The organism is Streptomyces sp. NPDC044061 (assembly GCF_056434305.1).
Genome location: NZ_JBWKFL010000003.1, coordinates 233,977 through 291,647, shown reverse-complemented (window position 1 = coordinate 291,647; position 57,671 = coordinate 233,977). Strand labels below are relative to the sequence as shown.

Here is a 57,671-nt window from a genome sequence, read left to right as displayed (position 1 = left end):
GAGACCCTGGTCTTCGCCTCCGGCATGGCGGCGATCTCCTCGGTCCTGTTCTCGCAGCTGCGTGCCGGGGACGCGGTCGTCCTGCCCTCCGACGGCTATCAGGTGCTGCCCCTGGTCCGCGACCAGCTCGAGGGGTACGGCATCGAGGTGCGCACGGCCCCCACGGGCGGTGACGCGCAGCTGGACGTCCTGGACGGCGCGCGGCTGCTGTGGATCGAGTCGCCGTCGAACCCGGGGCTCGACGTGTGCGACATCCGGCGGCTGGTGGAGGCGGCCCACGCGCGCGGCGCTCTGGTGGCCGTCGACAACACCCTCGCCACACCGCTCGGGCAGCGCCCACTGGAGCTGGGTGCCGACTTCTCCGTGGCCAGCGGCACCAAGCAGCTGACCGGGCACGGTGATGTACTGCTGGGCTACGTCGCCGGGCGCGACAGCGAGGCGATGGCCGCCGTACGCCGCTGGCGCAAGATCGTCGGTGCGATCTCCGGGCCCATGGAGGCCTGGCTCGCGCACCGTTCCATCGCCACGCTCCAGCTGCGTGTCGAGCGGCAGAACGCGACGGCCCTCATGGTGGCCGAGGCCCTGCGGCAGCGGCCCGAGGTGGCCGGGCTGCGCTATCCGGGGCTGCCCGACGACCCCGCGCACAAGGTTGCCTCCCAGCAGATGCGCCGCTACGGCTGCGTGATCTCCTTCACGCTGCCCACGCGCGCGCGTGCCGAGCGCTTCCTCGAGGAACTTCGCCTGGTCGAGGACGCGACGAGTTTTGGTGGCGTGCGCTCCACGGCCGAGCGCCGTGGCCGCTGGGGCGGGGACGCGGTCTCGGAAGGGTTCATCCGCATGTCCGTCGGCGCCGAGGACCCCGAGGACCTGGTGGCGGATGTGCTACGGGCGCTCGACGCGTCGGCACAGTGATCTGACCGGCGGCATCCGGCCCGCTGTGCGGGCGGTCCGAGCCTCCCCCCTCGTGGCTCGGACCGCCACCGGTTCCGCGCGCGAAGAACCGCGCGAACAAGGCTAGTTGACCGTCTGTCAGTGTCCAATCACGGTAGCGACAGAGACCTATCGACTTATTTATAGTTGGGGCCTGCCTGAGGGCCGGAGGAGGGCAGGGAAGGGGAGGGCGTGCCATGGATCTGGCCTTGCTGCGCACCTTCGTCACCGTGCACCGGGCCGGCTCCTTCACCCGTGCCGCCGCCCTGCTGGGTCTGTCCCAACCGGCCGTCACCTCCCAGATCCGCACCCTGGAGCGCCAGCTGGGCCGCCCTCTGTTCCTGCGACAGGCCCGCGGGGTGACGCCCACGACCATCGGCGACGAACTCGCCCACAAGGCCGCTCCCCACCTCGACGCCCTGGTGGAGATAGCCGAGAGCGGCCTGGACGACGAGTCCTCGTTACGCACACTGCACCTCGCCGGCCCGCCGGAGTTCACCGCCGAACGCGCTCTTCCCGCCCTGACGGCACTCACCGGCGACGACGGCCAGGGCTTCGCCCTGCGTGCCTCCTTCGGCACCGCGGAGGAGACTCTGGAGGGGCTGGCGGCCGGACACCACGACCTGGCCATCAGCACGGTCAGGCCCCGCGGCGCCCTGCTGACCGCCACCCCGCTCTGCGACGAGGAGCACGTGCTGGTCGCCGCCCCGCGCTGGGCCGAACGGATCGGCCCCGGAGCGCTGCGCCTCAAAGGGGCGCCCGCCCTGGAGAACCTGCCTGTCGTAGAGGTCCACGAATCGCTGCCCTTCGTCTCGCGCTACTGGGCCTCGGTCTTCGACTCACGCCCGGCCGCCTCGGGCACGGTCATCGTGCCCGATCTGCGCGCGGTCCTCGCCTGTGCGATCGCGGGCGCCGGACTGGCCGTGCTGCCCCGCTATCTGTGCACCCCCTGCCTCGACCGGGGAGAGATCGTCACACTGCACGACCCGGCCGTTCCGCCGCTGCGCACCTACTTCCTGGCGGTGCGCACCGGAACGCTCGCCATGCCGCATGTCGCGCGGGCGCACGAGTGGCTCCAGCGGGCCGCCACCAACTGGTGGTGAGGCGGCTTCCCGGCCCATTCACGCGATGCACTCGGGTGGTGGCGCTTTGCGATGTTTCACGTGGAACCAGCCGGGCCACATTTCTCCCATGACCGTCCGACCCGTGGTCAAGCGCACCGCCCGTGCCGTTCTGCTGGACGGTGACGACCTGATCCTGATCAAGCGCACCAAGCCCGGTGTCGATCCCTACTGGGTCACTCCCGGTGGCGGGGTCGAACCCGAGGATCCGACCGTCGTCGACGCCCTGCACCGTGAGGTGTACGAGGAACTCGGCGCCAAGATCACAGACGTCGTGCCCTGCTTCGTGGACACCGTGGAGCACATCGGTGAGGACGGCGGCGCGACCGGCGTGAAGGTACAGCACTTCTTCGTCTGCCGGCTGGAGTCCATGGACCCGTCGCTGCGCCACGGCCCGGAGGTGGAGGACCCGGCGGGCGAATACGAGATCGTCCGTGTCCCGTTCACCCGGGTCGGCATCGCCTCCGTCCACCTCGTTCCCCTGTCGCTGCGGCACTACCTCGACGGGAACATCGAGGGCGTCCGTGCGATGCATGCCCCCGACCTCGGGTAGTCGGCCGGCCGGTCAGCCCCCGACGACCATTTCCCCGACCGAGTCGTGCCGTATGCGCTTCGAGGGAATGCCGATGTCCCGCAGGGCGTCGACCCCGCTGCGGATCATCCCGGGCGGCCCCGAGAGATAGGCGTCGTACTCGGTCCAGGGGCCGTACTGGCGTACGGCGTCCGGAAGCCGGAGATGGGCCCGCTGGTCGATGACGGCCCGGACCGACAGCCACGGATGGCTCTCCTGGAGCCTGAGCATGGTGTCGATGTCGTACAGGTCGTGGTCGGTGCGCGCGCCGTAGAAGACTTCGACCTGGCGGCGGCGCCCGTGCTCGGCCACGTCCTCGACCAGGGCCTTGATGGGCGCTATGCCAGTGCCGCCGCCGAGGCAGAGCAGTCCGCTGTCGGTGGTGTGGTCGACGGTCATGGAGCCTGTCGGCGGGCCCAGGCGTATGACGTCGCCGGGCCGTGCGCGGTGCACCAGCGCGTTGGAGACCCAGCCGGCGGGGACGGCCTTCACATGGAACGTCAGCAGGCCGTCCGAGCGGGGCGCCGACGCGAAGGAGTACTGCCGCCAGACCCGAGGCCACCAAGGTGTCTCCACGCCGGCGTACTGGCCCGCGAGAAAGGGATAGGGCTGGTCCGGACGGACGGTGAGGACAGCGACATCGGGGGTCCTGAGGTCGTGCGCGACGACCTCGGCCTGCCACCAGGCGGGGGCGCTCAGTTCGTCCGCGGCGGCCGCGTCGATCATCACCTGGGACATCGTGGTGTAGGTCCGCACCCAGGCCGCCTCGGTCTCCGGGCTCCAGATCGCGGCGGCGTACGTACTCAGCGCCCCGATGAGGCATTCACCGACGGCCGGATAGTGCTCGGCGCGCGTGCCGTACTTCCGGTGCCCGCGGCCCAGGTTCCGCAGATAGTCGACAAGGACGGGTGTGTTGTCGATGTGCTCGGCTGCGGTGAGCAGGGCCTTCAGCAGCCGCTCCCGCTGTAGGTCCATCGCGGCCGGGAACATCGGGCGCAGGTCGGGGTGGCGAACGAAGAGGAGCGCGTAGAAGTAGGAGGTGGCCTCGTCGGCGACCGGGGCGATCTCGGCCATCGTGCGGCGGATGACGAGCGCGTCCGGGGACGCCTCCTCGGCGGGCGGGGCCGGGCGACGGGCGGGTACAGGCTGCGGTTCGGTCGACGCGACGGCCGGGAGCGAGGGCCCGAAGGCAGCGGTCGTCTCCTGATCGCTGTCCGGCGGCGGGGCCGAAGGTGTCTTCTGCGGCGTGAACCAGTTGCCCCCGCCCGCTGTGCCGTTCTCCCCCGACGTGGTGGTCGGAGCGTCCATGTGCCTCGCCTCGAACGTCTTTCGGTCGGTCTGCGCACCTCCGCCTCGGAAGGTGCATGCTTTCCCCCGTCGGCTGGCGCCGGCCGGAGCACTCTCGCCGAAGCACTCCGTCCCGGACGTGAACCGGAGTCGACCCTACTGGCCGTCGCGATGCACACAAGTCCCGCCTTGCATCCCCGCGAAGCGAGCAGGGAGACGAACCCTTAACCCACTCAACTATCCGACGGTGCACACCAATTCATAGGCATCCCACAGATCCCGCCCGGTGTAGGAGTAGGTGGCGAGCCCGGTCAGGTGGCCGTCCGCGTTGACTGCGACGGAAACCGGTACAGCAGCAAACAGATCCCTGTCCGAGAGCGAGTCGCCGTACGCGACACAGTCGGCGCGGGTCACACCGAACTCCTCGCATAGCCGGTCCGCGATGGTCACCTTGGCTGCTGCGTTGAGCACTCCGGCCGGGTCGACCTGCTCCGTGAACGGTATGGCAGGGAAGCGCGATCCGTGGACCGCGTGTGCACCCCAGCCGAGGAGACGTTCCACAAAGAAGGACGGTGAGAGGGACACCACCGCGCAGTAGTCACCCGCGCCTCGGATTTCCGCCCAGACCTCACGAATCCGGGCCAGCCAGGGAGCCGCCTCGAAGGCCGCACTCACATGCGCATCGGTCAGCTCCGCCCATAGGTCGTAGACCCGGGTCGCATACTCCGGCGGACCTATCCTCCCCTCCGCGATGGCCCGGTCCAGTGCCACCGTCTCCGCCTCCCTGCCCAACTGACGGGAAATTTCCGCAGGAGCGGTGGTGCCGTGCAGCAAGGTGCCATCGAGGTCGAAGAGATGCAGTCTCGGCATGGCCAGAGGCTAGCGGGCTCGCGATGTTTCACGTGAAACACCCACGCCTGTACGGCGCCTGTACGGATGGCCACGACATGGCCAAAAGCGCCTGCGTCTACCTCGAAACCGGTGGACGCCGAGGGTGCCGGTCGGACAGCCTGACCTGCGTGCCGACTCCTTCTCTCGCTGCTCTTCCCATCCGCCGTCTGACGCTCCGCGATCTCAACGCCTGCGCCGACTTGTCCGAAGACAGGGGGTGGCCACGTGAGGAACACAAGTGGGGCTTCCTCCTCTCGGCCGGTAACGGATACGGCATCGACGACCCCGAGGGCGGACTGGTCGCCGCGTGCGTCGTCACGGAGTACGGCTCTTGGGAGCGGTCGGACCTCGGCGCCATCGGCATGGTCCTGGTGGCCGAACGCCATGCCCGCCGAGGCGTCGGACGCCGCCTGATGCGGCATGTCGTAGCGGCCATGGGCACCACACCGCTGACCCTGCATGCCACGCCCTACGGGCGCCCGCTCTACGAGGAGCTGGGCTACAAGGTCACGGGCCGGGCGGAGATGCTGACGGGGCGCTTCACCCCCGGCGGACCGGACGTCGACGTGACAACCCGTGCTGCCACCGCCGAGGACCTGCCCTCGATCCTGCGTCTCGACGAGGAGGTGTTCGGCGCCGACCGCACTCCTCTCATCACCCGCCTGCCCGCTTTCGCCGACCATCTGTGTGTGGCCGAGGAAGGCGGCCGGATCATCGGCTACACGGCCGCCTGGCCCAATGAGGACACCCATGTCGTCGGCCCGCTGATCGCCCGGGACACCGAGATCGCCAAGGCCCTCATCGCCTCGCTCGCGGCTCGTACGAATCGCCCCCTGCGCACTGACATCGACGTACGCCACGAAGAGCTGCGGGCCTGGGCCAAGGCGCGGGGGCTGGCGTCCGTGGCCTTCAACGCCGTCATGACCTACGGCATCACGGACCTGCCGGGGGACTGGACACGCCGGTTCGCACCGCTCACGGTGGCCGCGGGCTGAGCGGCCGCATGGCGAAACGCCGGCCCATCGCCAGTGCGGGGGCCGGCGTTGTCACGCCTGGGAAGCGGCGGTCAGGCGAGCGCCTGGAGGGCAGCGGCGGCGAAGCCGTGGTCCTGGTCCGGCGCGCCGCCGCCGACGCCGATCGCGCCGATCGGACGGCCGTCCCGGTGGACGGGGAGACCACCCGCTATGAACAGCAGGGGACGGTCGAGGGCCGTGGGCAGCGTGTGGAAGAGGCCACCGGGCTGGACGGCGTCCACGAGGTCGGCGGTGGCCGCGTTCAGCTGGAGCGCCGTGTAGGCCTTGCGGGTGCTCGTCTCGCCGGAGATCAGCACGGCCCGGTCGTCCCGGCGGAAGGCGAGCAGATGGCCGCCGGCGTCCAGCACCGTGACGCTGACGGTGACTCCGGCGGCATCGGCCGCGCGGCGGGCCGTGGCGACGAGCAGCTCGGCGTCCTCTGTGGTGAGCGGGGCGACGGTGGTGGTGCTCATGGAGCGTTCTCCTTGGTGCGGTGTGGCGTGAGGTGAGGGGGGTGCCGGGGAGCGGGGCGGCATACGCCCCGGCGGTCCGGGTGCCGTTCGGGTATGGGTCGTGGTGCCTTGTGGTCCGAGTCGGCTCAGTGATGGACGGGGGTTCGCTGCCCTGCGGGCGTGCCGGAGGCCACCACGGCGCTCCGCGCGCTGTCGCGGCGCTCCAGGGCTGCCGAGAGGACGGCGAGGACCAGGGCGGCTGCGGCGAGGGCGGCGCCGACCCAGTTGGGCGCGGTGTAGCCGAGGCCGGCCGCGATCACCATGCCGCCGAGCCAGGCGGAGAGGGCGTTGCCCAGATTGAAGGCGCCGATGTTCACGGCCGACGCCAGCGTCGGAGCGCCATGAGCCTGGTCGAGGACCCGCTTCTGCAGGGGCGGGACGGTCGCGAAGCCGAGGGCGCCGATCAGGGCGATGGTCACGGCGGCCGCGACCTTGTTGTGCGCGGTGAGGGTGAACAGCGCGAGGACGACGGCCAGGGCACCCAGTGAGACGTACAGCATCGGCATCAGCGCGCGGTCCGCGAACCTGCCGCCGACGAGGTTGCCACCGACCATGCCGAGGCCGAAGAGGACCAGCAGCCAGGTGACCGAGCCGTCGGCGAAGCCGGCGGTGTGGGTCATCATCGGGGCGATGTAGGTGATGGCTGCGAAGACACCGCCGAAGCCGAGCACGGTCATCGCCATGGCGAGCAGAACCTGGGCGTTCTTGAAGGCGGCCAGTTCGTGGCGCAGATGCACGCCCTCGGCCCTCGGCATCTCGGGCACGAGCCTGGCGATGCCGGCGAGTCCCACGACCCCGAGGGCGGCGACGATGCCGAAGGTGATGCGCCAACCGACGTGCTGCCCGATGAGCGTGCCCAGCGGGACGCCGACGACGTTGGCGACGGTCAGGCCGGTGAACATCATCGCGATGGCTCCAGCTTTCTTGTCGGGGGCCACCAGTTCGGCCGCGACGACCGAGCCGATGCCGAAGAAGGCGCCGTGGGCGAGGGAGGCGATCACTCGTCCGATCAGCATGATCGCGAAGGCGGGGGCCACGGCGGAGAGCAGGTTTCCCGCGATGAACAGGCCCATGAGCAGCATCAGCATCCGCTTGCGCGAGACCTTGGTGCCCAGCACGGTCATCAGCGGAGCGCCGAGCACGACACCGAGGGCGTATCCGGTCACGAGCAGGCCCGCAGTGGGGATGGAGACCCCGAAGTCGCCCGCGACCTCGGGCAGCAAGCCCATGATCACGAATTCGGTGGTTCCGATTCCGAAGGCCCCGATCGCGAGGGCCAGAAGCGCGAGAGGCATGGGGGATGCACCTTCCCAGATGATTGCAGAAGCGCTTTGCGTGCGTTCACAATAATTGCAAACGCGGGCTAAGTGCAATCGCCGACTATTGCGGGGGTGCTCTATCCTGGATTCAGCCGCTCCGGGACGGAGGAAACGCCAATGACAGCGACGGGCCCCGCGCTCACTGCCCTCTCCCAGGGCTGGTGTGCTCTCTCTCTGCTGCACGGGAGGATCGAGGCGCACATCGAGCGCGCCCTGCAGGCGAAGCACGACCTGAGCGTGCGCGAGTACTCCCTGCTCGACGTCCTCAGCCGGCAGCACGACGGCGAGGGCGGTCATCTGCAGATGAAGCAGGTCGCCGATGCGGTCGTCCTCAGCCAGAGCGCCACCACGCGCCTGGTGACCCGCCTGGAGGACCGCGGTCTGCTGGAGCGCTACCTGTGTCCCACCGACCGCCGCGGTATCTACACCAATGTCACCGAGGCGGGTCTGCGGCTGCTGGAGGAGGCGCGGCCCACCAACGACGCCGCCCTGCGCGAGGCTCTGGACGAGGCGGCCAGGAACCCCGAACTGGCCCCGCTCGTGCGGGTCGTGGAGTCCCTCAACGTGCCCGCATAGGGTGCGAACATGGGAGATCTCGAAATACGCCGTGCGACTGCGGCCGACGTGCCGGCGATCGTCTCGATGCTCGCCGACGACCCCCTGGGCGCCCTGCGCGAGTCACTCGACGACATGACGCCCTACCTGGCGGCGCTGGAGCGGCTGAACGCGGACCCCAACCAGCGGCTCGTCGTGGCGGTGCGTGAAGGCCGTGTCGTAGGCACCCTCCAGATGACGGTCATCCCGGGGCTTTCCCGCAAGGGAGCGACCCGCTCGATCATCGAGGGCGTACGCATCCACGCCGATGAGCGCGGCAGCGGCCTGGGCACACAACTCATCGAGTGGGCGATCGACGAATCCCGCCGCCAGGACTGCCAGTTGGTGCAGCTGACATCCGACAGCAGCCGCACGGACGCCCATCGGTTCTACGAACGGCTGGGCTTCACCGCCTCCCACGTGGGCTTCAAGCTCCAGCTCTGAGAAGTGACAGGGTGTGGGCGTTTCACGTGAAACACCCACACCTCTCGGACCAGCCGGTCAGGTCGGGATCCCCCGCCAGCCCTCGGGGTCCACTTCGCCGGGCACCCCGGCCCCTTCCTCGTAGGGCTGCCGCGTGAACACGAAGGACCCGAGGTCCAGGTGGCTCACGGAACCGTCCGGTCGCCGTACGGCCCGCAGTCGCTCCCCCGCGTAATAGCCCTCCAGCCCCGTCCAGGTGCCGTCGCCGTTGGCCCGGAAACGCGCACGGCGGCCGGCGCCGGAGACCGGCCCCAAGGAGACCATGCCGTCGGCCGGCACCCGCAGGGCGAAGACCTGCGTCCCCCAGTACCACTGACCGGTCAACTCCAGTAGCAACGGATCCACTTCGCGCAGCGGACGCCAGGGCTCGGGAATCCGCGGCTCGGCCTCGGCGACGATACGGACGAGGTCGGCCGCCACGGCGGACAGCGCGGGGCCGGATGTGCAGTTGGCCAGCACCACGGCCGCCACGTCGTCCTCCACACTGATGCTGAGGTTGGCCAGGAACCCTGGAAGCGAGCCGGAGTGCCCGACGATCAGCCGGCCGTCACGGTTCTGAATCTGCATGCCCAGGCCGTACGTGGCACCGTCCACGACGTCCGAGGTCTCGGCGGGAGCCGCGGGCGTACGCATCTCCTGTACCGATTCCGCGCTCAGCACCCGGTCGTCCCCCCTGACCAGGAAAGCGGCGAACCGCGCCAGGTCGGCGGTGGTGGACCACAGCTGCCCGGCCGGTGCCATCCGTCCGAGGTCCTCCATGGGCTCGGGCAGCAGTGCGTCGGCCCATGGATGCACCGCCCAGCCACCGGCGTGCGGCATCCGCGGCTGGGAGCTGGTGCGATCGAGGCCCAAGGGCTCGAGCACCTCCCTGTGGAGCACGTCCGCCCAGGGGGCTCCGCGCAGTTCCTCCACCAGAGCGCCGAGCAGCGTGTAGCCGGGGTTCGAGTAGTGGTGCCGCCTGCCCACGGGATGCAGCAGGGGCCGCTCACCCAGCACATCGCTCAGTTCGGGACGCAGCGAGCCCGGGGTGCGCTCCCACCACGGCGCGGGCGTCTCCGCGGCCAGGCCGCCCGTGTGCGCGAGCAGTTCGGCGATGGTCGCCTCCCCCGCGCCGGTGCCCGGCAGATACTTCTCCAGCGGGTCGCCGAGGTCGAGCACGCCCTCGTCACGCAGCCGCATCACCAGCACGGCCGTGAATGTCTTGGTGATCGACCCGATCCGGTACTGCACGTTCTCGTCCGGCGCGTGACCGTCCACCGAACTCCGTGCCCCGTGCCACACGGCCCGCCCGTCCCGGACGACCGCCGCGACCAGGGAGGGCGCCCGCCCTTCGGTCTGCGCGACAGCGATCCGGTGCAGCAATGCCCGGCGCGTACTGGGCAGCAACTCTTCCTGGGATGTCGTCATGCCCCTAGTCCACCGGGCGGACCGACCCACGTCGAGCTCATTTCGCAGACGGGAAAACGTGGCTGACCAGGTCCTCCACCGGACCGGATCAGGTCTGGGCCATGTCCACGAAGCGGGAGTAGTGGCCCTGGAAGGCGACGGTGATCGTCGCCGTGGGACCGTTACGGTGCTTGGCGACGATCAGGTCGGCCTCACCCGCCCGCGGGGACTCCTTCTCATAGGCGTCCTCGCGGTGCAGCAGGATGACCATGTCGGCATCCTGCTCGATGGAGCCGGACTCGCGAAGGTCGGAGACCATCGGCTTCTTGTCGGTCCGCTGCTCGGGGCCACGGTTCAGCTGGGAGAGCGCGATGACCGGGATCTCAAGCTCCTTGGCGAGCAGCTTGAGGTTACGGGACATGTCCGAGACCTCCTGCTGGCGGCTCTCGGCGCGCTTGGAGCCGCCGGACTGCATCAGCTGGAGGTAGTCGATGACGACCAGCTTCAGGTCGTTGCGCTGCTTCAGCCGCCGGCACTTGGCACGGATTTCCATCATCGACAGGTTCGGGGAGTCGTCGATGTACAGCGGGGCGGCCGAGACGTCCGGCATACGACGCGCGAGCCGGGTCCAGTCCTCGTCGGTCATGGTGCCGGACCGCATGTGGTGCAGGGCGACGCGAGCCTCGGCGGAGAGCAGACGCATCGCGATCTCGTTGCGGCCCATTTCCAGCGAGAAGATGACGCTGGGGAGGTTGTTCTTGATCGATGCGGCTCGGGCGAAGTCCAGGGCGAGCGTCGACTTACCCATGGCAGGACGGGCCGCGATGACGATCATCTGGCCCGGGTGCAGGCCGTTCGTCAGCGAGTCGAAGTCGGTGAACCCGGTGGGCACACCCGTCATCTCGCCGCTGCGCGAGCCGATCGCCTCGATCTCGTCGAGCGCGCCCTCCATGATGTCGCCGAGCGGCAGGTAGTCCTCGCTGGTGCGCTGCTCGGTGACGGCGTAGATCTCGGCCTGGGCGCTGTTGACGATCTCGTCCACGTCTCCGTCGGCCGCGTATCCCATCTGGGTGATGCGCGTTCCGGCTTCGACCAGGCGGCGCAGGACGGCCCGCTCGTGGACGATCTCCGCGTAGTACTCGGCGTTGGCGGCCGTCGGCACCGTCTGGACGAGGGTGTGCAGATAAGCCGCGCCGCCGACCTTGTTGATCTCGCCGCGCTTGGTGAGTTCGGCGGCGATGGTGATGGGGTCGGCCGGCTCGCCCTTGGCGTAGATGTCGAGGATCGCCTGGTAGATCGTCTCGTGCGCCGGCTTGTAGAAGTCGTGGCCCTTGAGGATCTCGACCACGTCGGCGATGGCGTCCTTGGACAGCAGCATGCCGCCCAGCACCGACTGCTCGGCGTCCAGATCCTGCGGCGGTACCCGCTCGAAGGACGACCCTCCGCCGTCCCAGCCGCCGTTCTCCCGGCCCCGGTCGTGCTGTTCGTCACGACCCCGGCCACCGTCGCTCCGCCGACGGGAGGCCGGCAGACGATCACTGGGTCCGGCTTCGGCCCACGGATCGTCCAAGGGCTCGGAAATGCTCACCGAGCCACCTCCTCCCGTCCGCACGGCGGACCTCGCCGTGCCCTCAGTTGTACGGCACGACACTGACAAATAAGAGGCCCAACTCCGGTTCTGACGCGTCGGATTTGCGAGGTTTCCCGGGCCGACGGAAGGAGGGGGCGCCGGACAACGGTAGGCCTGTCGGCACCTTCAGCCAATCTGGTTATCCACAGGCCATGTGGACGACGGCCCCGATGCTGTGGAGAACCTGCCGAAACCTGTGCACGACCCGGTGGACAGCCCTGTGAACAAGCCCTCGATCACCTCGACCACACTGCACTGACCTGCAGTTTCATCCTCCACCGCCTGTGCAGAAGAAAAACTTCCCCAGTCGGGCCAAGTTCGCCTCGAACGGTGTGTGCATACACACATACCAGGATCGGAGGTAAGGGGCACAAGGCAGTTGTATCTCTTACCTGTGGACGATTAGATTAGTGGTCATGACACAGGCTCCCGCGATCCCCCGGGCCACCCGGCGCAGGCACGACCGAGAGATCATCGCGCTGGCCGTCCCCGCCTTCGGCGCACTCGTCGCCGAGCCTCTGTTCGTCATGGCCGACAGCGCCGTCGTCGGCCATCTCGGGACCGCCCAGCTCGCCGGGCTCGGCATCGCCTCGGCCCTCCTCACCACCGCCGTGAGCGTCTTCGTCTTCCTCGCCTACGCCACCACCGCCGCCGTGGCCCGGCGCGTCGGCGCCGGCGATCTCCCGGCGGCCATCCGCCAGGGCATGGACGGCATCTGGCTCGCCCTGTTGCTCGGTGCGGCGGTCATCGCCCTCGTCCTTCCCCTCGCCCCGGGGATCGTGGACCTCTTCGGCGCATCCGCCACCGCGGCTCCTCACGCCACCATGTACCTGCGCATCTCCTCACTCGGCATCCCGGCCATGCTCGTCGTCCTCGCCGCCACCGGTGTGCTGCGCGGCCTGCAGGACACCAGGACGCCGCTGTACGTCGCCGTCGCGGGCTTCGTCGCCAACGCCGCACTCAATGCGGGCCTCGTCTACGGGGCCGGTCTCGGCATCGCCGGCTCCGCCTGGGGCACCGTCATCGCACAGTGCGGCATGGCGGCCGTCTATCTGACCGTGGTCGTCCGTGGGGCCCGACGGCACGGGGCCTCCCTGCGCCCGGACGCCGCCGGCATCCGGGCCTCGGCTCAGGCCGGTGTCCCTCTGCTCGTCCGTACGCTGTCGCTACGGGCGATCCTCATGATCGCCACTGCCGTCGCGGCACGCCTCGGTGACGCCGACATCGCCGCCCACCAGATCATCCTGTCCCTGTGGAGCCTGCTGGCCTTCGCCCTCGACGCCATCGCGATCGCCGGGCAGGCCATCATCGGCCGCTACCTCGGTGCGGGCGACGTCCAGGGCGCCCGCGAGGCCTGCCGCCGCATGGTCCAGTGGGGCATCGCCACCGGTGTCGTGCTCGGCCTGCTCGTGGTGGCCGCCAGACCGCTCTTCCTCCCCCTGTTCACCAGCGACGCCGTGGTCACCGATACGGCACTGCCCGCGCTGCTGATGGTCGCTCTCTCCCAGCCCGTCTGCGGGATGGTCTTCGTCCTGGACGGCGTCCTGATGGGTGCCGGAGACGGGCCGTATCTGGCCTGGGCGATGGTGCTCACCTTGGCGGTGTTCTCCCCGGTGGCCCTGCTCATTCCCACGCTGGGCGGAGGCCTCACCGCTGTCTGGGCGGCCATGACCCTGATGATGGCGGTCCGCATGCTCACCCTGTGGCTCCGGGCCCGTTCGGGGACATGGATGGTGACGGGCGCGACGCGCTGAGCAGATCGCCCGGCCCGCGCCGTCCCGGTTTCACGTGAAACATGCGAGCCCGCCCGGCGAACCGCGACGTCGAACGCGAAGAGGGGCCACCCCGTCGGGGGCGGCCCCTCTCTCGGCTACTCAAGCCGAGCGCAGCGTTACGCCGCGACGACCTCGATGTTGACCTTGGCGGCAACCTCGGGGTGCAGACGCACGGACGTCTCGTGGGCGCCCAGGGTCTTGATCGGCGCACCGAGCTCGATGCGGCGCTTGTCGACCTCGGGGCCACCGGAAGCCTTGATCGCGGAAGCGATGTCGGCCGGGGTGACGGAGCCGAAGAGACGGCCGGAGTCGCCGGAGCGGACGGCCAGGCGGACCTTCACGCCCTCGAGCTGGGCCTTGATCTGGTTGGCCTGCTCGATGGTCTGGATCTCGTGGATCTTGCGGGCGCGGCGGATCTGCTCGACGTCCTTCTCGCCACCCTTGGTCCAGCGGATAGCGAACTTCCGCGGGATGAGGTAGTTGCGAGCGTAGCCGTCCTTGACGTCGACGACGTCGCCGGCGGCGCCGAGGCCGGAGACCTCGTGGGTGAGGATGATCTTCATTGGTCGGTCACCCTTCCCTTAGCGCGCGGTGGACGTGTAGGGCAGCAGCGCCATCTCACGGCTGTTCTTGACGGCCGTGGCGACGTCACGCTGGTGCTGCGTGCAGTTGCCGGTCACGCGGCGGGCACGGATCTTGCCGCGGTCGGAAATGAACTTCCGCAGCATGTTCGTGTCCTTGTAGTCCACGTACGTGACCTTGTCCTTGCAGAAAGCGCAGACCTTCTTCTTCGGCTTGCGCACAGGCGGCTTCGCCATGGTGTTTCTCCTGTGTGATCAAGAAGTTTGGGTACGACCCGCCCTCGGTCCGAAGACCTAGAAGGGGGGCTCGTCCGAGTAGCCGCCACCGCCACCGCCACCGCCGCCGGAGCCTCCGCCCCAGCCGCCGCCACCCTGGTTGCCACCGGCGGGAGCGCCGGTCGCCCACGGGTCGTCGGCAGGAGCGCCGCCCTGCTGGCCGCCACCGGGGCCTCCGCCCCAGCCGCCGCCCTGCTGGCCGCCACCGCCGCCGTAACCGCCCTGGCCACCGCGAGCGCCACCGGCGGTCTTGGTGACCTTGGCCGTGGCGTTGCGCAGGCTGGCGCCGACTTCCTCGACGTCCAGCTCGTAGACCGTGCGCTTGACGCCCTCACGGTCCTCGTAGGACCGCTGCTTCAGCCGGCCCTGCACGATGACGCGCATGCCTCGCTGGAGCGACTCGGCGACGTTCTCCGCCGCCTGACGCCAGACCGAGCAGGTCAGGAAGAGGCTCTCGCCGTCCTTCCACTCGTTCGTCTGGCGGTCGAAGGTGCGGGGAGTGGACGCGACGCGGAACTTCGCGACCGCCGCACCGGACGGGGTGAAGCGCAGCTCGGGGTCATCGACAAGGTTGCCGACGACCGTGATGACGGTCTCGCCTGCCATGGGGGAACCTCTCGGCGGGTTTGCTCTGGCTGCTTGGTTGCTGCTACTCGAATCCCGAGATCAGCTGAGCGGGAAGGCTCAGTGGGTCTCGGGGCGGAGGACCTTGGTCCGGAGGACCGACTCGTTCAGGTTCATCTGGCGGTCGAGCTCCTTCACGACCGCAGGCTCGGCCTGCAGGTCGATGACCGAGTAGATGCCCTCGGGCTTCTTCTTGATCTCGTACGCGAGACGACGACGGCCCCAGGTGTCGACCTTCTCCACCTTGCCGTTGCCCTCACGGACGACGGAGAGGAAGTTCTCGATCAGGGGGGCGACAGCGCGCTCCTCCAGATCGGGGTCGAGGATGACCATCACCTCGTAGTGACGCATGTGGAACCCACCTCCTTTGGACTCAGCGGCCACGGTCGTTCCGTGGCAGGAGGGTTGTGATGCGTACGCAACGGTATCGGCCACCACTGACAATCGGGGGCTTCCGCCGGGGATACCCCGCAGCGGCCTGGGCAGACACCGGTGCAGACGGTACAGACTACCCGCACTCCCGCTTCCGGTTGAAATCCGGCGGTGGGGGCCGTCAGTCTGTACACATCGGGTGTTGATGGCGCTACAGTGCGCCGCGATCCGCAGGAGGTGCCTCATGGCACAGCAGGCTTTGCGACCCACCGTTGCCGGATCCCTCTTCGCCACCGACGGCAAGCCCCATCCGCTCCAGGACACCCTGATGGCCGTGACGCTGGTCCTGGGTGTGCTGGCCTTCATCACGGGCTTCTTCCCCGGCCTGCATCTGGTCAGCTCCTGGGCCGGGCTGGTCGGGCTCGTCATCGGCGCCTACGGCCAGTGGATCTCGGTGACCACGCGCGAGCGCTTCGGTCTCATCCTGGGCCTCGGTGCCTCCGGCGTCGGTTTCATGCTCGGCATGGCGAACGGCGGGCTGTTCGGCGGGCTCATCGGCTGACCTCCCACCGCCGGACCGACAACTTCCCCCCACACCACACGGACGCCCCGACGGCCCACAGCCGGGGCGAAGGTGCCGTACGCCCAGTCGGGGCGCGCGCGGGGAGCAGTAGGCTTCGGCGCGAGAGCCGGAGCCCCTGTACCCATGGGGACACACCAGCCCGAGGAGCGCCCCGACATGAGCCTGACCCTGAGGACCATCAGCCGCGAGCAGCATCTGGCCTACATCCAGAGCCTGCCGTCGGCGAGCCACATGCAGGTCCCGGCCTGGGCCGATGTGAAGGCGGAGTGGCGCTCGGAGAGCCTCGGCTGGTTCGACGAGCGCACCGGCGAGATGGTCGGCGCCGGCCTGGTCCTCTACCGCCAGCTGCCCAAGATCAAGCGCTACCTCGCCTACCTCCCCGAGGGGCCGGTCATCAACTGGTTCGCGCCGAACCTGGACGACTGGATCCAGCCGATGCTCGCGCACCTCAAGCAGCAGGGTGCCTTCTCCGTGAAGATGGGCCCGCCGGTGATCATCCGCCGCTGGAACGCGGAGACGATCAAGAAGGGCATCCAGAGCCCGGACGTGAAGCGCCTGCGCGACATGGAGGCCGACTTCATCGAGCCGCGCGCCTTCGAAGTGGCCGACAAGCTGCGCCGGATGGGCTGGCAGCAGGGCGAGGACGGCGGCGCCGGATTCGGCGACGTGCAGCCCCGCTATGTCTTCCAGGTGCCGCTGGCCAACCGCTCCCTGGAAGAGGTCCACAAGAACTTCAACCAGCTGTGGCGACGCAACATCAAGAAGGCCGAGAAGGCCGGCGTCGAGGTCGTCCAGGGCGGCTATCAGGACCTGGCCGAGTGGCAGCGGCTGTATGAGATCACGGCTGTGCGCGACCACTTCCGGCCCCGCCCGCTTTCGTACTTCCAGCGCATGTGGACGGCTCTCAACACCGAGGACCCCAACCGCATGCGGCTGTACTTCGCCCGCCACAACGGCGTGAACCTGTCGGCCGCGACCATGCTGATCGTCGGTGGGCACGTCTGGTACTCCTACGGCGCCTCCGACAACATCGGCCGTGAGGTCCGGCCCTCCAACGCGATGCAGTGGCGGATGCTGCGCGACGCCTACGCCCTCGGCGCCACCGCCTACGACCTGCGCGGCATCTCCGACTCGCTGGACGAGACGGATCACCTGTTCGGCCTGATCCAGTTCAAGGTCGGCACCGGTGGGCAGGCCGCCGAGTACCTCGGCGAATGGGATTTCCCGCTGAACAAGCTGCTCCACAAGGCGCTCGACATCTACATGTCTCGCCGCTGAGCCGCGGGCGTTTGATTCCATAGCTCTCACAGCTTTCACACTTCTGATCCACCAGCCACGAGAAAGGTTCCGGGTCCGGCCATGGCGCTCACGCTCTACGTCGACACCGCGCGCTGGCGGGCGCACCATAAGCACGTGCAGGAGCAGTTCCCGGGCCTGGTCCCGGTCTGCAAGGGCAACGGCTACGGCTTCGGACACGAACGGCTGGCGGAGGAGGCCACGCGGCTGGGCTCCGACATCCTCGCCGTCGGCACCACGTACGAGGCCGCGCGCATCAAGGACTTCTTCGGCGGTGACCTGCTGGTGCTGACGCCTTACCGGCGCGGCGAGGAACCCGTCCCGCTGCCGGACCGGGTGGTCCGCTCGGTGTCGTCGGTCGACGGCGTGTACGGCCTCGTGGGCGCTCGTGTCGTCATCGAGGTGATGTCCTCGATGAAGCGGCACGGCATCAGCGAGCAGGACCTGCCCCAGCTGCACGCCGCCATAGAGAACGTCCGGCTGGAGGGCTTCGCCATCCACCTGCCGCTGGACCGCACCGACGGCTCGGACGCCGTCGAGGAGGTCATCGGCTGGATGGACCGGCTGCGCGCGGCCCGGCTGCCGCTGCACACCATGTTCGTCAGCCACCTCAAGGCCGAGGAACTCGCCCGGCTGCAGCAGCAGTTCCCGCAGACGCGGTTCCGCGCCCGCATCGGCACCCGGCTGTGGCTGGGGGACCACGAGGCCACCGAGTACCACGGCGCCGTCCTGGACGTCACGCGCGTGGCCAAGGGCGACCGCTTCGGCTACCGGCAGCAGAAGGCGGCCTCGGACGGCTTCCTGGTGGTCGTGGCGGGCGGTACGTCGCACGGGGTGGGCCTGGAGGCCCCGAAGGCCCTGCACGGCGTCATGCCGCGCGCCAAGGGCGTCGCACGGGCCGGTCTCGCCACGGTGAACCGGAACCTTTCTCCGTTCGTCTGGGGCGGCAAGCAGCGCTGGTTCGCCGAGCCGCCACACATGCAGGTGTCGATCCTCTTCGTTCCCTCGGACGCCCCGGAGCCGAAGGTCGGTGACGAGCTGGTGGCCCATCTGCGCCACACCACCACGCAGTTCGACAGGCTCGTCGACCGCTAGTCCGACCTGCCGCAGCGAGAAGGCCGTACACGAATCGCTCGTGTACGGCCTTCCTCATGCTCAGCGGAACCCACCGAGGGGCTGTTCGCTCAGAGCGAACGGTCTCCGGGCTGCGGCAGTTCAGGCCTTCCCCAGTCCACCTGGGCCACGTCGAACTGAGCCGCGTGGCGAGGGGGCTGGGCCGCCGCACCGAGTACGAAGACGTCCTCGGCACCGTCGAGCACCCCGCCCGAGGGGTCGTCGTCCCCGGCCCGGCGCACCACGTCCCGCTCGGGCATCAGGATGTCCCTTACGACGACAGCGCACAGGTACAGCGTGCCCAGCAGGTGGATGGCGATCGTCCAGTGGTAGCCCTGCGTCGGCAGGCCCTTGTGGGCGTCTCCACTGGTCGTGTAGGCGAGGTACATCCAGATGCCCAGGAAGTACGCCACCTCGCACGCCTGCCAGATCAGGAAGTCCCGCCACTTGGGCCGGGCGAGGACCGCGAGCGGCACGAGCCACAGGACGTACTGCGGTGAGTAGACCTTGTTGGTGACGATGAAGGCCGCCACCATCAGGAAGGCGAGCTGGGCGAATCGCGGCCGGCGGGGAGCGGTGAACGTCAGCGCCGCGATCCCGAGGAAGCACAGCACCACCAGCGCGGTGGCGACGGTGTTGACGAAGTCGGTGGTGGGCGGGTTGCTGGAGTTCTGCGCCCAGATCAGCCAGAAGGAGCCGAAGTCAACACCCCGGTCATGGCTGAACGTGTAGAACTTCGACCAGCCCTGGAAGGCGAAGAGCATCACGGGCAGGTTCACGACGAGCCAGGCGATGACGGCGCCGCCCACGGCCTGGAAGAACTCCCGCCACTTGCCGGCCCGCCAGCACAGCACGAGGAGCGGGCCGAGCAGAAAGACCGGATAGAGCTTGGCGGCCGTGGCGAGCCCCAGGAGGACGCCGAAGGCCGGTGCGCGCCCGCGCGCCCACATCAGCATCGCGGCGGCCGTCAGGGCCACTGCGAGCAGATCCCAGTTGATGGTGGCGGTGAGGGCGAAGGCCGGCGCCAGAGCGACCAGCAGTCCGTCCCAGGGGCGCCGGCGATGGGTGCGGGCGACGCAGACGGCGATGACGGCCGTGCACACCATCAGCATTCCGGCGTTGACGAACCAGTACCACTGCTCCTGATGCTGGATGGTGCCGCTGCCCGGCGTGAGCCAGGCGGCCACCTCCATGAACACTCCGGTCAGCACCGGGTACTCGAGGTAGTCCATGTCGCCCGGGAGCCTGTCGAAGTACGGCACCAGCCCGTCGGCGAAGCCGCGCCCCTGGTACAGGTGCGGAATGTCCGAGTAGCAGGCGTGCGTGTACTGCGAGCTCGCGCCGAAGAACCAGGCGCTGTGGTAGCAGGGCGCCTTCTGGACGAGGCCGAGCGCGAACATGCCGATCGCCACGAGCGTGACGATGCGCACGGGGGTCCACCAGGTCGTCCCGAGCAGGGCGCGCCGCCCGATGGGGCCGCCGATCAGCTCACTCCCCGCTGCGGCAACCTCGTCCTCCCTGGTCGGCCGCACCAGTTCTGCATCGGTGGACCGCACAGGCTCGGGCTCGTGCACGCCGGCGGGCGTCATCTCTGCACTGGGCATGGCCACATCCTGCCGTACCTGGCTGGGAAAACGCCGAGGGCCGCCGCACCTCGTGGGTGCGGCGGCCCTTGTTTCACGTGAAACACCCTTGGCGGGCGATATGGCCACCCAAAGGTCAAATCGCCTTGCTAGCCATTCTGACCTGCGAAGATGCCTCCGTTGCCGTTTCCTCTGTTGTTGCCGGTCCCGGTGGTGTCCGTGACGGTCGGCGTGGGTGTGGTCCCTCCGTCCGTGCCACCGTTTCCAGTGCCGCCGTTGCCGGTGCAGTTGTTGCCCCAGCCACCGAACTGGCAGGACTCGGTCGCGGACGGCGACGGGGACGTGGCCGTGTCGCTCGGGGTCGGGCTCGGCGAATCGCTCGGCGTCTCGCTCGGCGTGATGGTGACCGACGGGGTCGGGGAAGGCGCGCCGGCCTCGTCCTGGACCTCGCCGATCTTCACCGCCTCGGGGAAGCCGAGGTCGTTCGCGTTCTTCAGCGCGGCCTTCATGTACTCGGTCCACACCGATGTCGGGATGTCACCACCGTGGATGGAGTCCACTCCGGCGGTGCCGTTCATGGACAGCAGCTTGTGGTCCTTGGGGTTCTCGCGGAACATCGCCACCGATGTCGACAGCTGCTGGGTGTAGCCGACGAACCAGGCCGACTTGTTCTTGTCGGTGGTACCGGTCTTGCCCGCCGCCGTGCGGCCCAGAGCCTTGGCGTTCTGACCCGTACCGTTCTGGATCACGTTCTGCAGGACGTCGGTGACGTTGTTGGCGATGTTCGCCTCCATCGCCTGCTTGACCTTGGGCTTGGTGAAGCCGCGCTGGTCCTGACCGTCCTTCTTGACGGCGGTCACCGAGTAGGGGTCCGCCTGCTTGCCGGAGGCCGCGAAGGTCGCGTAGGCGTCGGCCATGCGGATCGCGCTCGGCGTGGAGGTACCGATGGCGAACGACGGGTTGAGGTCCTGCGACATGCTCTGGTCGAGGATGCCCGCCGACCGGGCCACGTCACGGACCTTCGACATGCCCACATCGACACCCAGCTGCACGAAGGGCGTGTTGATGGACTGCTCCATCGCCTTGCGCAGAGTGATGTAACCCCACTTCTTAGGGCCCTCGTTGTTCTGGAAGAAGTACGAGTTGTCCTTGTTGAGGTAGTACGTCCCGTCTGGCTTCCTCACCTTGAGGTGGTCGTTGCCGTTGTACTTGCTCAGCGGCGAGACCGGCGTGCCGGGGGACTGGTACGTGCCGTTCTCCATGGCCGCTGCCAGCACGAACGGCTTCCACGTCGAACCGACGGGGACACCGGAGGTGTCGGCGTTGTTGGTGAAGTGGCCGTTCTCGTAGCCGTCACCGCCGTAGAGAGCGACGATCGCGCCGTCCTTGGGAACCACCGACGCGGCGCCGAACTGGACGTACTTGTCCAGGTTGCGGTGCTTCGGGTCGAGGCGCTGCTTCTGGATCTTCTTAACCGCCGCGCTCAGGGCGTTGACCTTGTCCTTCTTGAAGGTCGTGTAGATCTGGAAGCCGCCCTGGTCGAACTGCGCCTCCGTGATGTCGGAGTGGTTCAGGACATACTTCTTCGCCGTGTCCGCCAGGTAGCTGATCTGGCCGGTCATGCCCTTGGTCGCCTTGCGCCCCTGGGGCTCGGGGTACTTCTTGATGGCTACCTGGTACTGGGCGTCGGTGAGGTGCTTGTCCTTGTGCATCTCGCTGAGGATCCAGGACCAGCGCTCCTCGGAACGCTTGCGGTTCGCCTCGGGGGTGGCCGTCTTGTCGAGGTCGGCGTTGCCTGCCGGGTCGTAGTACGTCGGGCCCTTCAGCAGCGCCGCGAGGAAGGCGCACTGGCTCGGCTGCAGGTCGACCGCGTCAACGCCGAAGTAGGTCTGCGCGGCAGCCTGGATGCCGTAGGCGCCACGGCCGTAGTACGAGGTGTTGAGATACCCCTGGAGGATCTGCGGCTTCTTGAGCTTCGTGCCCACCTTGATGGAGATGAACATCTCCTTGAACTTACGGGTGACCGTCTGGTCCTGGCTGAGGTAGGTGTTCTTGACGAACTGCTGGGTGATGGTCGAACCACCCTGCGTCTGACCGCCTCGTGCCATGTTGGCCAGAGCTCGTGCGATACCCATGGGGTCCACACCCGAGTCCTGGTAGAAGCTCTTGTTCTCCGCCGAGATCACCGCGTACTGCATGGCCTCGGGGATCTTGTCGATCGTGACGTTCTGGCGGTTCACACCGGTGCCGGTGGCCACCATCTGGCTGTGGTCCGCCCAGTAGTACACGTTGTTCTGCGACTTGGCGGCGATGTTCTCGCTGGGGATCTGCACCATCGCGAAGCCGATGCCGACCATGGCGACAAGGCTGCCGACGAAGCCGACGAACAGACCCGAGACGAGCTTCCAGGACGGCACCCAGCGGTGCCAGCCGTACTTGCCCGCCCGCGGGTAGTCGATGAACCGCTTCTTGTCGGGCACTGCCGCGGCACGGCCTCTGCCGCGCCCGGGGCCCGTCGGTCCGCCCGGGCCGCCGCGCCGGCCACCCGGACCCACATTGTCGGCGGCCCTGCGACGGCCGCCGCCTCTCTGCGCCGCCCGGCGTGCCTCGGCACGGCTGCCGTAGGGGCGCTCCTCACCTCCCGAGCCGTAGGAGTCCGACCCATAGGAGTTGGACCCATAGGAGTCGGCGGAAGACCCGGTGGCGCCTCGCGGTGCCGCACGGCGGCCGGAGGACGGGCCGGACTGGCCGCGTCGGGCCGCGGCACGTCCGCCTCCCTGCGGCTGCTGCGGTTTGCGACGGTGCTCGCTCATCGAACGATTACTCCTCGGGCAGGCGCACCCGTGCGCGCCTGGAAACGGCGGCTGGTTTCCGGTCCCCCCGAAGTACGGATGTGGTCGGTTCCGCATTCACCCGTACTGCACCGGGGACAAGGACGCCCCCCAGGCGTCACTTGGTTCCCGGTGGTGTGCATGCCGCACAGACTACGCACCGTCAAAACCCACCGAGCCCCGAAGTTCACCCCAAAACAGGCAACTCGCCTCCTACGAATCGGTGATGTGATCCCGTTCACCATCCCCCCTCTTGTCGCGTGCGGAAGGCCGTTCTATCGTCGTGATGTATCGAGTCGATACATCAGGGCGAGATAAAGACGCGGCGGTCCGAAGGAGGCGATCATGAGTCGGCGTTCCGGCATCCTTGAGTTCGCCGTACTCGGGCTGTTGCGCGAGTCCCCGATGCACGGCTATGAGCTGCGCAAACGACTCAACACGTCTCTGGGTGTCTTCCGCGCGTTCAGCTACGGAACCCTGTACCCCTGCCTCAAGACGCTGGTCGCCAACGGCTGGTTGATCGAGGAACCGGGCAGCACCCATGAGGATGCCCTCGCCGCGCCCCTCGCCGGCCGCCGCGCGAAGATCGTGTACCGGTTGACGGCGGAAGGTAAGGAGCACTTCGAGGAGCTGCTCTCGCAGACCGGCCCCGACGCGTACGAGGACGAGCACTTCGCCGCACGGTTCGCCTTCTTCGGGCAGACCTCGCGCGACGTGCGCATGCGCGTGCTGGAGGGGCGGCGCAGCCGCCTGGAGGAGCGCCTGGAGAAGATGCGCGCCTCCCTGGCACGCACGCGGGAGCGCCTCGACGACTACACGCTTGAGCTCCAGCGCCACGGGATGGAGTCCGTGGAGCGCGAAGTGCGCTGGCTGAACGAGCTCATCGAGAGCGAGCGGGCCGGGCGGGATCTCAAGGGTTCCGCGTCCGGGGGGTCCGCTCAGCAGGACACCACCACTGGATCGACGGGCGGCCTGCCCCGTCGCGGGGACTCCCCCCGCGCGGATACGCCCGACGACACCGCCACGTGAGACCCACTCAGGGCCTCACTCGTACACACAGGGAGCAACCGGAATGGGTTCGGTTCGCGTAGCCATCGTCGGCGTGGGCAACTGCGCCGCGTCGCTGGTGCAGGGAGTCGAGTACTACAAGGACGCCGACCCGGCGTCGAAGGTCCCCGGCCTGATGCACGTGCAGTTCGGTGACTACCACGTCCGTGACGTGGAGTTCGTCGCCGCGTTCGACGTGGACGCCAAGAAGGTCGGCCTCGACCTCGCGGACGCGATCGGCGCCTCCGAGAACAACACCATCAAGATCTGCGACGTGCCCTCCACCGGTGTCACCGTCCAGCGCGGCCACACCCTCGACGGTCTCGGCAAGTACTACCGCGCCACCATCGAGGAGTCGGACGCCGAGCCGGTCGACGTCGTCCAGATCCTGAAGGACAAGCAGGTCGACGTTCTCGTCTGCTACCTGCCCGTCGGCTCCGAGGACGCGGCGAAGTTCTACGCCCAGTGCGCCATCGACGCCAAGGTCGGCTTCGTCAACGCCCTCCCGGTCTTCATCGCCGGCACCAAGGAGTGGGCGGACAAGTTCACCGAGGCCGGCGTGCCGATCGTCGGTGACGACATCAAGTCCCAGGTCGGCGCCACCATCACGCACCGCGTCATGGCGAAGCTGTTCGAGGACCGCGGTGTCATCCTGGACCGCACGATGCAGCTGAACGTCGGCGGCAACATGGACTTCAAGAACATGCTCGAGCGCGAGCGCCTGGAGTCCAAGAAGATCTCCAAGACGCAGGCCGTCACCTCCCAGATCCCCGACCGGGACCTCGGCGAGAAGAACGTCCATATCGGCCCGTCCGACTACGTCGCCTGGCTCGACGACCGCAAGTGGGCCTACGTCCGCCTCGAGGGTCGCGCCTTCGGCGACGTCCCGCTGAACCTGGAGTACAAGCTCGAGGTCTGGGACTCCCCGAACTCGGCGGGTGTCATCATCGACGCCCTGCGTGCCGCCAAGATTGCCAAGGACCGCGGCATCGGCGGCCCGATCCTCTCCGCGTCGTCGTACTTCATGAAGTCCCCGCCGGTCCAGTACTTCGACGACGAGGCCCGCGAGAACGTCGAGAAGTTCATCCGCGGCGAGGTCGAGCGCTGAGTTCGTCGCTCGCCTGAGAGCGCTCCTGCCAGGGCTGAGAGGGTCCCCGGGTTTCTTGACCCGGGGACCCTCTGCATGTGTGAGGCTGTGCCCCATGCCCGTCGTCCGTGACCTGCGCGTCCTGCTGCGCCTGCGGGACTTCCGACGCCTGCTGGCCGTACGCCTCCTCTCCCAGGGAGCCGACGGCGTCTACCAGGTCGCGCTCGCCGCGTACGTCGTCTTCTCCCCGGAGAAACAGACCTCGGCCGCGGCGATCGCCTCCGCGATGGCGGTCCTGCTGCTTCCCTACTCGCTGGTCGGCCCCTTCGCAGGCGTCCTGCTGGACCGCTGGCGGCGGCGGCAGGTGTTCGTCTACGGCAACCTGCTGAGGGCGCTGCTGGCGACGGCCACCGCCGTACTGATGGTCAACGGCGTGCCGGACTGGCTGTTCTTCGTCTCCGCGCTGTGCGTCACGGCCGTCAACCGCTTCGTCCTCGCCGGACTGTCCGCCGCCCTGCCGCGCGTGGTCGACACCGAGCGCCTGGTACTCGCGAACTCCCTGTCCCCGACGGCCGGGACGCTCGCCGCGACCGCCGGCGGCGGCCTCGCCTTCGTCGTGCGGCTTGTGGCGTCGGGCTCCGATGCCGCCGTGGTACTTCTCGGCTCCTTCCTCTACCTGTGTGCCGCACTGACCTCGCTGAGCATGGCTCCCGCCCTGCTCGGCCCCGACCACAAGCCGGCCGAGCCCCACCTGCGGACCGCACTCGCCGACACCGCGCGCGCTCTGCTCGCGGCCGTCCGGCATCTGGCCGAACCCCGGCGCAGGGAAGCCGCCTGGGCGCTGACCGCGATGACGCTGATGCGCTTCTGCTACGGCGCACTCCTCGTTCTGCTGCTCATGCTGTGCCGGTACGCCCTCTCCGCGACCCCGGATGAAGGACTCCGGCTGCTCGGACTCGCCCTGGCGGCGTCCGGTGCGGGTTTCTTCGCGGCCGCCGTGGTGACACCGTGGGCGGCGGGACGGATCGGCCCCGGCCGCTGGATCGCGGTCTGCTCCGGCGCGGCCGCGATCCTGGAACCCGCACTCGGGCTCCCGTTCGCCACCGGCCCCCTGCTGGTCGCGGCCTTCGTCCTGGGACTCATCACCCAAGGAGCCAAGATCTCCACGGACACGATCGTCCAGGCGTCCGTCGAGGACGGCTTCCGGGGCCGGATCTTCTCCGTGTACGACGTCCTCTTCAACGTTGCCTTCGTCAGCGCGGCCGGAGTCGCCGCCCTGATGCTCCCCCCGGACGGCCGCTCGACGGTACTGGTGATTCTCGTCGCCCTGCTCTACGGCGGCGTCGCTGTGACCATGGCCCGCTTCGAAGCGCACCGGCGCAACAAAGGGGGCGATGTTTCACGTGAAACATCGCCCCCTCGATAGGGCCCGGGGGCATGTTTCACGTGAAACATGCCCCGGGTCAAGGCCTCAGCTCTGTTCGGCCCACCACTCCTTGAGCGCCGCCACCGCCGCGTCATGCTCCATCGGGCCGTTCTCCAGGCGCAGCTCCAGCATGTGCTTGTACGCCTTGCCGATGACGGGGCCAGGGCCGATGCCCAGGATCTCCATGATCTGGTTGCCGTCGAGGTCCGGACGGATCGCGTCCAGCTGCTCCTGCTGCTGAAGCTGGGCGATGCGCTCCTCCAGGCCGTCGTAGGCTCGTGACAGCGCGGCCGCCTTCCGCTTGTTCCGCGTGGTGCAGTCGGAGCGGGTCAGCTTGTGCAGGCGGTCCAGGAGCGGGCCCGCGTCGCGGACGTAGCGGCGCACCGCCGAATCCGTCCACTCGCCGGTGCCGTAGCCGTGGAAACGCAGGTGAAGTTCGACCAGACGTGAGACGTCCTTCACCAGCTCGTTGGAGTACTTCAGCACCGTCATGCGCTTCTTGGTCATCTTCGCGCCGACCACCTCGTGGTGGTGGAACGAGACACGACCGTCCTTCTCGAAGCGCCGCGTACGCGGCTTGCCGATGTCGTGCAGCAGCGCGGCCAGGCGCAGCGTCAGGTCGGGGCCGTCCTCCTCCAGCTCCATGGCCTGTTCCAGCACGATCAGCGTGTGCTCGTACACGTCCTTGTGCCGGTGGTGCTCGTCACTCTCCAGCCGGAGGGCCGGAAGCTCGGGCAGGACGTGGTCGGCGAGTCCGGTGTCGACGAGCAGGGCAAGGCCCTTGCGCGGGTAAGTGGAGAGGATCAGCTTGTTCAGCTCGTCCCGGACCCGCTCTGCCGAGACGATCTCGAGCCGCCCGGCCATCTCTGTCATCGCGGTGACGACCTCGGGCGCGACCTCGAAGTCCAGCTGGGCGGCGAACCGGGCGGCCCGCATCATCCGCAGCGGATCGTCGGAGAACGACTCCTCGGGCGTGCTCGGAGTGCGCAGCACCCGGGCCGCGAGGTCCTCGAGGCCGCCGTGCGGGTCGATGAACTCCTTCTCCGGCAGTGCCACGGCCATCGCGTTGACCGTGAAGTCGCGGCGGACCAGATCCTCCTCGATGGAGTCGCCGTACGACACCTCGGGCTTGCGTGAGGTGCGGTCGTACGCCTCCGACCGGTAGGTGGTGATCTCGATCTGGTAGCCGCCCTTATGTACGCCCACGGTGCCGAAGGCGATCCCGACCTCCCAGACGGCGTCCGCCCAAGGTCGCACGATCTTCAGTACGTCCTCGGGGCGCGCATCGGTGGTGAAGTCCAGATCGTTGCCGAGCCGGCCGAGCAGCGCGTCGCGGACCGACCCGCCCACCAGGGCGAGCGAGAACCCTGCCTCCTGGAAGCGGCGGGCGAGGTCGTCGGCGACGGGGGCCACCCGCAGCAGCTCGCTCACGGCGCGGTGCTGCGCCTGGCTCAGGGCAGAGGGGGTGTCATCAGTGGGGTTCGGCACAACAGAAGAGAGTACGTGGCCCCGGCGACCCGCGGCGCGCCCATTCCAGGGGCTCGGCCCCCTCCCGCCAAACCCCCACAAGCGCTGCGCTTACGGCGTACGACCGCTCTTCCCGCGATACTGGATATAGAGGATCGGCCGCCACTGCCCCGCGATCTTGTGGAGCAGACCACGGCACTTCCCATCGGCGCGCATCGTTACCATGCGTGGACGCACATTCCGACGACCACTGACGACGACGAGGGACGGGCGAGCGCGTGGCCGAGGCGGCTGACTTCCAGAGGACCAGTGCCTCCCCTGCCCGCCGGTGGCTGCGGCGTACCGGAGCACTGCTCGCCGGGGCGCCCCTGCTGGCCGGGCTCCTCCAGCTGCCCACCGCGCAGCCGGCACAGGCAGCCTCCTCGGACCCGGTGTCCGTCTCGCTGGACTCGCTCAGCCCCGGCGCCCCCACGGACGGGGACACGCTCACCGTGTCCGGCACGGTGACCAACACCGGCAAGCAGACCGTCACCGGCGCCCACGTGGGCCTGCGGGTGGGCCCCCTGCTGAACACGCGCTCGGCGATCGACGCCATCGGACGGCACTCCGACAACCTCCAGAGCGGTACCGGCTCCGAGGTCGACGACAAGTACGAGGAGAAGTTCGCCAAGCTCGCTCCGGGCGTCGCCGAGCACTTCAGCATCTCCGTCCCCGTGGACAAGCTGGACCTCGGCGAGGACGGCGTCTACGAGCTCGGGGTCGCCCTGTCCGGCCAGACCTCTGCCCAGCCCTGGGAACAGGTGCTGGGCATCAAGCGGACGTTCCTGCCGTGGCAGCCCTCCGAGGCCGACACGAAGACGAAGACGACGTTCCTGTGGCCGCTGATCTCCTCGACCCACATGACGGCCAGGACGGGCGCAGGAGAGCTGCAGACGCCGGTCTTCCTCAATGACGACCTGGCCAAGGACATCTCCCCGGGCGGCCGGCTGGCCCAGATGCTGGAACTGGGCAAGGACCTCGACGTCACCTGGGTGATCGACCCGGACCTGCTGGCCTCGGTGGACGCCATGGCGGGCAACTACCGGATCCAGAACGACGACGGCACCACCACGGCAGGCACCCACCAGGCGGTCGCCAAACAGTGGCTGTCGGGCCTGCAGAAGGCCGTGGCGGGCAAGGAGGTCGTCGCGCTGCCCTTCGCCGACCCGGACCTCGCCTCCCTCGCGCACAGCGGCACCAGTGTCACCGGCTCGCTCAGCCACCTCAAGGACGCCACCGACGTCGCCGCCATCACGGTGAAGACCGTGCTCCACGTCACACCCAGCACCGACTTCGCCTGGCCCGTGGACGGCGCAGTGGACCCGTCGATCATGAAGGTCGCCACCTCCGCGGGCGCCGACCGGGTGATCGCCCGCAGCGACAGCCTCCAGGAGACCGCCGGGCTGCCCTACACCCCTTCCGCCGCCCGCCCGGTCGGCGGCGGCACGACGGCGGTGGCGGCCGATGCACGGCTGTCCACGGCCTTCGAGGACGACCTGACCAAGGCTGACCCGGGCACGCTGGCGGTGCAGCAGTTCCTGGCCCAGAGCCTCGAGCTGAACGCGCAGACGGACAAGCAGCGCAGCATCGTCGTCGCCCCGCAGCGCATGCCGTCGGCGAGCCAGGCCCAGGCGATGGCGACGGCCCTGAAGGCGCTCCAGGACGGCAACTGGTCCCAGTCGCAGAGCCTCACCGCGGCTGCCAAGGACAAGCCCGACCCGAACGCCACCACGCGCATCCCCTCCACGTCGGCCTACCCCTCCTCGCTGCGCAGGCAGGAACTGCCGCGGACGGCCTTCGAGCAGATCGCACGCACGCAGGACAAGCTGGACAACTTCAAGGTCATCCTCAGTGACCAGTCACGGGTGGTCACTCCGTTCGGGCGGGCCATAAACCGTGGGATGTCCACGTCGTGGCGGGGGCGCGGCGCGGAGGCCGAGAGCTTCCGCAACGACGTCGAGACCTGGCTCGACGACCTCACCGATCAGGTCAAGCTGATCGACAAGTCGGAGACCAAGCTCTCCGGCCGCAGCGCCACCATCCCGGTGACCGTGCAGAACAACCTCGTCCAGCCCGTGAGCCACCTGGTCCTGCGACTGACCTCGACGATGCCGACCCGTCTGAAGATCGGCGGCAAGGCCTACTACGAGCAGCCCGTGGAGGTCTCCGGCGGGCACAGCCAGTCCGTGAAGTTCACCACCTCGGCCAACGCCAACGGCCGGGTCACGGTCCTCGCCCAGCTGTACACCGAGGACGGCCAGGAGTACGGCGACCCGGTCAGCTTCGACGTGAAGGTCACCGAGGTCACGCCCACCGTCATGCTGGTCATCGGCGGTGGAGTGCTGCTCCTCGTCCTCGCCGGATTCCGGATGTACACCCAGCGCAAGCGCGCGGCCGCCCGCCAGGCCGAGGAGGAAGGCCCCGACGGCGGCGGGGAGGACACCGGTGACGAGCCCGGGAACCCCGGCACCCCCGGGGAACGTCTCCCGGAGGAGTCCGACGCCCCCACCCGGGCAGACGACCCCGAGCAGCCGAGTGACCCTGCACCGGACACCGCACCGGAAAGCGCCGACCCGTCCGGGACGGGTGAGAGAGTGGACCGTTGAGCGATGTCGTGGCCGGTGTGGCCCGGGACGATGAGGTGGGGTAACCATGAACGCGCCGTACGACGGTGACCGCGGCCAGGGCGCGGCCGGCTCTGGCTACCCCGAGCCGCCGCCCGGGCCGGGCCAGGTGCCGCCGCAGCACGCGGCGGACATGTACCTCCAGGACGCGTACGACCAGGACCCCTACCGGGCACAGGATCTGGCTGCGCAGGACCCGGTCGCCGAGGCGCTCTACGACCGTGCCGCGCACCCGCCGCCGGCCCCGGGCTCGTACGAGCCGCAGCAGCCGCTGTACGCCCCGCCGGCCCAGTCGCCGTACGCTCCCGACCCGCGCGTGTGGGCCCAGACGCCCGCACCGGAGCCGGACGGCGGCGCCACCGCGTACCTGCCGCACGGTGACGACCCCCGGACGACCCAGTACGTCGGTGTGGACGACCTGGTCTCGCACTCCGGCGAGGAGTACCACGAGCCGGACGCCTTCGCGCACCTCTTCCGAGACCAGCAGCAGAGTGGCGGCCCCGGGCCCATGGACTCTCCGGCCGTCCCCGGCCCAGCGGTGGCTCCCGGCGGCGTGCAGGGTCCCGTGGGCCCGTATCCGGCGCCCCCGCACGCCCAGAGCCCGCAGCAGGCGAACCAGTACGCCCAGGCCCCCTACCAGGCCGGTCCGCCGGCCGCGGGGAACCCGGCGCAGCACCCCGTGCCGGCGCCGGCCGCGGCTCCCGACCCCGCCGGCCCGTCCGCTCCCGCCGAGAGCGCGGCTCCCGCCGCGAAGAAGGGCGGGAAGGCTGCGGGGCTGCTGAAGTCCAGTGCCGTCATGGCGGCCGGCACGATGGTCTCCCGCCTCACCGGTTTCGTCCGCTCCGCGCTGATCGTCTCGGCGCTGGGACTCGGCTTTCTCGGTGACTCCTTCCAGGTCGCCTACCAGCTGCCGACGATGATCTACATCCTCACCGTCGGCGGCGGCCTCAACTCCGTCTTCGTGCCCCAGCTGGTGCGGGCCATGAAGGAGGACGAGGATGGCGGCGAGGCGTTCGCCAACCGGCTGCTGACCCTCGTGATGGTGGCCCTGGCCGCGCTGACGGGCCTCGCGTTGGCCGCCGCTCCGCTCCTGGTCCGGATGCTGTCGAACCCGGTCGCCACCAACCCGGCGGCCAACGACGTGGCCGTCACCTTCACCCGCTACTTCCTGCCCTCGATCTTCTTCATGGGCATCCATGTGGTGATGGGTCAGATCCTCAACGCGCGCGGGAAGTTCGGCGCGATGATGTGGACCCCGGTGCTGAACAACATCGTCATCATCGTGACGCTCGGCATGTTCATCTGGGTCTACGGCACCGCGGCCAACTCCCACATGACCGTCACCAGCATCCCGCCCCAGGGCCAGCGGCTCCTCGGTGTCGGTGTGCTGCTCGGTCTGGTGGTGCAGGCCCTCGCGATGATCCCGTACCTGCGCGAGACCGGCTTCCGGATCCGGCTGCGGTTCGACTGGAAGGGCCACGGCCTGGGCAAGGCCGCGATGCTCGCCAAGTGGACGGTTCTCTTCGTCCTCGCCAACCAGGCCGGCGCGATGATCGTGACCCAGCTGTCCACCGCAGCGGGCAAGGACTCCGACGTCGCGGGCACCGGCTTCGCCGCCTATGCCAACGCCCAGCTGATCTGGGGTCTGCCGCAGGCCATCATCACGGTGTCGCTGATGGCCGCGCTGCTGCCGCGCATCTCGCGCTCGGCCGCCGAGGGCGACGGCGGTGCCGTACGCGACGACATCTCCCAGGGCCTGCGGACGACCGCCGTGGCCATCGTCCCCATCGCCTTCGGCTTCGTCTCGCTCGGCATCCCGATGTGCACGCTGATCTTCGGCTCCTCGGGCACCAGCGAGGCGACCAACATGGGCTACATGCTGATGGCCTTCGCTCTCGGCCTGATCCCGTACTCCGTGCAGTACGTGGTCCTGCGTGCCTTCTACGCGTACGAGGACACCCGCACCCCCTTCTACAACACCGTCATCGTCGCCGCGGTCAACGCGGGCGCCTCGGCGCTCTGCTACTTCCTGCTGCCGTCCCGCTGGGCGGTCGCCGGCATGGCGGCCGCGTACGGGCTCGCCTACGCGATCGGTGTGGGCGTCGCCTGGCGGCGGCTGCGCAAGCGGCTCGGCGGTGACCTGGACGGCGCACGGGTGCTGCGGACCTACGCGCGGCTCGGCATCGCCTCGCTGCCGGCGGCCCTCCTCAGCGGAGCGGCCTGCTACGGCATCGGCAACACCCTCGGCCAGGGCGTCGTCGGCTCCTTCGCCGCGCTGCTCGTCGGCGGAGCGGTCCTGCTCGGCGTCTTCTTCGTGGCCGCACGCAGGATGCGGATCGAGGAACTCAACTCGCTCGTGGGTATGGTGCGCGGGCGTCTGGGTCGCTGAGGCGGGGGTAGGCGCACAACCATCGTCCGCGGCTGTGTGTCGTGCATAGCGGCAGACTGTGGGCACAATTGGTTTCGGCGTCGGACAGCGTGCAACGGATGGGGAGGCAGGGACGACGGTGGCGGAACGGAGCACGGCTGCCGTCGACGTGGCAGACAACAGCGGCGAACAGCCGCTGACCGCCAAGGCGGACCAGTCCACGGCCGACGGGGTGGCCCAGAACCCGGAGCGGGACACGGACAGCGACGAGGCACAGGGGGGCGGGGGGACGGAGAGTCCCGGACAGAAGGCCTCACCGCCCGAACTGCACAGCGGTCACAAACTCGCCAGACGCTACCGTCTCGAGGAGTGCGTCACCCGTCTGGACGGATTCAGCAGTTGGCGTGCGGTCGACGAGAAACTTCGTCGGGCCGTCGGCGTCCACATCCTTCCCGCCGACCATCCGCGAGCCCGTTCCGTACTGGCCGCCGCCCGTTCCTCGGCGCTGCTCGGTGATCCGCGCTTCGTCCAGGTCCTGGACGCCGTCGAGGAGAACGACCTCGTCTACGTCGTGCACGAGTGGCTTCCGGACGCCACCGAACTGACCCCCCTGCTGGCGGCCGGCCCTCTGGAGCCGCACGACGCCTACCAGATGGTCAGTCAGGTCGCCTCAGCCATGGCCGCGGCCCACCGCGAAGGCCTCGCCCATCTGCGGCTGAACCCGAACGCCGTCCTGCGTACCTCCACCGGCCAGTGGCGCATCCGCGGCCTCGCCGTCAACGCGGCGCTGCGCGGTATCAGCACCGACACCCCACAGCGCACCGACACCGAGTCGATCGGCGCCCTTCTGTACGCGGCGCTCACGCAGCGCTGGCCGTACGAGAACGACGCCTACGGCCTGTCCGGCCTGCCCAAGGACATCGGCCTGATCGCGCCGGACCAGGTGCGCGCCGGTGTCCACCGCGGCCTGTCCGAACTCGCGATGCGGGCCCTGGTCAACGACGGCGCCACCGCCTCACGCCACGAGGCTCCGTGCACCACGCCGGAGGAGCTGGTCAAGGCGATCGGCGAGATGCCCCGCATCCGTCCGCCGGAGCCGGCGTTCACGGCCCCGCCGGACTACCAGCGCACGACGTACCAGCAGGGCACGTACGGCCGTCCCGCACCGCGTCCCGGTGCCACTCAGCCGCTCACGCCCCCGCCGCCCCCTCTGCAGAGCCGCACCGGAAAGGCCCTGAAGTGGGCTGTCTCGGCGCTCCTCATCGCCGCGCTGGGTCTGGGCAGCTGGCAGCTGGCGGACGCCCTGATGGACCAGAGCGACAAGTCGGACGACACCAACAAGACGCAGACGCAGGAGGGCGGCGACAAGGGCCCGAAGAAGCCGACGTCCGGCAATCCGATCGCCATCAAGGGCGCCCGCGACTTCGACCCGTTCGGCAAGGACCAGTCCGAGAAGCCGGACACCATAGGGAATGCCTACGACAACAGCACCGCGTCCTACTGGCAGACGGACTTCTACCTGAGTCCGGAGTTCGGCAACCTGAAGTCAGGCGTCGGCGTCATCCTCGACCTCGGCAAGGTTCAGCAGGTCGGGAAGGTGACGGTCTCCTTCGTGGGGCAGACGTCGGTCGAGCTGCGGGCTGCGAGCGCTGACGCGGGATCGGAGCCGACGTCGTTCGACGCCTACACCAAGGCCGCCGAGGGATCGGGCACCACCGTGGTGCTCAAGCCCGGAAAGTCGCTCAAGACCCAGTACCTTCTCGTGTGGCTGACCAAGCTGCCTGCTGACGGTCAGGGCCACTGGCGCGGCAGAGTGGCAGACATCAAGGTGACCAGCTGAGGTCTCCACTCGGGAGGGGCAGATGGCAGAGGGCGCCGGATACGACGGAGTGAGCGACCAGGACCTGCTCGCCCGCCACGTGGAAGGCGACCCCGATGCCTTCGGTGAGATCGTGCGGCGGCATCGGGATCGGCTCTGGGCCGTGGCGCTGCGGACGCTGGGGGACCGGGAGGAGGCCGCTGACGCCGTTCAGGACGCCCTGGTGTCGGCCTACCGGGCTGCCCACACCTTCCGGGGGCAGTCGGCCGTCACCACCTGGTTGCACCGGATCACCGTGAACGCCTGCCTGGACCGTGCCCGCAAGGCTGCCTCCCGGAAGACCGCTCCGGTCGACGACACCGAGCGGCTCGAGCAGCTGCTGGAGCCGCACGAGTCGGCTTCCGCCCCCGCTGAGCGGAACGATGTGCACCGGCAGCTCCTCGAGGCGCTCGGCACGCTTCCGTACGAGCAGCGCGCTGCTCTGGTGCTCGTGGACATGCAGGGTTACCCCGTCGCCGAGGCCGCTCGGATCCTGGACGTGCCAACCGGCACGGTGAAGAGCCGGTGCGCCCGAGGCAGAGCGAGGCTTCTTCCGCTGCTCACCCATCTGCGGCCCGGAGCCGGCGGTGACGAAAAAGAACCCGGGCCGGGACGGAACCGGGTGCAGGGGACATCCGTCCCACCGACAACGGGGTCTCCGTCCGGAGGCCCAGGAGACACCGGGCCGAGCGATTCAGCCGTAGTGAAGGGCGGAGGTGGGCGAGCGTGACTTCGACAGACACGGCCGGGCACCCGGACGTCGCCGAGATCTCCGACCTCACCGAAGGCCTCCTCCCGCCGGACCGGAGCGCCGAGGTACGGCGTCATCTCCAGGGCTGTGAGCTGTGTGCGGACGTCCAGGCATCGCTGGAGGAGATCCGGGGCCTTCTGGGTACCGTGCCCGGCACGCCGCGTATGCCGGCCGACGTCGCCGGGCGCATCGATGCCGCCCTCGCCGCCGAAGCGCTGCTGACCTCGACCGCGCTTGAGGCCCTGGACGCCCCTGTCCTGGTCTCCGGGTCCGAAGACCCCCCTGACGGGGGCACTCGCAGTCGTGTTTCACGTGAAACATCGGTCCCTGCGGACCGACCCGTCGGCCGACCTCAGGGGGCGACCGGTCCGGGACGCAAGGGTCGCGAGCGCGGACGGCGACGGGGGACCGTCATTCTGGGTGCCGTCCTCACGGCCGCCGTCCTGGGGGCCGGGTCCCTCGTGCTGCAGTCGCTCGGCAACGGTGGCTCCGACACCACGGCTCACGGCAAACCGACTCCCAGCGCCTTCTCCGGGAACAGCGTCCAGAGCCAGGTGAAGGATCTGCTCGCCACGAAGCAGAAGGGACAGGGCTCCGACGACCAGCGGTCACACTCGAACCCCGAGTCCGGGCAGAACAGCCCCGCGTCGACCCAGAGCGCGAACACCCTCATCCAGACCCAGCCTTCGGTTCCGGACTGCGTCCGGCAGGCGATCAGCCGCAGCGACGGCATCCTCGGTGCCAAGACAGGCACGTATGCCGGGAAGAGCGCCTATCTCGTCGTGCTGGCCGACCCCAACGACAGGACCACGGTCACGGCCTATGTGGTCGACGCGGACTGCGTCGGTCAGAAGCCCGTCACCGCGGGCAAGGTTCTGCTCGAGCAGTCCTTCCCTCGCTCCTGAAAACGGACAGGGATTCGTCTCGGCCTGCGCGGTCATCCGTACCGTGTGTCTTCCCCGTGTGCCCTGACACACCGGGAATGCGCGCCCCTTAGGATCCGTTGGGTGGGGTGAGAGCTCTGAAAGGGGCTCCCACGGTCGAATGACGCAGACCAGAGACGAGGAATCAAGCCGTGAGCGACGTCCGTAACGTGATCATCATCGGCTCCGGGCCCGCAGGCTACACGGCGGCGCTCTACACGGCGCGCGCGTCGCTGAAGCCCCTGGTGTTCGAGGGTGCTGTCACCGCAGGTGGTGCGCTGATGAACACCACCGAGGTGGAGAACTTCCCGGGCTTCCGCGACGGCATCATGGGTCCCGACCTGATGGACAACATGCGGGCGCAGGCCGAGCGCTTCGGTGCCGAACTGGTCCCGGACGACATCGTCTCCGTCGATCTGGCCGGTGAGATCAAGACCGTCACCGACACCGCGGGCACGGTCCACCAGGCGAAGGCCGTCATCGTCACCACCGGCTCCCAGCACCGCAAGCTCGGCCTGCCGAACGAGGACGCCCTCTCCGGCCGCGGAGTCTCGTGGTGCGCCACCTGTGACGGGTTCTTCTTCAAGGACCAGGACATCGCCGTGATCGGCGGTGGTGACACCGCGATGGAGGAGGCCACCTTCCTCTCCCGGTTCGCCAAGTCGGTGACGATCGTCCACCGCCGTAACACCCTGCGTGCCTCCAAGGCGATGCAGGAGCGTGCCTTCGGCGACCCGAAGATCAAGTTCGTCTGGGACAGCGAGGTCGCCGAGATCCAGGGCGAGCAGAAGCTCTCCGGTCTGAAGCTGCGCAACATCAAGACCGGCGAGCTGTCGGAGCTGCCGGTGACGGGCCTGTTCATCGCGATCGGCCACGACCCGCGCACCGAGCTGTTCAAGGGCCAGCTGGACCTGGACGAGGAGGGCTACCTGAAGGTCGACTCCCCGTCCACACGCACCAACGTCACCGGTGTCTTCGGCGCCGGCGACGTGGTCGACCACACCTACCGTCAGGCGATCACCGCAGCCGGCACCGGCTGCTCCGCCGCCCTCGACGCCGAGCGCTTCCTCGCCGCCCTCGCGGACGAGGACAAGGCCGAGCCCGAGAAGACCGCCGCCGTCTGACCCCTCCCTTTCCCCGCCCCACCGCACGATCAAGTTAAGGAGCCCGCCGTGGCCGGCACCCTGAAGAATGTGACCGACGACTCCTTCGAGCAGGACGTCCTCAAGAGCGACAAGCCCGTCCTGGTGGACTTCTGGGCCGCCTGGTGCGGTCCGTGCCGCCAGATCGCCCCGTCGCTCGAGGCGATCGCCGCCGAGCACGGCGACAAGATCGAGATCGTCAAGCTCAACATCGACGAGAACCCGGGTACGGCCGCCAAGTACGGCGTCATGTCCATCCCGACCCTGAACGTCTACCAGGGCGGCGAGGTCGCCAAGACGATCGTCGGCGCCAAGCCGAAGGCCGCCATCGTTCGCGACCTCGAAGAGTTCATCGCCGAGTAAGCAGTCGGGCGGTGCCGTCGAGCGGGCGGCACATGTTTCACGTGAAACACGAATGGGCCAACCCCACTGGGTTGGCCCATTCGCATGAGGCCCTGTAGTCGAGGCCGACCCACTACAGCGGTCGCAGCGCCGGTTCCTTCTGAACGGCTCCCAGAAGCCGGTCGAGGGCCAGCTCCACGTCTTCCTTCCAGGAGAGTGTCGAACGCAGCTCCAGACGAAGACGCGGGTGCCTATGGTGCTGCCGGACCGTCTTGAAGCCCACGGCGAGGAGATGGTCGGCGGGCAGCAGACAGGCGGGCTCCTTCCAACGGGCGTCGCCGAACGCTTCGATCGCCTTGAAGCCTCGGCGCAGCAGATCCTTGGCGACCGTCTGGACCATCACCCGGCCCAGCCCCTGTCCTTGATATCCGGGCATGATGAACGCCGTGATGAGCTGGACGGCGTCCGGTGAGACCGGACTGGTGGGGAACGCCGAGGAGTGGGGGACGTAGGCCGGCGGCGCGTAGAGCACGAAACCCACGGGGACGTCATCGACGTAGACCACCCGGCCGCACGACCCCCAGTCCAGCAGGACGGCGGAGATCCAGGACTCCTTCTCCAGAGCTGCGTTTCCCGCCTTTACGGCTGCTTCGCCGCTGACGGGATCCAGCTCCCAGAAGACGCACGAGCGGCAGCGCTTGGGAAGGTCCTGAAGGTTGTCCAGCGTGAGCGGTACGAGCCGGCGCCCCATGAAGGCTGTTCCTCGCTTCCTTCGCCCGCGGCGTCGCGAGCGGCTGTCAGAGCGCTCCGTTCCCTGATCAGGCTGCCGACGAAACCGCCGACCGCCCCGAGACCCAGACCCGCGCTCACCAGTCCGGTGCGGCTCATCGATCGCATGCCCCCGTCTCCCCACTCAGAGATCTGCCAGGTGGATGCGCCATACCCCTTGGCATCGTAGCCACGATGCGATTCCCTCGATACCGCCTCAAAGCAAAGAGCGGACCGCGTTCCGGTACACACCGGACACGGTCCGCTCTCCGGCATCATCTCCGGCGGGCCGACCCGAGGATCAGTCCTCCTGATCCTCGGTCTCGCCCTCCTGGAGGCCCGTCAGGACCGGCCCTTCGCCCGGGGCGAGTGTGCCGAGGATCCGCTCGAGATCCTCCATGGAGGCGAACTCGACGGTGATCTTGCCCTTCTTCTGCCCGAGGTCGACCTTCACCCGTGTCTCGAAGCGGTCCGAGAGGCGGGTGGCGAGGTCGGTCAGCGCCGGCGAGACCCGGGCACCGGCGCGCGGGCCCTTGGACCGCTGGCTCGTCTGGGGCCGCGAACCCATCAGGGTCACGATCTCCTCGACGGCCCGCACGGACAGCCCCTCGGCCACGATGCGGTGGGCCAGCCGGTCCTGCTCCTCCGAGTCCTCGACGGACAGCAGGGCCCGGGCATGCCCGGCGGAGAGGACTCCGGCGGCGACCCTGCGCTGGACCGCCGGCGACAGCTTCAGCAGCCGCAGGGTGTTGGAGACCTGCGGCCGGGAACGCCCGATGCGGTCCGCCAGCTGGTCGTGCGTGCAGTTGAAGTCCTTCAGCAGCTGATCGTAGGCGGCCGCCTCTTCCAGCGGGTTCAGCTGCGCCCGGTGCAGGTTCTCCAGCAGGGCGTCCAGGAGGAGCTTCTCGTCATCAGTGGCCCGGACGATCGCGGGGATGGCCTCGAGACCGGCCTCACGGCAGGCCCGCCAGCGGCGCTCACCCATGATCAGTTCGTAGCGGGCGGGGCCCAGCTGTCGTACGACGACGGGCTGGAGGAGACCGACCTCCGTGATGGAGGTGACCAGCTCCTGGAGCGCGTCCTCGTCGAAGACCTCACGCGGCTGGCGCGGGTTCGGCGTGATGGAGTCGAGGGGGAGCTCGGCGAAGTGGGCCCCCACCGGAGCCGCGGGGGTCTCCGCGACAGGGCTCGCCGCAGGCTCCTCGGTTTCATGTGAAACAGGCGGCAGCGTCGCCACCTTCGCCGCGGCCACCCCTCGGTCGGTCGTCAGCACCGGGACCGCTGCCGGGGATGTGGACGCTCCACTCCCCATCGCGGCCGGAGCCGGGTTCTTCTCGGTCGGGGCGGCCGGGATCAGGGCGCCGAGACCACGGCCCAGCCCCCTTCGTCGCTCACTCACTGGATCCCCTCCACCATGCTCGGATCGCTCTGGGCGCCGATATGGGCCTGGCTCGCGTCGTAGCTGATGCCGATGCCCTTCAGCGCGATTTCTCGGGCCGCCTCAAGATACGAGAGGGCACCGCTCGATCCAGGATCGTAGGTCAGCACCGTCTGCCCGTAACTCGGTGCCTCGGAGATACGGACAGAGCGGGGGATGCTCGTCCGCAGGACCTCGTCACCGAAGTGGGTGCGCACCTCGTCCGCGACCTGCGAGGCGAGACGCGTCCGGCCGTCGTACATGGTGAGCAGGATGGTCGACACATGGAGCGTGGGGTTGAGGTGCCCTCGCACCAGGTCGACGTTGCGCAGCAACTGGCCCAGGCCCTCCAGCGCGTAGTACTCGCACTGGATGGGGATGAGGACCTCCTGGCCCGCGACGAGCGCGTTGACCGTCAACAGGCCGAGCGACGGCGGGCAGTCGATGAGGATGTAGTCCAACGGCTGCTCGTAGGCCTGGATCGCGCGCTCGAGCCGGCTCTCCCGGGCCACCAGGGACACCAGCTCGATCTCCGCACCGGCAAGATCGATGGTGGCGGGGGCGCAGAAGAGGCCTTCGACATCCGGGACGGCCTGGACGACCTCGGCGAGAGGCTTGCTCTCCACCAACACGTCATAGATGGATGGAACTTCGGCGTGGTGGTCGATTCCCAGCGCCGTGGAGGCGTTGCCCTGCGGGTCAAGGTCGATCACGAGGACACGGCCGCCGTGCAGAGCCAGCGAAGCGGCAAGGTTGACGGTGGTCGTCGTCTTGCCCACGCCGCCCTTCTGGTTGGCGACCACGATGACTCGGGTCCGCTCCGGCCGCGGCAGGCCTTCGCCGGCGCGGCCCAGGGCCTCCACCGCCAGTTGGGCAGCACGACCGATGGGAGTGTCGTCCATCGGGGGCGGTGTTTCACGTGAAACATCCGCCCCCATCGATTCGGTACGGGGACCGGGGACCGGATCGGTCATCGGTCCCGCGATGTTGGCGTCGGACCGCAAGGATTCACTCTCCTCGACTTCAGGCTCGCAATGAACAGAGCCTCCCATGTCTTCGGGGTCGTGAACCAGTGAGGCCTGGTGTTCTGTGGAGAAATCCACCTCTGTGGACAACTCCGGTACCTCTCCGAGTGAACCGAGAGGCCTTCGGTCGCGAGGTTCGGCCGCAGCGCGGCCCCGACTGATGATGCCGTGCAGCAGTGAGCGACGTTTCACGTGAAACACGATGCACAGCAACGGCGACCGGACCTTCGCGACACTCCGGCTTGTGCGGGTTTGGCAGCTTGTGTGGAGTACGTCTCGTCGTCAGGACGGATCAGGGCCGTCGATTCCCGCGGGTCAGCGGCGGCGCCGCGCCCGCCCCGTCCGGGCCGCCTTGGCCCGCTTGGCCGCGAAGCGCACACCTCCCGGGCTCTCGCCCACCTCGACCCGTACGACGGTGGACGCGGGGTCCACGACGCCCTCACCCACATGCAGGATGGACGTCGACACCGCCCCGAGCTTGCTGAGCGCGGTGGCCGCCGATTTCAGCTCCTCCTCGGCGGTGTCCCCCTTGAGCGCGAGCATCTCGCCGTAGGGGCGCAGCAGCGGAATGCCCCAGGCGGCCAGGCGGTCCAGCGGGGCCACGGCACGGGCGGTCACCACATGCACGGGCGGCAGCTTGCCCATGACCTCCTCGGCCCGGCCCCGGACGACGGTGACGTGGTTCAGGCCCAGCAGCTCGACGACCTCGGTGAGGAAGGTGGTGCGCCGCAGCAGGGGCTCCAGCAGGGTGATGTTCAGGTCGTCCCGGACCAGGGCCAGCGGAATGCCTGGCAGACCGGCGCCCGAGCCGACGTCGCACACCGTGACGCCCTCGGGGACCGCCTCCGAGAGGACCGCGCAGTTCAGCAGGTGCCGCTCCCACAGCCGGGGCACTTCACGTGGGCCGATCAGGCCGCGCTGCACGCCGGCCTCGGCGAGCAGCTCCGCGTAGCGCACCGCATCGTCGAAGCGATCACCAAACACTTCCCGCGCCTGCTCGGGCGCGGGGGGAAGCTCCGCTGCCTCCGTCACGGGGACCGTCCTTCCGTACAGCGCCAGTGCTTCGCGCACCGGCCACCAGAACTACCAGGCTGACAAAGTTCGGCCCCGTCTGCTCAACAGACGGGGCCGGTGAAACGGGGGGAGCCGATCAGGCGGGAAGTACGACGACGAAGCGCTGCGGCTCCTCGCCCTCGGACTCGCTGTGCAGTCCGGCGGCCTTGATCGCGTCGTGCACGACCTTGCGCTCGAACGGGGTCATGGGCTTGAGCTTCACGGGCTCGCCGGAGCTCTTGACCTCGGCGGCGGCCTTGGCGCCCAGCTCGGACAGCTCGGCGCGCTTCTTGGCCCGGTAGCCCGCGACGTCCAGCATGAGCCGGCTGCGGTCGCCGGTTTCCCGGTGCACGGCCAGGCGCGTCAGCTCCTGCAGTGCCTCCAGCACCTCGCCGTCCCGGCCGACCAGCTTCTGCAGGTCCCGGCTGCCGCTGTCACTGATGATCGACACGGAGGCGCGGTCGGCCTCGACGTCCATGTCGATGTCGCCGTCGAGGTCGGCGATGTCCAGCAGACCCTCCAGGTAGTCCGCCGCGATCTCACCCTCCTGCTCCAGGCGGGTCAGGGTGTCTGCACCCTCGGCAGCGGCGGAGGTGGTGCCTTCCGTCACGGGATGGGCTCCTTCTTACTTCTTGGACGGGGACTTGGGCCGCTGCGGGCCACCCTTGCGCTGCCCGGACTGGGCCTTGCTGCGGGTGCCGGAGCCAGGCTTCTGGTCCTGCTTGGCGGCGGCGGGCTTGGCGTCGTCCTGCGGTTCGTCGGACTTCTCCAGCGAGGTGGTCTCACCCACCGGCTTGGACCCGGACTGGCGCTGGGCCTTGGTCTGACGCTTGGGCTGCTGGCGCCGGGCGGCGGTGGCCGTGGTGGTGGTCACACCGTCCTCGGTCTCCGCCGCGGCCGCCTGGGCCGAGCTCTTCACCACGGTGCCGTCGGTCTGGGCCGCGAGGCCGACCTTGGTCAGGGCGTTGATGAACTTGCGCTCGAACTCGTTGCGGTCACGGCCCTTGGCGACGATCGCCTTGACGATGGTCTTCTCGCTCCGGCGACGGACCTTGCCGTGGTGCGTGACGTGCTTGGCGAGACGCTCCAGGTAGGCGGCCTGAGCCTTGGAACCCGGGGTCGGGTTGTTGTGGATGACGTACATCTGCTGGCCCATGGTCCACACGTTGGTGGTCAGCCAGTAGACGAGGACACCGACCGGGAAGTTGATACCGAAGACGGCGAACATGATCGGGAAGACGTACATCAGCATCTTCTGCTGCTGCATGAACGGCGTCTTCACCGTCGTGTCGACGTTCTTCGTCATCAGCTGGCGCTGCGTGTAGAACTGCGACGCCGACATCATGACGATCATGACCACGGTCACGACCCGGACGTCCATGACCGAGGCACCCAGCGCGTGGATCGTGTCGGCGCTGTCCTTGAACTTCGCGGCGAGCGGGGCCCCGAAGATGTGCGCCTTACGGGCGCTCTCGAGCAGCGACTCGTTGATCACGCCGATGGTCTGGCCCGACGCGATGCCGTTGAGCACGTGGTACAGGGCGAAGAAGAACGGCGACTGCGCCAGGATGGGAAGGCACGAGGAGAGCGGGTTGGTACCCGACTCCTTGTACAGCTTCATCATCTCTTCGGACTGACGCTGCTTGTCGTTCTTGTAGCGCTCCTGGATCTTCTTCATCTCGGGCTGGAGCGTCTGCATGGCCCGGGTCGCCTTGATCTGCTTCACGAAGAGCGGGATCAGGCAAATGCGGATCAGGATCACCAGAGACACGATGGACAGGCCCCAGGCCCAGCCGGTGTCAGGACCGAAGATGGTGCCGTACACCGTGTGGAACTGGACGATGACCCAGGAAACGGGTGTCGTGATGAAGCTGAAGAGGCTGGCAATCGTGTCCACTAATCATGCTCCTTGGGCATGGGACGAGGTCTCTGCGGCCGGGCTCGAAGGAAGCTCGGAAGGAGGCTTCTCCTCGATGGCCGGTTCGGCGGCGGAGGTCCCGCCCTTGCGTGCGCGCCATGCGTCGCGCAGCAGTTCGTGCCACCGCGGGCGCTTGCGCGGCGGAACATGGTCCACACCGCCGAGCGACCACGGATTGCACCGGAGGATGCGCCAGGCGGTGAGCGCCGTGCCCTTGATCGCACCGTGCCGGTCGATGGCCGTGTAGCCGTAGTGGGAGCACGACGGGTAGTACTTGCAGACCGGCCCCAGCAGTGGACTGATCGTCCACTGGTACAGCTTGATCAGAGCCAGTAGCGGGTACTTCATCGCGCGCCCCCTCCCAGTAGCCGCTGGACGGCGGCATCCAGGTCTCGGGCCAGCTGTGCGTGGTCTGCGTCGCCCGCTCCGGGCAGCGCTCGTACGACTACCAGGCTACCGGGGGGAAACAGGGCGACTCGGTCACGCATCAGATGGCGCAGTCTGCGCTTCACTTGGTTGCGCACGACCGCGCCACCCACAGCCTTGCTCACGACGAAACCCGCACGCGTCGGGGGAGCGCTCTCCCCAGGCGCGTGCGGGTCCGTGGCACCGCTACGAAGGTGGACGACGAGGGTCGGACGGCCTGCCCGACGACCCCGTCGTACCGCGGTCGCGAAGTCCTCGCGCCGCCTCAGCCGATGCTCGGTAGGCAGCACGACGTCATGACCTGATCAGATCAGGCGGACAGGCTGGCGCGACCCTTGCTGCGACGGTTCGCGAGAATCGCGCGGCCGGCACGGGTACGCATCCGCAGGCGGAAGCCGTGGGTCTTCGCGCGACGACGGTTGTTCGGCTGGAAGGTGCGCTTGCTCACTCGGGGGCTCCAGAAGAAATCGGTAGTGGCGGGGTGCCGTCCTGGCTGTCACCGTGCGCCCACGAGTAGCTCGCGTCACGCCCGAGTGCACCGCTTCCCGATCACCTGCAAGTGATCTGTGCCCATCGGAGGCAGGCGGCAGCAGCCATCGACAACTCGACCTGGTTACGGTACGCGGGGCTACGCCATCCGGTCAAACCAGGGGTCACCGGGAGACACTATCCACAGGCTGGGGACAACAACTTGAACCGTACCCGCCGCGCTGACTACCGTGGCTGGACTCCGATTCGTTCCCTTGTCCCCGCCCGAGTGGGGATTGCCCCACCCATCCACCCGGATTCCATCCCGACCCGTCCCACAACCACACGTTCGTGGGACCTGTGAGAGAGCGTGCCCTGTGGCTGACGTACCTGCCGATCTTGCCGCAGTGTGGCCACGAGTACTGGAGCAGCTCCTCGGAGAGGGCCGCGGACAGGGTGTCGAGGCGAAGGACGAGCACTGGATCCGACGCTGCCAGCCCCTCGCGCTGGTCGCGGACACCGCCCTGCTCGCCGTACCGAACGAATTCGCGAAGGGCGTACTGGAGGGCCGTCTCGCGCCGATCGTCAGCGAGACCCTGAGCCGCGAGTGCGGCCGCCCCATCCGCATCGCGATCACCGTGGACGACTCCGCGGGCGAGCCGCCGGCCCCGCAGGCACCCCCCGCCCAGCCGCAGCCGCGCTACGAGGAGCCGGAGCTGCCGTCGGGGCCGTACGAGGGTTACGGCCGGCACCGTGCCGAGCCGCTCCCGGGCAGCGAGCCGCCGTCCCGTGGGGACCAGCTGCCGACCGCCCGCCCCGCCTATCCGTCCGAGTACCAGCGGCCCGAACCCGGCGCCTGGCCGCGGCCCGCGCAGGACGAGTACGGCTGGCAGCAGCCGCGCCTCGGCTTCCCCGAGCGCGACCCCTACGCCTCGCCACCGCAGGACGCCTACGGCTCGTCCGGGCAGGACACCTACGGATCGCCGTCGCAGGACTACCGCCCGCAGGGCATGGAGCGGCCGTCGTACGAACCGCAGCGCGGCGAGTACGACCGCCCCGAGTACGACCGCCCCGACTACAAGCGCCCCGACTACAAGCGCCCGGACTTCGACTCCGGCCGCGCCGAGTACGACCAGCGCGATCCGGTCCGCCGTGAGCTGCCCGAGCAGCCGTCCGGCGTCGGCCCGGTGCACCGGGGCGGCCCGGGCCGCCCCGATCTGCCGTCGGCGGGCGGGAGCGGTGCGCCCGGTGCGCCCGGTCCGCTGGCCGCGCAGCCCGCGCCGGCGAGCGGCCCCGGTGAACCGACCGCGCGGCTCAACCCGAAGTACCTCTTCGACACGTTCGTCATCGGCGCCTCCAACCGGTTCGCGCACGCGGCCGCGGTGGCCGTCGCCGAGGCGCCCGCGAAGGCGTACAACCCCCTCTTCATCTATGGGGAGTCGGGCCTCGGCAAGACGCATCTGCTGCACGCGATCGGGCACTACGCGCGCAGCCTCTACCCGGGCACGCGCGTGCGGTACGTGAGCTCGGAGGAGTTCACCAACGAGTTCATCAACTCCATCCGCGACGGCAAGGGCGACAGCTTCCGCAAGCGCTACCGCGAGATGGACATCCTGCTCGTGGACGACATCCAGTTCCTCGCGGACAAGGAGTCGACGCAGGAGGAGTTCTTCCACACCTTCAACACGCTCCACAACGCCAACAAGCAGATCGTGCTGTCCTCGGACCGGCCGCCCAAGCAGCTGGTCACCCTGGAGGACCGGCTGCGGAACCGTTTCGAGTGGGGTCTGATCACCGACGTCCAGCCGCCCGAACTCGAGACGCGCATCGCGATCCTGCGGAAGAAGGCGGTGCAGGAGCAGCTCAACGCCCCGCCGGAGGTACTGGAGTTCATCGCCTCCCGGATCTCGCGGAACATCCGTGAGCTGGAGGGCGCGCTGATCCGGGTGACGGCCTTCGCCTCGCTCAACCGGCAGCCGGTGGACCTGGGCCTGACCGAGATCGTCCTGAAGGACCTGATCCCCGGCGGCGAGGACTCCGCCCCCGAGATCACGGCGACGGCCATCATGGCGGCCACCGCCGACTACTTCGGGCTGACGGTGGAGGACCTGTGCGGCACCTCGCGCGGCCGCGCGCTGGTCACCGCCCGGCAGATCGCCATGTACCTGTGCCGGGAGCTGACCGACCTGTCGCTGCCGAAGATCGGCGCGCAGTTCGGCGGCCGCGACCACACGACCGTCATGCACGCCGACCGCAAGATCCGCGCGCTGATGGCCGAGCGGCGCTCGATCTACAACCAGGTGACGGAGCTGACGAACCGCATCAAGAACGGCTGACGCGGCCGTACGACCGCTCTGAGGGCTCCCCCGGGACGAGATCCCGGGGGAGCCCTCGGGCTTTCCACGGCCCTCCCCGGCTTCCGGGATTTCCAGGGTTTTTGGGGGTTCCCCCGGTTCCCACGGCAACGCGAGACGGTCGCCGGGCACCCATGGGCCTCTGCGCTCGACGGCGACACAACCTGTGGAGCGTCCTCCGCCGGCCATCCCGTGTTCGATTAAGTGCCTGGTTACGGCCACTCTCCACAGATTCGCCGACTTTCTTGCGTCCACATCCTGGGGACTGGGAAGTTGTCCCGAACCGTGTCCACAGGGAGCCTGGGGAAGCGGCGTCCGTCCAGCTCAGCAGCCTGTGGATTCGTGGACGAACGATCTCCACAGACTGTGGACGAAGCGAGGATCCACAGGCTGTGCACGAAGTTGTCCACGGGAAGCCCACAGGCTGGGGCCGGTTGTCCCCAGCGATCAGCCGCTTCTCCACATGGCTGTCCACTGTTCGGCAACCCGACGCACCCGCTCACCGCGTCGAGTGAAAGCCGTCACACGAAGGTGCCGGATTGGGGTGTGGGAAACGTGGGTAAACCTGGGGACACAGCTGGGGAGAACTGCCCTCGGTCTGTGGGCGGTGTGTGCAGAACTTTCCGTTCTCCACAGAGAGCCCCGGTTGTCCACCGTCTCCACCCACAGGGCCAGTGGACAAAATTCCCGCTCTGAGCTGGGCAAACGTGGTTATCCACGGTATCCACAGGCCCTACTACTACTCCCGACTAGAGAGAGCTGGGAATCCGCTTCGAAGCGGGGCCTGTGCACAACTCGCCGTCTCGAGCTCGGCTGCCCCTCTGAGCGACTTGACCCCGACAGGCACCTACTGTCAGTGCGGTGCGTCAGACTGGTCCCCGGTGTCCTTCCCTTCGCAGTGGGCGGTGACACCGAGTCGGAGGACTCAGTAGCAACAGCAGGAGGCGGCTTACGGTGAAGATCCGGGTGGAACGCGACGTACTCGCGGAGGCAGTGGCGTGGGCTGCACGCAGCCTCCCGGCCCGTCCGCCGGCGCCTGTCCTCGCCGGCCTGCTGCTGAAGGCCGAGGACGGCCAGCTGAGCCTGTCGAGCTTCGACTACGAGGTCTCCGCGAAGGTGAGCGTCGAGGCCGAGGTCGAGGAGGACGGCACGGTCCTGGTCTCCGGCCGCCTGCTCGCCGACATCTCCCGTGCCCTCCCCAACCGCCCGGTGGAGATTTCCACAGACGGTGTACGGGCGACCGTGGTCTGCGGCTCCTCGCGGTTCACACTCCACACCCTGCCTGTGGAGGAGTACCCGGCGCTGCCGCAGATGCCGAACGCGACGGGCACCGTCCCCGGTGAGGTCTTCGCCGCCGCCGTCTCCCAGGTGGCCATCGCCGCCGGCCGTGACGACACGCTCCCGGTGCTCACCGGTGTGCGCATCGAGATCGAGGGCGACACCGTCACCCTGGCCTCCACCGACCGCTACCGCTTCGCGGTCCGCGAGTTCCTGTGGAAGCCGGAGAACCCGGACGTCTCCGCGGTCGCCCTGGTGCCCGCCAAGACGCTCCAGGACACCGCCAAGGCGCTGACCAGCGGCGACAGCGTCATCCTCGCGCTGTCGGGCTCGGGCGCGGGCGAGGGCCTGATCGGTTTCGAGGGCGCCGGCCGTCGCACGACGACGCGGCTGCTCGAGGGCGACCTGCCGAAGTACCGCACGCTGTTCCCGACCGAGTTCAACTCCGTCGCCGTGATCGAGACCGCCCCCTTCGTGGAGGCCGTCAAGCGTGTGGCCCTGGTCGCCGAGCGCAACACCCCGGTGCGGCTGAGCTTCGAGCAGGGCGTGCTGATCCTGGAGGCCGGTTCCAGCGACGACGCACAGGCTGTGGAAAGGGTCGACGCCCAGCTGGAGGGCGACGACATCTCGATCGCCTTCAACCCGACGTTCCTGCTGGACGGCCTGAGCGCCATCGACTCCCCGGTGGCCCAGCTGTCGTTCACCACGTCCACCAAGCCCGCACTGCTCAGCGGCAAGCCGGCGGTGGACGCCGAGGCGGACGAGGCCTACAAGTACCTGATCATGCCGGTGCGGCTGAGCGGCTGAGCGGCCGGAAGTCGTCCACAGGCCGGTGGAGAACATCCCCGGCCTGTGGAAGAACCCGCAGGTGAGGGGCTACGTATGAGCGCGTATGCCCACAGCTGTGCGTGACCGTCCGGGTCTAGGCTCGGACGCGGGTGCGATCACGCCCCACACGCCACACAGCGACCTAAGGAACACAACTGATGGAGCTCGGTCTCGTCGGCCTCGGCAAGATGGGCGGCAACATGCGCGAGCGGATCCGCCGCGCGGGCCACACCGTCCTCGGATACGACCGCAACGCGGACCTCGCGGATGTCCACAGCCTGGAAGAGCTTGTGGGCAAGCTCAGCGGTCCGCGCGTGGTCTGGGTGATGGTCCCGGCCGGCGAGCCCACCCAGACCACGATCGACCAGCTCGCCGAGCTGCTGGAGCCCGGCGACGTGGTCGTGGACGGCGGCAACTCCCGCTGGACGGACGACGAGAGGCACGCCGGGGAGCTGGCCGCCAAGGGCATAGGTTTCGTCGACTGCGGTGTCTCCGGCGGCGTCTGGGGCCTGGAGAACGGGTACGCGCTGATGTACGGCGGCGACGCGGAGAACGTCGCCAAGGTGCAGCCGGTCTTCGACGCGCTCAAGCCGCAGGGCGACTTCGGCTCGGTGCACGCCGGCAAGGTCGGTGCGGGCCACTTCGCGAAGATGGTCCACAACGGCATCGAGTACGCGATGATGCAGGCCTATGCCGAGGGGTGGGAGCTGCTGGAGAAGGTCGACTCCGTGGAGAACGTCCGCGAGGTCTTCCGCTCCTGGCAGGAGGGCACCGTCATCCGCTCCTGGCTGCTCGACCTCGCGGTGAACGCCCTCGAGGACGACGAGCACCTGGACGGTCTGCGCGGTTATGCACAGGACTCCGGTGAGGGACGCTGGACTGTGGAAGCCGCCATCGACAACGCGGTGCCGCTGCCGGCGATCACCGCGTCGCTGTTCGCGCGGTTCGCCTCCCGCCAGGAGGACTCGCCGCAGATGAAGATGATCGCCGCGCTGCGCAACCAGTTCGGCGGCCACGCCGTAGAGAAGAAGTAATCCACAGGGTCGCCCCGCGATCCACAACCCCGGGGGAGGTCGGCGAACGACCATGCACGTCACGCATCTTTCGCTGGCCGACTTCCGCTCGTACGTCCGGGTCGAGGTCCCGCTCGACCCGGGCGTCACCGCCTTCGTCGGCCCCAACGGCCAGGGCAAGACCAACCTGGTCGAGGCGGTGGGCTACCTCGCCACCCTCGGCAGCCACCGGGTCGCCTCCGATGCCCCCCTGGTCCGCATGGGCGCCGAGCGCGCCGTCATCCGCGCGCAGGTCAGGCAGGGCGAGCGGCAGCAACTGGTCGAGCTCGAGCTGAACCCCGGCCGGGCCAACCGCGCCCGTATCAACCGGTCCTCGCAGGTCAGGCCGAGGGACGTGCTGGGGATCGTACGGACCGTGCTGTTCGCGCCCGAGGACCTCGCCCTGGTGAAGGGCGACCCGGGCGAGCGGCGCCGGTTCCTGGACGAGCTGATCACCGCGCGCTCGCCGCGCATGGCGGGCGTGCGCTCCGACTACGAACGGGTGCTCAAGCAGCGCAACACGCTCCTGAAGACCGCCGCGCTCGCACGGCGGCACGGCGGGCGGTCCATGGACCTGTCCACCCTCGACGTGTGGGACCAGCACCTCGCGCGCGCGGGCGCCGAACTGCTCGCCCAGCGCCTCGATCTCATCGCCGCGCTGCAGCCGTTGGCCGACAAGGCGTACGAGCAGCTGGCACCGGGCGGCGGCCCGGTCGCGCTGGAGTACCGGCCGTCCGCGCCCGGCGAGGCGCACACGCGCGAGGACCTCTACACCCAGCTGACGACGGCTCTCACAGAGGCGCGCAAGCAGGAGATCGAGCGGGGCGTCACCCTCGTGGGCCCGCACCGGGACGATCTGGTTCTCAAACTCGGTCAGCTGCCCGCCAAGGGCTACGCCTCGCACGGCGAGTCCTGGTCCTACGCCCTCGCGCTGCGCCTCGCCTCGTACGACCTGCTGCGCGCGGAGGGCAACGAGCCGGTGCTGATCCTCGACGACGTCTTCGCCGAACTGGACGCCCGCCGCCGGGAGCGGCTGGCCGAACTGGTCGCGCCCGGAGAGCAGGTGCTGGTCACCGCCGCAGTGGACGACGACGTACCGGATGTACTGGTCGGCGCCCGGTACGCGGTGGCCGACGGGACGGTGGAGCGCGTATGAGCACCGACGAACCCACTCCCGACAAGCCCCGGGAACCCTCCGGTGTCGACCTCGCGCGCGTGGCGTTGCGCGCCGCGAAGGAGCAGGCACGCGCGCGTGGGGACGCCGCGCGGCAGAAGAAGCAGGCGCGGCGCGGCGGCGGTCTGCGCTCCGGCGCGCGCGCCGACGGCCGCGACCCGATGGCGCTCGGTGCCGCGATCAACCGGCTGATCAGCGAGCGCGGCTGGGAGGCCCCGGCCGCGGTGGGCGGCGTCATGGGCCGCTGGCCGCAGATCGTCGGCGAGGACCTGGCCAGGCACTGTGTGCCGCAGCGGTACGACGAGGACGAGCGCGTGCTCTCCGTGTCCTGCGACTCGACGGCGTGGGCGACCCAGCTGCGGCTGCTCGCCCCGGCCCTGGTCGCCCGGCTCAACGATGACCTCGGCCACGGCACGGTCCGGCTGATCAAGGTCAACGGCCCAGGTGGCCCCGCCCGCCGCTACGGCCCGCTGCGCGCTCCGGGGAGCACCGGCCCCGGCGACACCTATGGGTGACGTACCTCACGTCACGGGGCCGGCGCACGTCGTCGCCGCGTCCTCGTCGCACCCCTGTCCACAGGTGTGGATCACGAGCTGACCCCCCAGTAGCAAAGGGTTGACGGGCCGAAGCGCTGAGTGCCGCTGTGAGCCGCTTGGAGCCCCCTTCCAGATATCGGGACCCGGCCGAGACCGGTTGAGGGCGGCACATGGGGACTCAGGTACCGGCAAACCCCCATCGATGTCGGCGCTACCGGTAGACTGGAAGACAATCCCGCCCCAACGTGGGGACCGCCCGGGAAAAGCTGAGCAACGCTGATCAAGGCTTACCAACGCAACATGCCGCAGCCGCTCCGGCAACCTGCCGACGAGCCCGGCTCGTGCTGTGCCAGAAAGGGCGCTTCGTGGCCGATTCCGGCAACCCCAACGAGAACATCCCGTCCACCGACGCCGGCGTGACCGGCGAGGCCGCAGCATCCGGCGCGGCCTCCGCCTCCTACGACGCCAGCGCCATCACCGTGCTCGAAGGGCTGGACGCGGTCCGCAAGCGACCCGGTATGTACATCGGTTCCACCGGTGAGCGCGGTCTGCACCACCTGGTGTACGAGGTCGTCGACAACTCGGTCGACGAGGCGCTGGCCGGTTACGCCGACACCATCGACGTGACGATCCTGCCCGACGGCGGCGTGCGCGTCGTCGACAACGGACGTGGCATCCCGGTGGGCATCGTGCCCTCCGAGGGCAAGCCGGCCGTCGAGGTCGTGCTCACCGTGCTGCACGCGGGCGGCAAGTTCGGCGGCGGCGGCTACGCCGTCTCCGGCGGTCTGCACGGTGTCGGTGTCTCCGTCGTGAACGCCCTGTCGTCGAAGGTCTCCGTCGAGGTCAGGACGGACGGCCACCGCTGGACGCAGGACTACAAGATGGGCGTCCCGACGGCTCCGCTCGCCAAGCACGAGGCGATCGAGCAGACCGGCACGTCGGTGACCTTCTGGGCCGACCCGGACATCTTCGAGACCACCGAGTACTCCTTCGAGACGCTCTCGCGGCGCTTCCAGGAGATGGCGTTCCTGAACAAGGGCCTGACGATCAGGCTCACCGACGAGCGCGAGTCGGCGAAGGCCACCAGCGGGGCGGACGAGGCGGGTGCGGACGAGAAGGCCGAGGTCAAGTCGGTCACGTACCACTACGAGGGCGGCATCGTCGACTTCGTGAAGTATCTCAACTCCCGCAAGGGAGAGGCCGTTCACCCCTCGGTGATCGACCTGGAGGCGGAGGACAGGGACAAGAGCCTGTCCCTCGAGGTCGCGATGCAGTGGAACAGCGGCTACAGCGAGGGCGTGTACTCCTTCGCGAACATCATCCACACCCACGAGGGCGGTACCCACGAAGAGGGCTTCCGTGCCGCGCTGACCTCACTGATCAACAAGTACGCGCGCGACAAGAAGCTGCTGCGCGAGAAGGACGACAACCTCACCGGTGACGACATCCGTGAAGGTCTGACCGCGATCATCTCGGTCAAGCTGAGCGAGCCGCAGTTCGAGGGCCAGACGAAGACCAAGCTGGGCAACACGGAGGCCAAGACCTTCGTGCAGAAGGCGGTCTACGAGCACCTCAACGACTGGCTGGACCGCAACCCGGTCGAGGCCGCGGACATCGTCCGCAAGGGCATCCAGGCGGCCACCGCGCGCGTGGCGGCCCGCAAGGCCCGCGACCTGACCCGACGCAAGGGCCTGCTGGAGAGCGCGTCCCTGCCGGGCAAGCTGTCGGACTGCCAGTCCAACGACCCCACCAAGTGCGAGATCTTCATCGTCGAGGGTGACTCGGCCGGCGGCTCGGCCAAGTCCGGCCGCAACCCGCAGTACCAGGCGATCCTCCCGATCCGCGGCAAGATCCTCAACGTCGAGAAGGCCCGGATCGACAAGATCCTGCAGAACCAGGAGATCCAGGCGCTGATCTCCGCGTTCGGCACGGGTGTGCACGAGGACTTCGACATCGAGAAGCTCCGCTATCACAAGATCATCCTGATGGCGGACGCCGACGTCGACGGGCAGCACATCAGCACCCTGCTGCTGACCTTCCTGTTCCGCTTCATGCGGCCGCTGGTGGAGGCCGGGCACGTGTACCTCTCCCGTCCGCCGCTGTACAAGATCAAGTGGGGCCGGGACGACACGGAGTACGCGTACTCGGACCGCGAGCGCGACGCGCTGATCGAGATGGGACGGCAGCGCGGCAAGCGCGTCCGCGAGGACTCCATCCAGCGCTTCAAGGGTCTCGGCGAGATGAACGCCGAAGAGCTGCGCGTGACCACCATGGACCAGGAGCACCGGGTCCTCGGCCAGGTCACGCTCGACGACGCGGCCCAGGCCGACGACCTGTTCTCGGTCCTCATGGGCGAGGACGTCGAGGCCCGCCGCGCGTTCATCCAGCGCAACGCCAAGGACGTCCGCTTCCTCGACATCTGAGTCGGTCTCAGCTGACCGCACCAGGAAGGATCTTCACCAGCAATGGCCGACGAGAACACTCCCGTCACCCCCGAAGAGGGCGGCGAACTCGCGATGCGCGTCGAGCCCGTCGGGCTCGAGACGGAGATGCAGCGCTCGTACCTGGACTACGCGATGTCCGTCATCGTGTCCCGCGCGCTGCCCGACGTCCGAGACGGACTCAAGCCCGTCCACCGCCGCGTCCTGTACGCCATGTACGACGGCGGCTACCGCCCCGAGCGCGGCTTCTACAAGTGCGCCCGTGTCGTCGGCGACGTCATGGGCAACTACCACCCGCACGGCGACTCCTCGATCTACGACGCCCTGGTGCGCCTCGCCCAGCCGTGGTCGATGCGGATGCCGCTGGTGGACTCCAACGGCAACTTCGGCTCCCCGGGCAACGACCCGGCGGCGGCGATGCGGTACACCGAGTGCAAGCTCGCGCCGCTGTCGATGGAGATGGTCCGGGACATCGACGAGGAGACCGTCGACTTCACGGACAACTACGACGGCCGCTCCCAGGAGCCGACCGTCCTGCCGGCCCGTTTCCCGAACCTGCTGATCAACGGTTCGGCCGGTATCGCGGTCGGTATGGCGACCAACATCCCGCCGCACAACCTGCGCGAGGTCGCGGCCGGTGCCCAGTGGTACCTGGAGAACCCCGAGGCCTCGCACGAGGAGCTGCTGGACGCGCTCATGGAGCGCATCAAGGGCCCGGACTTCCCGACCGGCGCCCTGGTGGTGGGCCGCAAGGGCATCGAGGAGGCGTACCGCACCGGCCGCGGCTCCATCACGATGCGCGCGGTGGTCGAGGTCGAGGAGATCCAGGGCCGCCAGTGCCTGGTGGTCACCGAGCTGCCGTACCAGGTGAACCCGGACAACCTGGCGCAGAAGATCGCCGACCTGGTGAAGGACGGCAAGATCGGCGGCATCGCGGACGTCCGCGACGAGACCTCCTCCCGTACCGGCCAGCGCCTGGTGATCGTCCTCAAGCGGGACGCGGTCGCCAAGGTCGTCCTGAACAACCTGTACAAGCACACCGACCTGCAGACGAACTTCGGCGCCAACATGCTGGCGCTGGTGGACGGCGTGCCGCGCACGCTGTCGCTGGACGCGTTCATCCGTCACTGGGTGACGCACCAGATCGAGGTCATCGTCCGCCGGACCCGGTTCCGGCTGCGCAAGGCCGAGGAGCGCGCCCACATCCTGCGCGGTCTGCTGAAGGCCCTGGACGCCATCGACGAGGTCATCGCGCTGATCCGGCGCAGTGAGACCGTCGAGATCGCGCGCGGCGGCCTGATGGGCCTCCTGGAGATCGACGAGATCCAGGCCAACGCCATCCTCGAGATGCAGCTGCGCCGGCTGGCCGCCCTGGAGCGCCAGAAGATCGTCCAGGAGCACGACGAACTCCAGGCGAAGATCAACGAGTACAACCAGATCCTCGCCTCCCCGGTCCGTCAGCGCGGGATCGTCAGCGAGGAGCTGGCCGCGATCGTCGAGAAGTACGGCGACGACCGCAAGACCAAGCTGATCCCGTACGAGGGCGACATGTCCATCGAGGACCTGATCGCCGAGGAGGACATCGTCGTCACCGTCTCGCGCGGCGGCTACGTCAAGCGGACGAAGACGGACGACTACCGGGCGCAGAAGCGCGGCGGCAAGGGCGTGCGGGGCACGAAGCTGAAGGAAGACGACATCGTCGACCACTTCTTCGTCTCCACCACGCACCACTGGCTGCTGTTCTTCACCAACAAGGGCCGGGTGTACCGGGCGAAGGCGTACGAACTGCCCGAGGCCGGCCGCGAGGCGCGCGGTCAGCACGTGGCGAACCTGCTCGCCTTCCAGCCGGACGAGGCGATCGCCGAGATCCTCGCGATCCGCGACTACGAGGCGGCGCCTTACCTGGTCCTGGGCACCAAGTCCGGTCTGGTGAAGAAGACGCCTCTGAAGGATTACGATTCGCCCCGCTCCGGCGGTGTCATCGCGATCAATCTGCGCGAGCGCGAGGACGGAACCGACGACGAACTGATCGGCGCCGAACTCGTCTCGGCCGATGACGATCTGCTTCTGATCAGCAAGAAGGCGCAGTCGATCAGGTTCACGGCCTCGGACGACACCCTGCGTCCGATGGGCCGCGCCACCTCGGGCGTCAAGGGCATGAGTTTCCGCGAGGGCGACGAGCTTCTCTCGATGAATGTCGTTCGAACCGGTACGTTCGTGTTCACTGCGACGGACGGTGGGTACGCGAAGCGGACCGCCGTCGACGAGTACCGCGTCCAGGGTCGCGGCGGCCTCGGCATCAAGGCCGCCAAGATCGTGGAGGACCGCGGCTCCCTCGTCGGCGCGCTGGTTGTCGAGGAGAACGACGAGATCCTCGCCATCACCCTGTCCGGCGGTGTGATTCGTACGCGAGTCAACGAGGTCAGGGAGACGGGCCGTGACACCATGGGCGTCCAACTGATCAACCTGGGCAAGCGCGATGCCGTGGTCGGTATCGCACGTAACGCCGAGGCGGGACGCGAGGCGGAGGAGGTCGACGGCGAGGACGCCGTCGACGAGGCCGCCGAGAGTGCCGCGAGCACCGGCACGGACGAGGGTGAGGCGCCCTCGGCGGAGTAGCACGAGGAGTGAGTCATCGTGAGCGGAGCCACGGGCGCCGGATCGGCCGGTACCCCACCGGGTACGGAAACGGACGGCGGCGGCCGTGGCTCCGCCGCGCGTGCGGCGGACCCGCACACGACCCAACTGCGCAAGATCGAGGCGGGCAAGGCCGACTCGTCCTCGCCCGCAACGCATGGATCCCAGGGGGGAACTGTGACGGACACCCGCGGTCCGCAGACCCAGCCAGGCCCGGCCGACGGGCGGCCGGCGTCCCCGCTGCCCGGGGAGCGTCGGGCCGAGCAGCCCGACGGGCCCTACCACCCGCCGCAGGCCTACCCGGCGCAGGCTCCCACCGGCGCCGTACGCCGTCCGCGCACCGGTGCGCGGACCGGGGCGCGCGCCCCAAAAGACCAAACGCCCATCCCCAAAGCCAACCCATTGTCCGTTATCGCAGTCAACCCCCCTTCTTCCCCCCCCTCTAGCACCC

49 protein-coding genes and 1 pseudogene (1 of these 50 running past the window's edge) are annotated in these 57,671 nt (G+C 68.9%); 28 read left to right on the top strand and 22 right to left on the bottom strand.

Annotated features, from left to right (window positions below):
- The 3 genes from AC07CM_RS06155 to AC07CM_RS06145 all read left to right on the top strand — a co-directional run.
- On the top strand, nt 1-912 hold the 3' portion of the coding sequence (locus tag AC07CM_RS06155) for a cystathionine gamma-lyase (RefSeq protein ID WP_478875143.1). 237 nt of this gene lie to the left of the window's left edge; 912 of the gene's 1,149 nt are visible here — the last part of the coding sequence; its start codon lies beyond the left edge, outside the window; it ends in the stop codon at nt 910-912.
- Between the two features lie 215 nt (nt 913-1,127).
- Entirely contained in the window at nt 1,128-2,033 is a 906-nt protein-coding gene (locus AC07CM_RS06150; protein ID WP_478875142.1) for a LysR family transcriptional regulator, read from the top strand.
- Between the two features lie 88 nt (nt 2,034-2,121).
- Nucleotides 2,122-2,604, top strand: a complete 483-nt coding sequence (locus AC07CM_RS06145; protein WP_478875141.1) for an NUDIX domain-containing protein — start codon at nt 2,122-2,124, stop codon at nt 2,602-2,604.
- Nucleotides 2,605-2,616: 12 nt separating this feature from the next.
- Here the strand turns inward: AC07CM_RS06145 and AC07CM_RS06140 are convergent, their stop codons facing one another.
- A complete protein-coding gene (locus AC07CM_RS06140) occupies nt 2,617-3,930 on the bottom strand; it encodes a globin domain-containing protein (RefSeq protein WP_478875140.1) in 1,314 nt (437 codons plus the stop codon).
- 216 nt (nt 3,931-4,146) lie between these two features.
- The gene (locus AC07CM_RS06135) at nt 4,147-4,779 is read right to left on the bottom strand and encodes an HAD family hydrolase (RefSeq protein ID WP_478875139.1); all 633 of its coding nucleotides are present in this window, start codon (nt 4,777-4,779) and stop codon (nt 4,147-4,149) included.
- Between the two features lie 149 nt (nt 4,780-4,928).
- On the opposite strand from AC07CM_RS06135, the gene AC07CM_RS06130 reads away from it, so the two are divergent.
- The gene (locus AC07CM_RS06130; RefSeq protein WP_478875138.1) at nt 4,929-5,795 is read left to right on the top strand and encodes a GNAT family N-acetyltransferase; all 867 of its coding nucleotides are present in this window, start codon (nt 4,929-4,931) and stop codon (nt 5,793-5,795) included.
- A gap of 71 nt (nt 5,796-5,866) precedes the next feature.
- On the opposite strand, the gene AC07CM_RS06125 is transcribed toward AC07CM_RS06130, so the two are convergent.
- On the bottom strand, nt 5,867-6,286 hold the full coding sequence (locus AC07CM_RS06125; RefSeq protein WP_478875137.1) for a GlcG/HbpS family heme-binding protein: 420 nt from the start codon (nt 6,284-6,286) through the stop codon (nt 5,867-5,869).
- A gap of 125 nt (nt 6,287-6,411) precedes the next feature.
- Nucleotides 6,412-7,620: an MFS transporter gene (locus tag AC07CM_RS06120; protein WP_478875136.1), complete on the bottom strand. Its 1,209-nt coding sequence runs from the start codon at nt 7,618-7,620 to the stop codon at nt 6,412-6,414.
- A 141-nt stretch (nt 7,621-7,761) separates the two neighbouring features.
- On the opposite strand from AC07CM_RS06120, the gene AC07CM_RS06115 reads away from it, so the two are divergent.
- A complete protein-coding gene (locus AC07CM_RS06115; protein ID WP_478875135.1) occupies nt 7,762-8,220 on the top strand; it encodes a MarR family winged helix-turn-helix transcriptional regulator in 459 nt (152 codons plus the stop codon).
- 9 nt (nt 8,221-8,229) lie between these two features.
- Complete coding sequence (locus AC07CM_RS06110) at nt 8,230-8,682, top strand: N-acetyltransferase family protein (protein WP_478875134.1); 453 nt, start codon at nt 8,230-8,232, stop codon at nt 8,680-8,682.
- A 57-nt stretch (nt 8,683-8,739) separates the two neighbouring features.
- Here the strand turns inward: AC07CM_RS06110 and AC07CM_RS06105 are convergent, their stop codons facing one another.
- Both AC07CM_RS06105 and dnaB read right to left on the bottom strand, forming a co-directional pair.
- Nucleotides 8,740-10,128, bottom strand: coding sequence for a serine hydrolase domain-containing protein (locus AC07CM_RS06105; RefSeq protein WP_478875133.1), 1,389 nt, complete (start codon nt 10,126-10,128; stop codon nt 8,740-8,742).
- 88 nt (nt 10,129-10,216) lie between these two features.
- Nucleotides 10,217-11,695 carry a replicative DNA helicase gene (gene dnaB / locus AC07CM_RS06100; RefSeq protein ID WP_478875132.1) on the bottom strand — a complete coding sequence of 493 codons (1,479 nt, stop codon included), beginning with the start codon at nt 11,693-11,695 and terminating at the stop codon, nt 10,217-10,219.
- Between the two features lie 458 nt (nt 11,696-12,153).
- On the opposite strand from dnaB, the gene AC07CM_RS06095 reads away from it, so the two are divergent.
- Nucleotides 12,154-13,491, top strand: coding sequence for an MATE family efflux transporter (locus AC07CM_RS06095; RefSeq protein ID WP_478875131.1), 1,338 nt, complete (start codon nt 12,154-12,156; stop codon nt 13,489-13,491).
- A gap of 137 nt (nt 13,492-13,628) precedes the next feature.
- On the opposite strand, the gene rplI is transcribed toward AC07CM_RS06095, so the two are convergent.
- From rplI to rpsF, 4 genes are all read right to left on the bottom strand, one after another.
- Complete coding sequence (rplI, locus tag AC07CM_RS06090; RefSeq protein WP_351221258.1) at nt 13,629-14,075, bottom strand: 50S ribosomal protein L9; 447 nt, start codon at nt 14,073-14,075, stop codon at nt 13,629-13,631.
- Between the two features lie 18 nt (nt 14,076-14,093).
- On the bottom strand, nt 14,094-14,330 hold the full coding sequence (gene rpsR / locus AC07CM_RS06085) for a 30S ribosomal protein S18 (RefSeq protein WP_003949403.1): 237 nt from the start codon (nt 14,328-14,330) through the stop codon (nt 14,094-14,096).
- Nucleotides 14,331-14,387: 57 nt separating this feature from the next.
- Nucleotides 14,388-14,975 carry a single-stranded DNA-binding protein gene (locus tag AC07CM_RS06080; protein WP_478875130.1) on the bottom strand — a complete coding sequence of 196 codons (588 nt, stop codon included), beginning with the start codon at nt 14,973-14,975 and terminating at the stop codon, nt 14,388-14,390.
- Nucleotides 14,976-15,053: 78 nt separating this feature from the next.
- A complete protein-coding gene (rpsF, locus tag AC07CM_RS06075) occupies nt 15,054-15,344 on the bottom strand; it encodes a 30S ribosomal protein S6 (RefSeq protein WP_003956532.1) in 291 nt (96 codons plus the stop codon).
- 265 nt (nt 15,345-15,609) lie between these two features.
- Here rpsF and AC07CM_RS06070 point away from each other — a divergent pair, with 265 nt between their 5' ends.
- From AC07CM_RS06070 to AC07CM_RS06060, 3 genes are all read left to right on the top strand, one after another.
- Nucleotides 15,610-15,927 (top strand): hypothetical protein, encoded by a 318-nt coding sequence (locus AC07CM_RS06070; protein WP_478875129.1) that lies wholly within the window; start codon nt 15,610-15,612, stop codon nt 15,925-15,927.
- Between the two features lie 177 nt (nt 15,928-16,104).
- A complete protein-coding gene (gene femX / locus AC07CM_RS06065) occupies nt 16,105-17,226 on the top strand; it encodes a peptidoglycan bridge formation glycyltransferase FemX (protein WP_478875128.1) in 1,122 nt (373 codons plus the stop codon).
- A gap of 81 nt (nt 17,227-17,307) precedes the next feature.
- Nucleotides 17,308-18,339, top strand: a complete 1,032-nt coding sequence (locus tag AC07CM_RS06060; RefSeq protein ID WP_478875127.1) for an alanine racemase — start codon at nt 17,308-17,310, stop codon at nt 18,337-18,339.
- 89 nt (nt 18,340-18,428) lie between these two features.
- Here the strand turns inward: AC07CM_RS06060 and AC07CM_RS06055 are convergent, their stop codons facing one another.
- On the bottom strand, nt 18,429-19,961 hold the full coding sequence (locus AC07CM_RS06055) for a glycosyltransferase family 87 protein (protein WP_478875126.1): 1,533 nt from the start codon (nt 19,959-19,961) through the stop codon (nt 18,429-18,431).
- 128 nt (nt 19,962-20,089) lie between these two features.
- On the bottom strand, nt 20,090-22,753 hold the full coding sequence (locus AC07CM_RS06050; RefSeq protein ID WP_478875125.1) for a transglycosylase domain-containing protein: 2,664 nt from the start codon (nt 22,751-22,753) through the stop codon (nt 20,090-20,092).
- A gap of 363 nt (nt 22,754-23,116) precedes the next feature.
- Between AC07CM_RS06050 and AC07CM_RS06045 the strand changes: the two genes are divergently transcribed.
- The 3 genes from AC07CM_RS06045 (at nt 23,117) to AC07CM_RS06035 (ending at nt 26,331) form a co-directional block, all read left to right on the top strand.
- Nucleotides 23,117-23,800, top strand: a complete 684-nt coding sequence (locus tag AC07CM_RS06045; protein WP_478875124.1) for a PadR family transcriptional regulator — start codon at nt 23,117-23,119, stop codon at nt 23,798-23,800.
- A gap of 43 nt (nt 23,801-23,843) precedes the next feature.
- Complete coding sequence (locus AC07CM_RS06040; protein WP_100827178.1) at nt 23,844-24,926, top strand: inositol-3-phosphate synthase; 1,083 nt, start codon at nt 23,844-23,846, stop codon at nt 24,924-24,926.
- Nucleotides 24,927-25,020: 94 nt separating this feature from the next.
- Nucleotides 25,021-26,331, top strand: coding sequence for an MFS transporter (locus AC07CM_RS06035; protein WP_478875123.1), 1,311 nt, complete (start codon nt 25,021-25,023; stop codon nt 26,329-26,331).
- Nucleotides 26,332-26,376: 45 nt separating this feature from the next.
- Here the strand turns inward: AC07CM_RS06035 and AC07CM_RS06030 are convergent, their stop codons facing one another.
- The gene (locus AC07CM_RS06030; protein WP_478875122.1) at nt 26,377-27,819 is read right to left on the bottom strand and encodes a CCA tRNA nucleotidyltransferase; all 1,443 of its coding nucleotides are present in this window, start codon (nt 27,817-27,819) and stop codon (nt 26,377-26,379) included.
- Between the two features lie 257 nt (nt 27,820-28,076).
- Here AC07CM_RS06030 and AC07CM_RS06025 point away from each other — a divergent pair, with 257 nt between their 5' ends.
- From AC07CM_RS06025 to trxA, 7 genes are all read left to right on the top strand, one after another.
- Complete coding sequence (locus AC07CM_RS06025; RefSeq protein WP_478875121.1) at nt 28,077-30,443, top strand: DUF6049 family protein; 2,367 nt, start codon at nt 28,077-28,079, stop codon at nt 30,441-30,443.
- Nucleotides 30,444-30,489: 46 nt separating this feature from the next.
- Nucleotides 30,490-32,850, top strand: coding sequence for a murein biosynthesis integral membrane protein MurJ (murJ, locus tag AC07CM_RS06020; protein ID WP_478875120.1), 2,361 nt, complete (start codon nt 30,490-30,492; stop codon nt 32,848-32,850).
- 118 nt (nt 32,851-32,968) lie between these two features.
- On the top strand, nt 32,969-34,669 hold the full coding sequence (locus AC07CM_RS06015) for a protein kinase family protein (protein ID WP_478875119.1): 1,701 nt from the start codon (nt 32,969-32,971) through the stop codon (nt 34,667-34,669).
- 22 nt (nt 34,670-34,691) lie between these two features.
- Nucleotides 34,692-35,417 (top strand): RNA polymerase sigma factor SigM, encoded by a 726-nt coding sequence (sigM, locus tag AC07CM_RS06010; protein ID WP_478875118.1) that lies wholly within the window; start codon nt 34,692-34,694, stop codon nt 35,415-35,417.
- A complete protein-coding gene (locus AC07CM_RS06005; protein ID WP_478875117.1) occupies nt 35,414-36,343 on the top strand; it encodes an anti-sigma factor family protein in 930 nt (309 codons plus the stop codon). Before sigM ends, AC07CM_RS06005 begins: the two co-directional genes overlap by 4 nt.
- 170 nt (nt 36,344-36,513) lie before the next feature.
- Complete coding sequence (gene trxB / locus AC07CM_RS06000) at nt 36,514-37,485, top strand: thioredoxin-disulfide reductase (RefSeq protein WP_478875116.1); 972 nt, start codon at nt 36,514-36,516, stop codon at nt 37,483-37,485.
- 48 nt (nt 37,486-37,533) lie between these two features.
- A complete protein-coding gene (trxA, locus tag AC07CM_RS05995) occupies nt 37,534-37,866 on the top strand; it encodes a thioredoxin (protein WP_467053305.1) in 333 nt (110 codons plus the stop codon).
- Between the two features lie 112 nt (nt 37,867-37,978).
- Here the strand turns inward: trxA and AC07CM_RS05990 are convergent, their stop codons facing one another.
- The 9 genes from AC07CM_RS05990 to rpmH all read right to left on the bottom strand — a co-directional run bounded on the left by AC07CM_RS05990 (nt 37,979) and on the right by rpmH (nt 44,900).
- Nucleotides 37,979-38,596 (bottom strand): GNAT family N-acetyltransferase, encoded by a 618-nt coding sequence (locus tag AC07CM_RS05990; RefSeq protein ID WP_478875115.1) that lies wholly within the window; start codon nt 38,594-38,596, stop codon nt 37,979-37,981.
- 318 nt (nt 38,597-38,914) lie between these two features.
- On the bottom strand, nt 38,915-40,012 hold the full coding sequence (locus tag AC07CM_RS05985; RefSeq protein ID WP_478875114.1) for a ParB/RepB/Spo0J family partition protein: 1,098 nt from the start codon (nt 40,010-40,012) through the stop codon (nt 38,915-38,917).
- Nucleotides 40,009-41,082 carry a ParA family protein gene (locus AC07CM_RS05980; protein WP_478875327.1) on the bottom strand — a complete coding sequence of 358 codons (1,074 nt, stop codon included), beginning with the start codon at nt 41,080-41,082 and terminating at the stop codon, nt 40,009-40,011. The genes AC07CM_RS05985 and AC07CM_RS05980 overlap by 4 nt, the downstream gene beginning before the upstream one ends.
- A 288-nt stretch (nt 41,083-41,370) precedes the next feature.
- Nucleotides 41,371-42,087 carry a 16S rRNA (guanine(527)-N(7))-methyltransferase RsmG gene (gene rsmG / locus AC07CM_RS05975; protein WP_478875113.1) on the bottom strand — a complete coding sequence of 239 codons (717 nt, stop codon included), beginning with the start codon at nt 42,085-42,087 and terminating at the stop codon, nt 41,371-41,373.
- Between the two features lie 118 nt (nt 42,088-42,205).
- Nucleotides 42,206-42,718 carry a Jag family protein gene (locus tag AC07CM_RS05970; RefSeq protein WP_478875112.1) on the bottom strand — a complete coding sequence of 171 codons (513 nt, stop codon included), beginning with the start codon at nt 42,716-42,718 and terminating at the stop codon, nt 42,206-42,208.
- A 15-nt stretch (nt 42,719-42,733) separates the two neighbouring features.
- Nucleotides 42,734-44,005 carry a membrane protein insertase YidC gene (yidC, locus tag AC07CM_RS05965; RefSeq protein ID WP_478875111.1) on the bottom strand — a complete coding sequence of 424 codons (1,272 nt, stop codon included), beginning with the start codon at nt 44,003-44,005 and terminating at the stop codon, nt 42,734-42,736.
- Nucleotides 44,006-44,008: 3 nt separating this feature from the next.
- A complete protein-coding gene (gene yidD, locus AC07CM_RS05960; RefSeq protein ID WP_478875110.1) occupies nt 44,009-44,374 on the bottom strand; it encodes a membrane protein insertion efficiency factor YidD in 366 nt (121 codons plus the stop codon).
- The gene (rnpA, locus tag AC07CM_RS05955) at nt 44,371-44,742 is read right to left on the bottom strand and encodes a ribonuclease P protein component (RefSeq protein ID WP_020941105.1); all 372 of its coding nucleotides are present in this window, start codon (nt 44,740-44,742) and stop codon (nt 44,371-44,373) included. Before rnpA ends, yidD begins: the two co-directional genes overlap by 4 nt.
- Nucleotides 44,743-44,762: 20 nt before the next feature.
- Entirely contained in the window at nt 44,763-44,900 is a 138-nt protein-coding gene (rpmH, locus tag AC07CM_RS05950) for a 50S ribosomal protein L34 (protein ID WP_005482975.1), read from the bottom strand.
- Between the two features lie 397 nt (nt 44,901-45,297).
- Between rpmH and dnaA the strand changes: the two genes are divergently transcribed.
- The 8 genes and pseudogenes from dnaA to AC07CM_RS05910 form a co-directional block, all read left to right on the top strand.
- Nucleotides 45,298-47,256, top strand: coding sequence for a chromosomal replication initiator protein DnaA (gene dnaA / locus AC07CM_RS05945; RefSeq protein WP_478875109.1), 1,959 nt, complete (start codon nt 45,298-45,300; stop codon nt 47,254-47,256).
- 972 nt (nt 47,257-48,228) lie between these two features.
- A complete protein-coding gene (dnaN, locus tag AC07CM_RS05940) occupies nt 48,229-49,359 on the top strand; it encodes a DNA polymerase III subunit beta (RefSeq protein ID WP_478875108.1) in 1,131 nt (376 codons plus the stop codon).
- 179 nt (nt 49,360-49,538) lie between these two features.
- Complete coding sequence (gnd, locus tag AC07CM_RS05935) at nt 49,539-50,414, top strand: phosphogluconate dehydrogenase (NAD(+)-dependent, decarboxylating) (protein WP_478875107.1); 876 nt, start codon at nt 49,539-49,541, stop codon at nt 50,412-50,414.
- Nucleotides 50,415-50,466: 52 nt separating this feature from the next.
- A complete protein-coding gene (gene recF, locus AC07CM_RS05930; RefSeq protein WP_478875106.1) occupies nt 50,467-51,588 on the top strand; it encodes a DNA replication/repair protein RecF in 1,122 nt (373 codons plus the stop codon).
- The gene (locus AC07CM_RS05925) at nt 51,585-52,121 is read left to right on the top strand and encodes a DciA family protein (protein ID WP_478875105.1); all 537 of its coding nucleotides are present in this window, start codon (nt 51,585-51,587) and stop codon (nt 52,119-52,121) included. Before recF ends, AC07CM_RS05925 begins: the two co-directional genes overlap by 4 nt.
- A gap of 386 nt (nt 52,122-52,507) precedes the next feature.
- The gene (gene gyrB, locus AC07CM_RS05920; RefSeq protein ID WP_478875104.1) at nt 52,508-54,565 is read left to right on the top strand and encodes a DNA topoisomerase (ATP-hydrolyzing) subunit B; all 2,058 of its coding nucleotides are present in this window, start codon (nt 52,508-52,510) and stop codon (nt 54,563-54,565) included.
- A 42-nt stretch (nt 54,566-54,607) separates the two neighbouring features.
- On the top strand, nt 54,608-57,202 hold the full coding sequence (gyrA, locus tag AC07CM_RS05915) for a DNA gyrase subunit A (RefSeq protein WP_478875103.1): 2,595 nt from the start codon (nt 54,608-54,610) through the stop codon (nt 57,200-57,202).
- 126 nt (nt 57,203-57,328) lie between these two features.
- Nucleotides 57,329-57,671: pseudogene (locus AC07CM_RS05910) on the top strand (DUF3566 domain-containing protein); the annotation flags it as partial.

Excerpts from the sequence above, each read along its gene's own strand:
- AC07CM_RS06150 (WP_478875142.1), top strand. The coding sequence starts at position 1,128 with ATGGATCTGGCCTTGCTGCGCACCTTCGTCACCGTGCACCGGGCCGGC.
- AC07CM_RS06145 (WP_478875141.1), top strand. The coding sequence starts at position 2,122 with ATGACCGTCCGACCCGTGGTCAAGCGCACCGCCCGTGCCGTTCTGCTG.
- AC07CM_RS06140 (WP_478875140.1), bottom strand. The coding sequence starts at position 3,930 with ATGGACGCTCCGACCACCACGTCGGGGGAGAACGGCACAGCGGGCGGG.
- AC07CM_RS06135 (WP_478875139.1), bottom strand. The coding sequence starts at position 4,779 with ATGCCGAGACTGCATCTCTTCGACCTCGATGGCACCTTGCTGCACGGC.
- AC07CM_RS06125 (WP_478875137.1), bottom strand. The coding sequence starts at position 6,286 with ATGAGCACCACCACCGTCGCCCCGCTCACCACAGAGGACGCCGAGCTG.
- AC07CM_RS06120 (WP_478875136.1), bottom strand. The coding sequence starts at position 7,620 with ATGCCTCTCGCGCTTCTGGCCCTCGCGATCGGGGCCTTCGGAATCGGA.
- AC07CM_RS06115 (WP_478875135.1), top strand. The coding sequence starts at position 7,762 with ATGACAGCGACGGGCCCCGCGCTCACTGCCCTCTCCCAGGGCTGGTGT.
- AC07CM_RS06110 (WP_478875134.1), top strand. The coding sequence starts at position 8,230 with ATGGGAGATCTCGAAATACGCCGTGCGACTGCGGCCGACGTGCCGGCG.
- AC07CM_RS06105 (WP_478875133.1), bottom strand. The coding sequence starts at position 10,128 with ATGACGACATCCCAGGAAGAGTTGCTGCCCAGTACGCGCCGGGCATTG.
- AC07CM_RS06095 (WP_478875131.1), top strand. The coding sequence starts at position 12,154 with ATGACACAGGCTCCCGCGATCCCCCGGGCCACCCGGCGCAGGCACGAC.
- rplI (WP_351221258.1), bottom strand. The coding sequence starts at position 14,075 with ATGAAGATCATCCTCACCCACGAGGTCTCCGGCCTCGGCGCCGCCGGC.
- rpsR (WP_003949403.1), bottom strand. The coding sequence starts at position 14,330 with ATGGCGAAGCCGCCTGTGCGCAAGCCGAAGAAGAAGGTCTGCGCTTTC.
- AC07CM_RS06080 (WP_478875130.1), bottom strand. The coding sequence starts at position 14,975 with ATGGCAGGCGAGACCGTCATCACGGTCGTCGGCAACCTTGTCGATGAC.
- rpsF (WP_003956532.1), bottom strand. The coding sequence starts at position 15,344 with ATGCGTCACTACGAGGTGATGGTCATCCTCGACCCCGATCTGGAGGAG.
- AC07CM_RS06070 (WP_478875129.1), top strand. The coding sequence starts at position 15,610 with ATGGCACAGCAGGCTTTGCGACCCACCGTTGCCGGATCCCTCTTCGCC.
- femX (WP_478875128.1), top strand. The coding sequence starts at position 16,105 with ATGAGCCTGACCCTGAGGACCATCAGCCGCGAGCAGCATCTGGCCTAC.
- AC07CM_RS06060 (WP_478875127.1), top strand. The coding sequence starts at position 17,308 with ATGGCGCTCACGCTCTACGTCGACACCGCGCGCTGGCGGGCGCACCAT.
- AC07CM_RS06055 (WP_478875126.1), bottom strand. The coding sequence starts at position 19,961 with ATGCCCAGTGCAGAGATGACGCCCGCCGGCGTGCACGAGCCCGAGCCT.
- AC07CM_RS06050 (WP_478875125.1), bottom strand. The coding sequence starts at position 22,753 with ATGAGCGAGCACCGTCGCAAACCGCAGCAGCCGCAGGGAGGCGGACGT.
- AC07CM_RS06045 (WP_478875124.1), top strand. The coding sequence starts at position 23,117 with ATGAGTCGGCGTTCCGGCATCCTTGAGTTCGCCGTACTCGGGCTGTTG.
- AC07CM_RS06040 (WP_100827178.1), top strand. The coding sequence starts at position 23,844 with ATGGGTTCGGTTCGCGTAGCCATCGTCGGCGTGGGCAACTGCGCCGCG.
- AC07CM_RS06035 (WP_478875123.1), top strand. The coding sequence starts at position 25,021 with ATGCCCGTCGTCCGTGACCTGCGCGTCCTGCTGCGCCTGCGGGACTTC.
- murJ (WP_478875120.1), top strand. The coding sequence starts at position 30,490 with ATGAACGCGCCGTACGACGGTGACCGCGGCCAGGGCGCGGCCGGCTCT.
- sigM (WP_478875118.1), top strand. The coding sequence starts at position 34,692 with ATGGCAGAGGGCGCCGGATACGACGGAGTGAGCGACCAGGACCTGCTC.
- AC07CM_RS05990 (WP_478875115.1), bottom strand. The coding sequence starts at position 38,596 with ATGGGGCGCCGGCTCGTACCGCTCACGCTGGACAACCTTCAGGACCTT.
- AC07CM_RS05980 (WP_478875327.1), bottom strand. The coding sequence starts at position 41,082 with ATGGGAGGCTCTGTTCATTGCGAGCCTGAAGTCGAGGAGAGTGAATCC.
- yidD (WP_478875110.1), bottom strand. The coding sequence starts at position 44,374 with ATGAAGTACCCGCTACTGGCTCTGATCAAGCTGTACCAGTGGACGATC.
- gnd (WP_478875107.1), top strand. The coding sequence starts at position 49,539 with ATGGAGCTCGGTCTCGTCGGCCTCGGCAAGATGGGCGGCAACATGCGC.
- recF (WP_478875106.1), top strand. The coding sequence starts at position 50,467 with ATGCACGTCACGCATCTTTCGCTGGCCGACTTCCGCTCGTACGTCCGG.
- AC07CM_RS05925 (WP_478875105.1), top strand. The coding sequence starts at position 51,585 with ATGAGCACCGACGAACCCACTCCCGACAAGCCCCGGGAACCCTCCGGT.
- gyrA (WP_478875103.1), top strand. The coding sequence starts at position 54,608 with ATGGCCGACGAGAACACTCCCGTCACCCCCGAAGAGGGCGGCGAACTC.